The following is a 53,773-nucleotide window of genomic DNA, read 5'->3' on the forward strand; positions in this document are numbered from 1 at the left end:
CACAGCGGATGAACACATTCGATGAGATCGTTTCGGATCTTGGTTTGCGTGAACTGCTCGACCGCTATCCGCGTGAGCTCTCGGGTGGGCAGCAGCAGCGCGTGGGGCTTGCACGCGTCTTCCTGCTGGCACCCGATCTCCTGCTGATGGATGAGCCGTTCTCCGCGCTCGATGCGATCACGCGCGAGTCGATGCAGGAGGTGTTCCTCTCACTCTGGAAGAAATACGGCGTCACCACTATACTTGTGACGCACTATGTGGAGGAGGCACTGACACTTGCAGGGCGGATTGCTGTCATGACGGGCACACCGGGGCGCGTCACCGAGATCATCGACAACCCGTTTGCGGGCGACCTTGCACATCGTTCCTCGCCGGAGTTCTTTGCGATGGGGCAGCGATTGCGTGCAAAGATTGCGGGGGGCGGTGTGTGATGAGCAGAATTTCATTTCGGATGTTCGCACTCGGCATCTGTCTCTGTCTCGCACTCTGGGCGGGTATGGCATACCTCCTCCAGATGCCTGTGATTCCTTCGCCCGTGCAGGTGCTCCTTCGTCTCGCGGCGAAATTCCCCGATACGATCGCCGTTCATGCGGGCTACAGTCTTATGCGCATCGTACTTGGTCTCTTTGCTGCCGTTGCCGTGGGCTATCCGATCGGTGTGCTGATGGGATACTTTCCGCGCGTGAACCGTCTGCTTGCTCCTCTCCTCTATCTGACCTATCCCGTGCCGAAGATTGCACTGCTGCCCGTGGTCATGCTGCTCTTCGGTGTGGGGGAGTGGAGCAAGCTGATCCTCGTGTTTCTCATCATTGTCTTTCAGGTTGTCGTCGCCGTGCGTGATGCCGTGGCGGCAATTCCTTCAGAGACGTATGCGCCGCTGCGTGTCCTCGGCGCATCGTTCGTGCAGATCGTGCGGCACATCATCGTGCCCGCCTCGCTGCCGAAGTTTATCACAGCTGTCCGCGTGGCGATGGCGACGGCGATCTCCGTTCTCTTTTTCACGGAGACGTTCGGTACGCAGTATGGTATCGGCTACTACATCATGGACGCGTGGCTGCGCGTGAACTACCTCGATATGTACGCGGGCATCGTCGTTCTCAGCGCGATGGGGCTGCTGCTCTTCGTCCTGCTCGACTGGACAGAGCGGCGGCTCTGCGCATGGAATCGAACATAAGGGAAGCACTGATAATTTTATCAGCGATTCCTTGCTTTTCTTTTTCCTACAAATGTCCTATAATGTAAATTGGGATAGGTTATGTAAATGAGTTTGGGAGGGCTCTGTTGTATGAAAGGTACTGTAGTCGCCACTTGGATTAGTACGTCGCGTGAGCTTTGGGGCAGCGCGTTGGTTGATAAGGTTATGCAGGAGATGGGGTGGGAGCCGGATCGGCTCTTTCTGCCTCTTGAGGACGTCGATGACGGCACGATCAAACGCCTGATGGATACGCTCAGCAAGGCGAATGGTCTGCCTGTTCGAGATATTTGGTATGAAATGGGACGTGATAATATCAAGTCCTTTGCGCGTGTGTATCCGTCGTTTTTCGCGAATAAAAATCTATATACATTCTTGGCATCGACGTATGATATTCATGTAGAGATCGTGAAAAAGATTGCGGGCGCAAAACCGCCTCAGCTCATTATGACGCCGATTTCGGAATACGAGGCGGTATTTACCTATGACTCGAATCGGGGGCTTCTGGACTATTTTCGCGGGCTGCTCAACGGTTCGGCAGAGTATTTCAAGGAAAAACTCGGGGTCGAGGTTCAGGAACAGACCGCCACGCATATGAAGCTGAAGCTCACCTTTGAAAAACCGATCTTCCGAGAGAAAAAATTTGGCATCAATAAGCTCGTCGCCTTTACCGGCTCGCTGTCGGGTGGCATTGGTCTGCTGACATTTGCAGGAACGCTGATTTTATCGGTGCTGCTGAGCCTTGGCGATGTTTCGTGGAAGACGTTCGTCATCCCTGCGTGCGGCGGGCTGTTTGCCGCGCTCGGCGCCAGTGTCCTCCTGCGTCCTCTCGGAGCAATTGAAAAAGAAATTGATCAGTTGGTCGAAAACAAATATTTCGACGCGCTGACGCTCCGCTCAGGCGACGTGTTCGAGCGGGTGAGTGACAAGCTGATCAAGTATCGCAAGCAGGCGCAGGCGAACTTTACGGGCTTCAAGGGGACAGGGGACGAGCTGCGGCGATATGGCATTGACTTTGACGGGTTGGCAGAAAATATGGGCGGTGCCTCGGAGGATATCGCAGGCGTTATCAACGAGGTTGCCGACAGTGCCACGACAGGGGCGGAGAATACCATATCCGTCGCAGCCTCCCTTAACAATAACATGACAGCACTGCAATCGGTCGTCGATGAGCAGGTCAAGAATAACGACGCGCTGAATTATGCCGTCAACAGCATTCACGAGGGCTTCAGCAAGGTGCGGGCGTCCAGTACGAACCTCAATCACAGCATGGAAAAATTCACTGAGGTGAAGGAAGAGGTCGAGTCCCTCAGAGAGGCGACGGAGAAGATCATGGCGATCACGGGGCTGGTGACGGATATCGCAGGGCAAACGAACCTGCTCGCCCTCAATGCAGCGATTGAAGCAGCGCGTGCAGGTGAGCAGGGGCGCGGGTTCAGCGTCGTTGCAGAGGAAGTTCGAAAGCTTGCAGAGCAGTCGCAGGGACACGCCGAGGTCATTACGAACGATGTCATGGCGGTAACGCGTATCATCAACGAGGTCGTCCTTTCGGTCAACGAGGAATACGAGGTCTTGGAGCATGAGAGCAATCAGCTCGTCCGCGTTGTCGAGGGGAACAGTCAGTACATCGACAACATTCGCGGTGTGTCGGGAAGTATTTCGGGCATCATCGAGCAGCTCAAAACCGAGATGACGAATATGGAAGATGTTCTCGGCAAGGTCGAGCATATCGCCGCTATGGCGGAGCAAAACTCTGCCTCGACGGAGGAAGTAAACGCCGCTATGCACACGCATAATCTGAAGCTGCAGGATATGATGGAAAAAATCAAGCAGTTCAAGGAAGTCACGACGGCGTTTTCGGCAGATATCAATCACTATAAGACCTGACCCTGTCCTATGAAAAAGGCTGCTGCACAAAGACGGTTTTGTCCTTGTGCAGCAGCCTTTTTATGGAATCGCTGATAAAATGAAGTCCGTCAGATTGGCGTAGATTTTTTCGTCCGAACAAGGAGGCAAACCGGACGCATAGCAAGGGCTATGTGGAGGATTTGCCGACACAGTGCGGGCAAAAAAGATGCGTCAAGATGGCGGTGCTGAATTTATCAGTGCTTCCCTAACGTATGAGTACAAATCCGCTTGCACTGTCCCAGACAACAGAGCCGTCCTCGGCTCGACTGACGGCAATATGGTCGAAATGGAGGAGGCAGCTGCCTGTCTCGTAGTTCTGTAGCTCCCTGCTGAGGCTGGTTTTTTCGTTTTGTTCCCCATATTGTACGAGTATGCGCGCATAGGGGTGCAGGTCGATGCGCTCCTCCGTGCCGTCTGTGCGCGGGACGACGAGGACACCCTCATGCGTAATATTGTTCGAATCAAATGGGAGCAGTGTGCGATAGCCTGCAATGGAGAGTTCTTCAAAGTCCTCTCCATAGAAGTAAAAGGACGTGCGCATCGCGTTGAACTTGGTGTCGAATACCTCTGCTGCGAGCGGGGAGGCATCCTGTTCGAGGTAGAACGCAATATCGATGATCTCGTCCACAACCGCGGGCGGAGTGTCGTCACGCTTTATGATCTGTCCGTCCTGCAGTAGGTTGTGTTCTGTGAGCAGCTGATTGAGCCGTGCCTCCTGACTGCGGAGCGGTACGTCGACGACGTTGAGCGGGGTGAGACTGAAGATGAGCGCGAGGATGGCTGCGCAGAGGTATACTTGCTGGGGCTTTCGTCGAAGGAAGGCGACGGCAAGCGCATAGATGCCGCAGAACGTACAGATCATGGAGGTGTAGCGCAGCGTTGTCAGCCCGTACGCCTCATAGCGGAGCCAGACGCCGTAGAGCTGGACGGCGAGGATGGGGAGGAAGAGGAGCAGCCCCCATTTCAGAAAGCGGGAAAAGAGGGGAAGCCGTGTTTGTGCGGCGAGCGTGCCGAAGAAAAAGGCAAAGCCGAGGAGAGCGAACGAAGCGTACCAATTCATCGTGCCGACGGGCATCTCGCCCGCCCCGATGATCTTGCCGACGTAGAGGTAGAGGATGAGGAGCAGGAGGAGATAGACGGGGAAGAAGAGATAGAGGAGCAGCTTCTGCGTGGTGGTGGGGAACTCATAGCGTGCGCCCGCACTTGGCAGTGCACCGAGGAATGCGGCAAGCCCCCAGCCGCCGTATGCAATCAGACCGGAGAAGAGATAGGTCGTCTCGGGAAGCCATCCGTCCGCATCGGTGACAATCAGTGCCCAGAATGCGGCGACGCAGAGGATGAGTCCGAGAAAGAGCAGGATGCTCGTTGCGATGGAAAAGGCGGTGGCAAAGAGGAGGGCGGGCAGCCCCGGGGCTTTGTTTGCTCGTTCGAGGAGAAAGAGTGCGAGGAAGGCGAGTGCGAGATAGATGCCCTGCGTCCCAACGATCAGCTGGCGGCTCGGATTTTCCACGCCATACCACGCATAGGCAAGAAGGAGGAACAGGACGGCAGACGATGCCGCGCGCAGCAGCAAGGATTTTTTTGCGGGGAATACATCCGTGAAGAGGCGGCAGGTGACTGCCGTCATCCATGCACCGAAGACGGCAGGGACGAGGCGTATGAGATGCTCGAAGTAGTCGCTGTGCCAACCCTCCGCATACAAATCGGGGCGCAGCAGGATAATACCTGTACTGACGAGGAAAAGGACTGTCTGCCAAAAGACGGCGACGGGAAAACGACGGATGAGTTCATGTGCCCTCCCCTTCAGCTGCAAGATGCGTATGGTGATATTCATAGCCATCATCCTCTCTGTGCATTGATATTCCTTATATTTTATGTGTATATGGAATCACCGTCAATGCGTACCACATTAAGGAAATGAATACTTCTTCTCAATATCTTTACAACGACCTCCGAAAAATGGTAAGATGAGCGCGTGAGTTTATGCCGCATGGCATTCTTTTGGAAAAGGGTGGTACGCAAAGATGAACGAGCTCCTCTATAAGATTCCCGCCAACACGCCGCGCGAAGAGGTCATCCGCCAGCTCAAGGCGCATCCCGAGGTGCGCTTCGTCTCGCTTGTCGGCATCGACATGGCGGGCAACGATACGGACGAGAAGATTCCCGTGCGGATTTTCATTGAGGACATTGAGAAATTCTACAATGGAACTGCCGTGCAGACGGACGGTTCCTCTGTCGTCCTGCCGAAGATTGCGACGATCAACAATGCAAAGGTGGATCTGCCGATTGATCCCGCAGTCAACTGGTTTGTGGACTACGACCCCGAGGGGGCGGACGAGGAGACAGGGCTGCCCATCGGGACGCTGCGGATTCCCTCGTTTATCATTCACGAGGAAAAGCGTGTCGATTCACGTGCGGTACTCGTGGATACGCTCGCCTATGTGAAAGCGGAACTCCTCGATTTCTTCCATCGGAATCCTGAGATTTCTGCTGCGCCTTCTCTGAACGGTGCGGATATCGTGGACATCGCGTTCACGTCGGCGACGGAGCTCGAGTTCTGGGTCAAAACACCGCTCGATGACAACGCATCCATCGAGGAGATGTCTGCCTCGCAGGTGATGAACGAGCAGTACTGGGAGCGCACGCACGGTGCTGTGCGTACGGCACTTGAGGACTGCATTATCCAGCTCGACAAATACGGCTTTCACATGGAGATGGGGCACAAGGAGGTCGGTGGACTCAAGGCGCAGATCAACGAGAGCGGGCGCATGACGCACGTCTGCGAGCAGATCGAGATTGACTGGCAGTATGATAGTGCCGTGCAGGCGGCGGATAACGAACTCTTCGTCCGTACCTTTGTCCGCGAGATCTTCCGACTCTACGGGCTTGAGGTCAACTTCAAGGCGAAGCCGCTCATCGGGCTTGCGGGCAATGGTGAGCACACGCATCTGAGTCTCGCGGCAATCACGAAGGACGGCAAGCGTCACAGCCTCTTTGCCGCAGACGACCAGAATGCACACTATATGAATGCGGTCGGCTACGGCGCACTCATGGGGCTGCTCAAGAATTATGAGGCGATCAATCCGTTTGTCTCCGCGACAAACGACGCATTCAACCGTCTGAAGCCGGGCTTCGAGGCGCCGGTCTGCGTCGTCACCTCATTCGGTGCGTCACCTGCAATCCCGTCGCGCAACCGTACGGTGCTTGTCAGCCTCATCCGCGACCTCAAAAATCCGCTTGCAACGCGGTTCGAGCTGCGCGCGACCAATCCCTACTCGAACACCTACCTCGTCATCGCCGCTTCGTACCTCGCGATTCTCGACGGTATCAAGTATTCGGCGGGACGCACGGCGGATGAGCTGCTCGCGGAGCTGTCGAAGCAGCCGGGGGAATCGGCAGGCTATCTTGAGAAAGACCGTGCCTATCGGAGCGAGGAGGACGTGTTCGAGCACTATACGGCGGACGAGCGCGACGCGCGCTTCGGCAAGCCGCCCGCGACGGTCTGGGAGAATATGCTCGGCTTTGATCTCTATCCCGATAAGGTGGCGGTGCTCACACAGGCGAATACACTCCGCCCGCAGATCATCGACTCGTTCCGTACGGGTGCGCTCCTGCGCTGGAAGATCGAGCTCATCAGCCGCATCATTCCCGAGAACCGCAACATCGTCCGCCGTATGACGGAGATCAAGAGCGACTTCGTGACGGATCAGGATGCTTATATGTGGAACAAGATCCACGATCTGCGCATCTACCTTGCAAAGGACACGATCGACGACAAGGCTCTCTTTACGCTGCTCATCAAGGCGCTCAATGAGGGCGACTATCCGACGGCATCCGCACTGCAGCTTGAGATGTATGCGAAGATGGAGGAGCTTAAGGAGCTCTACGACGCATATAAAAAGAATATGATCTAAATGTTGAATCTGTGTCAAAACTTACGGGCGTACGTGCTCCACGCAAACACTTAGTTGTGCAAGCGTTCGTGCGCTTGTACGCTCAAATACCGTCGGACTTCTTAAACGCGCTTCGCTTGAACGAAAGAAATCCGACGGGGCGTACCGCGCAAGCGGTCAACGTCATCCAATCGCACTTCGCTATCGCTCGTGTTCTTGGGACGTTTTCCCATACGACCTGTTTCCCAATCAGCTTCGTCCTACGAACTTGCTTCTTGGACAGGTCAGTATTTTCTCGCTTGCTCCACTAGGGTTTGCTTAGGAGCATCGTAGCGCGTATTCTTTCATAATAGTTATCACAGAATCAGGCAGTTGTGGCTTCGTCGAATTTTCGTCGAAGCCTTTTCTGAAAAATAAAAGTCAAAAAATCAAAGAAAGTATTTGACTTTTTGACTTTAACTGATATAATGGGTTCATAAAGACAAATATTCGATGGAGGGACATATTATGGAACAGGATAAATACACAGCGCGAACGCTCGCGGCACTGCAGTCGGCACAGCAGATTGCGGCGATGCGCTACCATCAGGAAATCACGTCGGTACACGTACTGCTCGCACTTGCTAAGGAGCCGGAGGGGTTGCTTGCAACGATCTTCGATGTCTGCGGTGTTGATCTGCCGCTGCTCAAGGCACGGCTCGAAAAGGAGCTTGCCGCCATTCCGAGCGTGCGCGGGACAAACCGCCTTGGCATGGGGATGGACATGGTGCGCGTGCTCGGACGTGCCGAGGAACTGGCGAAGTCGATGAAGGACGAGTACGTTTCAACCGAACATCTGCTGCTCGCGCTCATCACGGATGGGAGCGATGAGGTACAGTCAATTGCGCGTGAGTTCCGGCTGACGAAGAGTGCGGTGCAGGATGCCATCCAGAAACATCGCAAGCAGAATGTCACGAGCGAGAACCCCGAGGAGGGCTATCAGTCCCTTGAGAAATACGGGCGCGATCTGACAGCGGCGGCGCGTGCGAACAAGCTCGACCCCGTGATCGGACGCGACGAGGAGATTCGCCGCTCGATTGAAATTCTCTCGCGCCGTACGAAGAACAACCCTGTGCTCATCGGTGAGCCGGGTGTCGGCAAGACGGCGATTGTCGAGGGGCTTGCCCGCCGTATCGTGGCGGGGGATGTGCCCGAGTCGCTGAAGAACAAGACGCTCTACTCGCTTGACATGGGCGCACTGGTCGCGGGCGCGAAGTTTCGCGGTGAGTTCGAGGAACGTCTCAAGGGTGTGCTGAATGAGATCGCAAAGTCCGAGGGCCAGATACTGCTCTTTATCGACGAGGTGCATACAGTTGTCGGCGCGGGTGCGGCAGAGGGCGCGATGGATGCGGGCAATCTGCTGAAACCGCTCCTCGCGCGCGGTGAGCTGCGCTGCATCGGTGCAACGACGCTGAACGAGTACCGCAAATACATCGAGAAGGACACGGCACTCGAACGCCGCTTCCAGCCCGTCATGGTCGGCGAGCCGAGCGTGGAGGACACGATTTCCATTCTGCGTGGACTGAAGGAACGCTACGAGGTGCATCACGGCGTACGCATCCGCGACGCAGCACTCGTGGCAGCGGCGACACTCTCCGACCGCTATATCTCCGACCGTTTCCTGCCGGACAAGGCGATCGACCTCGTCGACGAGGCGGCGGCAAAGCTGCGCACGGAGATCGAGTCCATGCCCGCGCCGCTCGATGAGATCCGCCGCAAGATCCTCCAGCTCGACATCGAGGAGGAGGCACTGAAAAAGGAGACGGACGAGGCATCGAAGGAAAAACTCGCCGCTCTTGTTGCAGAGAAGGAGCAGCTGCACGCCGAGGAAGCGAAACTCCAAGCAAAATGGGAGAGTGAGACGCAGGCGATCCTGCGCGTGCGTGCCATCAAGAAGGAGATGGATGAGCTGCGCGGCGAGATGGAGGCGGCGGAGCGTGCCCAGAACCTCGCACGCGCCTCGGAGCTGAAATACGGCAAGATGCCGGAACTCGAGAAGAAGCTCGCGGAAGAGGAGACGGCGATTGCCGCGAAGGCGGACGGTGAGCGGATGCTCAAGGAGGAGGTTGGTGAGGAGGACATCGCGCGTGTTGTCAGCCGTTGGACGGGCATCCCCGTGACAAAGATGATGACGGGCGAGCGCGAGAAGCTGCTCCGCCTTGAGGAGGTGCTGCACGAGCGCGTCGTCGGACAGGACGAGGCGGTGACCGCCGTCAGTGAGGCAATCCTGCGTGCGCGTGCGGGCATCAAGGATCCGAACCGTCCGATCGGCTCGTTTATCTTCCTCGGTCCCACAGGCGTGGGCAAGACCGAGCTTGCAAAGACCCTTGCCGAATCGCTCTTTGACGATGAGCGGAGCATGATCCGCATCGACATGAGCGAGTACATGGAGAAGCACAGCGTCTCGCGTCTCATCGGCGCGCCTCCGGGCTATGTCGGCTACGATGAGGGGGGCCAGCTGACGGAGGCGGTGCGCCGCCGCCCGTATAGCGTGATCCTGCTCGACGAGATTGAGAAGGCACACCGCGACGTGTTCAACGTGCTGCTGCAGATTCTCGACGATGGGCGTCTGACGGACGGCAAGGGGCGCGTCGTGAACTTCAAGAATACGGTCATCATCATGACGAGCAACCTCGGTTCGCATGAAATCCTGAGCAAGGACTATGCGGAGGCGGAGACGGCGGTGCGCGCACTGCTCAAAGAGTATTTCCGCCCCGAGTTCCTGAACCGCGTGGATGATACGATTGTGTTCAAGGCACTCACAAAGGACAACGTGAAGCGCATCGCGGCGATCATGCTCGCGGCACTCAGCAAGCGCCTTGAGCGTCAGGCGGATATTCAGCTGACGTGGGACGATGCGGCGATTACGGCACTTGCGGACGAGGGGTTCGACCCCGACTTCGGTGCGCGTCCGCTGCGTCGTCTGCTCACGCACACGGTCGAGACCGCCCTCTCGAAGAAGATCATCGCGGGTGATGTGCGCGGCGGCGATACCGTGGAGCTTGGCTTTGACGGGACGGAGTTTACGTTTAAGAGATTGTAAATCCAAAAGTCTGCCCCGCTTGCGGGGAAGGGGGACAGCGAAGCGGTGGAAGGGGCACAACAGGGAGCAATATAAAGGTGTATTTTCCTTCATATTGCTCCTTATTTCATTTCCGTATCAAAGGTTACAGTACTTTTTCATCGCTTTGCGTTATAATCGTCACACAGAGATGATGATGTACGATAATATAGATAAAGGAGAGAACCCATGGAAAAGGTACTCGATTTGAAAAAGACGGTTGCCGAGCTGGTGGAGGAGAATCCCGAAGTAAAGGAGATCATGTCGCAGATCGGATTTAAGGAAATTACGAACCCCGTTGCGCTGAACGTAATGGGGCGCATCATGACGATTCCGCGCGGCGCAGCGGTGAAGGGGATCGAGCTCTCGAAGGTCATCGCGGCATTTGAGGAGCGTGGCTATCAGGTGATCAGCGATGATGCGCAGTCGCGGCAGGGGCGCATTCGAAACTTCATCGAGCGGCTGTCGGGCGGCGAGGATCTCGACTCCGTCCGCAAGGACTTCGTGCAGGAGTTCAGTCACGTCGACGCACAGGAGATCATGACGGCAGAACAGACCCTTATCAAGGAGGGAATGCCGATCACAGAGGTACAGCGCCTCTGCGATGTTCATTCGGCGCTCTTTCACGGCGTAGCGAGCGAGCCGCCGGCAGGTGCGCTCTCGCATGACGAGATTCACGCACAGGCGGCATCGGTGAATCCCGATGACATCGACGCGCTGCCCGAGGGGCATCCGCTCACGATCCTGCGTGCGGAGAATACGGCACTCGACGCGCTGCTCGACACGATTGAGGGCGAGCTGGACGGCGCAAAGCGTACGGATGTCATGCTCCAGCACATTCTCGCGCTCGGTGATGTGCGCTCCCACTACATCAAGAAGGAAGAACTGCTGATGCCGATTCTCTACGATTACGGTGTCACGGGACCCTCGCAGGTCATGTGGGGCATCGACGATGAGATGAAGCGCGAGCTCGCCATGATTATCAAGGCGCTCAAGGCGGACGAAGAGACGCTGCCCATGTATGAGTCACGGATCCGTGCACTCACGCAGCGCGTACGTGAAATGATCTTTAAGGAGGAGAAGATTCTCTTCCCACTCAGCCTGCGCTATTTCACGCAGATGGAATGGTATCGCTGCTATCACGATCTGCCGGACATGGGCATCTCGTTCGGCGTTCCCATCCCTGCGTGGGAGGCGGCGCAGCCGTGGCTCGATCAGGAGGCAGCGCGTCTCGCACAGTCTCAGGTGGGCGGGAAGCTCCAGTTTCCGACCGGTGAGCTCTCGATGGAGCAGCTGACAACGATTCTTCAGCTGCTGCCCGTGGACATCACCTTTATCGACAAGGATGATGTCGTCCGCTTCTTCACAAACGAGGGGCAGGTGTTCACGCGTCCGCTGTCCGCACTCGGGCGCGACGTGATGAACTGCCACCCGCCCGAGATTATCCCCGTGGTGCGGAATCTGATCGCGGACTTCAAGGCGAAGAAGCGCACGCAGATGATCGTGCACCGCTACATCCGCGAGCGTCCGATCCGCGTGCAGTATCAGGCGATGTATGATAAGTCGGGCGAGTACATCGGCACGGTCGAGTTCGTGACCGACCACGCAGAGCCGCTGGAAAAATTCCGTCGCTGAGACGTGACATAAGGATATGACAATACAATGAGTTCTTAGGCATGAACTGGCACGAAACCGCTTCATGCCTTTTTTGAATGGGATTCCTTTAGTCTTGACATTGTATGTTGAAGTGGATACTATAGATGTTAGAATGAAATGAGGAGGGCCAGAAATGAACAAATGTGAAGCCTATGACAAGCTTGTAAAAGATGCGCAGAAATTCTATCAGGATCAGGATGGATCTTCTTTTCTGATGCCGCTTGATGAGACGTTTGGTGTTTGTAAAGAAATCAATCTTTATACCTATTGGCAGGGCAGAGGATATGCTGAAACGACGCCGGAAATCAAATACTTGTTGGTTGGACAGGACTGGGGTAACCCATATTCTGTACCGAAGACGTTTCAAGATCGGATCAGAGAGATTATCAGCGGAAAAGACTTACCGTATATCAGTGACGAAAAGAAAATGGACAGTGGGTTTCAAACGGATAAAAACTTGATTGAACTCTTTCGTCATTTGGGTTATGAAATTGCACAACAGCAGTACGATGAGCTTTTCTTTACGAATTTTTGCTTGGGCTATCGGCGTAAAGAAAGCAGCAGGGGTATGAAGAAGGAGGTCATGAATAAGGACAGGGAGCGTTTTCGGGAGTTATGTACCATATTGCAGCCAAAGAATATTTTGTGCTTGGGACGTATGAGCTTTGAATGTGTTTATAAGGCACTTGTAAAAGGATCCAGAATACCATATAAGGGCTATATGAAATACATCGAAGAACATCCACAGATCAACGCGGATCCTGTGTATGGGGGCGGGGTGATATACCCGCTGGCACATTGCGGCGGTCTTGGGATAAGGAATCGACCATTGGAGCAGCAAATTGAAGATTGGAAGTGGGTCGGGGAGACCTCCATGCAATGAGATGAAAAAGGAGGGGCTGCGATGTCTCGGCAGGAACGCAGGCGAATCGCGGAAGAAACCATACAGGTTACGCATCGAGGCAGGTATCAAAAGGATGGAAAAACAATAGTTCTTCCCAAAGAGAACTGTAGCACAGCAATTCTCATAGATGCCAAGGAGGCAAAACGCTGTGGAGAAGTTGTAAAAAGTTGCTGCTCGATATCAGATACGCCCGATATCTACATCTTGGATGCAGATTCTTTTGCCTGTGCCGAGGGAATGGAGAACGTCCTCGTAATGAATTTCGCCAATGCACACGTACCCGGCGGCGGGTTTCGAAACGGCGCAAATGCACAGGAAGAATGTTTGTGCAGAGAGAGTACGCTCTATCATTCCATAGGCGGCGATGTGGCATACGAGATGTATGACTATAACAATCGTCGAAAAAATGCCTGTGATTCCGACTACATGATACTATCACCCCATGTATGCGTCTTTCGGGATCTTCATGATGATTTTTTGGATGAGCCGTTTCTGACCTCTGTCATTACGATTCCTGCGCCGAACCGCAACGGTGCGGCGCGGGAGGTTTCTCCCGCTGTGCTGTCCCGTGTAATGAAATCGAGGCTAAGGAAAATGTTTGCCGTTGCCGCAGCGCATGGGTATTCGTCTCTCGTTCTTGGCGCATGGGGATGCGGGGCATTTGGACACGATCCACATAACGTTGCAAAGTATTTTTATGATATTCTTATGAATGAAGGATATCATAAATACTTTCAGACAATAGCATTTGCAATTATTGATAGAGGTGAAAAGAAAAATTTTCACGCATTTGCAGATGTATTTCAGGATGTTGGAACAATATGCACCAATGATACATCTGAAGCTGTGACAGCAGTACCGGGATTTTATCAAACAAATCATCCGTTCATCACATACAACTTTTCGCAGGAAAACATTTCGCCTGAGAATATGGGGTATTCCTATGGCACAACGAAGAACGGAATTCCCTTTATGGCAGAAATCTGGGAGCAGACCGATGGCGATCGGGCTGTGGCATTCTATCTTCCTGTTATGGAAGGCTTCATGAAGCTTGAGGGCATGCCGCTTGTCAATGAAGCAACCGATACGAAGACCTTTTTTATTCAAAAGCCGGTCAAGGCGTTTCATGCTTTGTGTGTCGGCATGGCAGACGGCGGCATGGTGGACGATTTAAGCGTTCTGTTTGCTTATGTCAGGTTTTTGGAAGAATGTAATTTGCTTGCATTTTCAACCGACCTCCAAAATGCATATGCATTTCTCTTGACAGATGTGACAGGGCATGATCTGATTGCGATTACGATATCGCTCACAATAGAGGGGGAGACAGTGGCATCTACACCGCTTTCCTGGATTCCGTTTCACCATCCGTCCCCAAAGAGAACACATCTGCGTTTGGTGTAGTGCATTCAAAAAGGAACGTAGACGCATATAACTTAGCCTGTCAAGAAAAATACTTGACAGGCTTTTCGTTTGCCGCTATAATTCCAACAGTGTTTAGAAACAGGTGATGTGCATGGAGCGACTTTATGAGCTCGCAAGACTGTATGACCTGTACGGCGGGCTTCTTACGGGAAAGCAGCGCGAGTGTCTGCGTCTGCACATCGCGGAGGACTTTTCCCTCGCGGAGATCGGCGAGGAGCTGGGCATCACGCGGCAGGCGGCGCATGACAATATCCGCCGCGCAGAGCGTGCGCTCACGGAGATGGAGGAGACACTCGGACTCCTCGCGCGTCAACAGGCGCAGGAGCACGCACTTACTGCGATCTGTGCGGAGCTGCGTGCACTCAGAGAACCGATTGCGTGCGTTGATGTGCGGCGCATCGCGGACGAACTGGAACAATACACATCACAGGACGATACGAAGGAGGTGGGAGAATGATCTTTGAGAATCTGTCCGATCGTTTGCAGGGGATCTTCAAGAAGCTGCGCGGACATGGCAAGCTGACCGAGGACGATGTGAACGATGCCATGCGCGAGGTGCGGATGGCACTCCTCGAAGCAGATGTCAACTTCAAGGTCGTCAAGGACTTCGTCAAACGCGTGAAGGAGCGTGCCGTCGGGCAGGAGGTGCTCGACACACTCACGGCGGCACAGGCGGTCATCAAGATCGTTGACGAGGAACTGACCGCGCTGATGGGCGGGACGGAGAGCCGTCTCAACATCAGTCCGAACCCGCCGACCGTCATCATGCTCGTCGGCCTCCAAGGCTCGGGTAAGACCACATCGGCGGGCAAGCTCGCGCTCATGCTCAAGAAGCAGGGCAAACGCCCGCTGCTCGTCGCGGACGACATCTATCGTCCCGCTGCGATCAAGCAGCTCGAAGTCATCGGTGAAAAGGTCGAAGTGCCCGTGTTCTCGCAGGGGCAGGAGGATGCCGTCGCCATTGCACGCGCCGCGATCGGTCATTCGGCATCGCACGCGAACGATGTCGTCATCATCGACACTGCGGGACGTTTGCAGATCGACGAAACGCTCATGCAGGAGCTGCGCGATATCAAGGCTGCGGTAAAGCCGCATGAGATCCTGCTCGTTGTGGATGCCATGACGGGACAGGAAGCCGTCAACGTCGCGCAGTCTTTTGACGAGTCGCTCGGGCTGGATGGCGTCATCATGACGAAGCTCGACGGCGACGCACGCGGCGGTGCCGCACTTTCGATCAAGGCGGTCACGGGCTGTCCCGTGAAGTTCGTCGGCATGGGCGAGAAGCTCGAACCGCTCGAGGTGTTCCACCCCGACCGCATGGCATCGCGCATCCTCGGCATGGGCGATGTGCTCTCCCTCGTGGAGAAGGCACAGGAGAACTTCGACCTCGAAAACGCGAAGAAGATGGAGGCGAAGCTCCGCAAGAACGACTTCACGCTCGACGACTTCCTCGATCAGCTGCAGCAGGTGAAGAAGCTCGGATCGCTGAATAGCATCCTCGGCATGATTCCGGGGATGGGCAATCTCAAGAAGAAGCTCGGCGATCAGGAGTTTGACCTCGACGGCAAGGAGATGCGCCAGCTTGAGGCAATCATCCGTGCGATGACACCGAAGGAGCGTGCGGATATCACGATCATCAACGGCAGCCGCCGCAAGCGCATCGCTGCGGGCAGCGGAACACGCGTGCAGGATGTCAATAAGCTGCTCAAGCAGTTTGGCGAGATGCGCAAGATGATGAAGAAAATGAAGAAGATGAAGGGCAAGGGCGGAATGCCCTCCATGCCGTCACTCGGCGGCATGGGGCTTCCGAAGATGCCATTCTTCAAATAATACACAATGAATCTCACACAACGAAAGGTGGTGAAATTATGGCAGTCAAGATTCGTTTGAACCGCATGGGTGCGAAGAAGAATCCCTTTTATCGCATTGTGGTCGCCGACTCGCGTGCACCGCGTGACGGTCGATTCATCGAGATCCTTGGAAACTACGATCCGTCGAAGCAGCCCGCTGTCGTCAGCATTGACGAGGAGAAGGCAATCGACTGGATGAAGAAGGGCGCACAGCCGACCGACACGGTCAGGAACCTCCTGAGCAAGAACGGTACGATGGCGAAATTCGCCGAGGCAAAGCGTCAGAAGGACTGACAAATACAGTGCGTGCGCGGGGGACTTCACCATCTCGGTGAACTCTCGCGGCGTGCGTATTGCGATGAGGAGAGACGACCGGCGTGAAAGAGATAGTCGAGGTTATCGCAAAATCCTTGGTCGATCATCCGGAAGCTGTCGTCGTTGACGAAACGCAGGATGATCAGGAGATCATATTGAGACTTCGTGTGGCAGAGGATGACATGGGTAAGGTCATCGGCAAGCAGGGGCGCATCGCAAAAGCGCTGCGCAGTGTTGTCAAGGCTGCCGCGACGAAGGAGAATAAGAGGGCAACGGTCGAGATCGGCTGATGTGCAAACGGCGTGCGTCTCGGACGGTCGCCGTTTTTGCATATTTGTTGCAATAGGAGAAATACAGAGTGGATACAATCACAATGAAGGTGCCTGTCACCGTCAAGGCAAAGCTGACGGAGAAGCTGCGTGCGAAGATGCTCAAGGAGATGGAGGAAGGTCTCAGCCGTGCGGAGCTCGAGGTGCAGCAGCTCGGCATCCAGGAGAAGCGCGTCATGCAGGAGGCGGAGCAGGGCGAGCTGACGCCGCAGGCGATTCAGCACATCAACGCGATCCGTCAGGAGCGTCAGCGTCGTCTCGACTACATCGAGGAGACGACGGCACATCGCGAAGAGCTGCAGAAGTTCGTCGAGGGTGCGGAAATCGTGCAGGGCACGCTTGAGCGTCTGGTCAAGGCGAAGGTCGGCGACGATATGCGCGAGCTCATGAACGTCGAGATTCTGGTGGAGGATGACAAGATTGTCGCCATCCGTTCCTGATGCGAGCAATGAGCGCATCGTCATTGGACGCGTCGGTGCGGCGCATGGGATTCGCGGCGAGCTGCGCGTTATCCCGCTGACGGACTTTCCCGAGCGTTTTGCTGCGCTGCGCGAGGTTATGGTCGGCGATGAGCTGCTGCACATCGAGAGCGTCAAGCCGCAGGGGAAGAACTTCCTCATGCGTTTCCGTGAGTATGCTGTCCGCGAGGACGCGCAAAAACTTACGGGGCGGCATCTCACCGTTGCGCGAGCAGAGGCGGCACCGCTCGATGAGGGCGAGTACTACGTCTTTGACATCGTGGGGCTGACGGTGTACGATGAGGAGGACAATGAACTTGGCACGGTCGAGAATGTTCTCCGTACGGGCAGCAACGATGTCTATGCCGTGCGCAGTGAGGATGGGCGTGAGATTCTCATTCCCGCACTGCGTGCGGTTGTACGCGAGATCGATGTGCCGGGCGGGCACATGACAGTACGATTCCCGCAGTAAGCGGACGGGGAGGACATCTCTCCGCTCCGCTTTTTCTTTGCGGAAAATCGCGTCTCATGTTATAATGTATCAAAAGTTTCTATTTCTTTTATTCATAAGGGGTCAGAATATGCTCACCTGTATCACGCACTCTCCCGAAGAGACTGCGCATTTAGCGGGAACAATCGGTAAAATCATCCGCGAGGGGACGGTGATCTGCCTCGATGGAGAACTTGGGGTGGGCAAGACGCTCTTTGTGCGTGCGCTTGCGCGGACGCTCGGGGTGGAGAGCGACGTGACGAGCCCGACGTTCAACCTCATGAACATCTATGAGGCGGCATGTCCCATTGTGCATTTTGACCTCTATCGAATCGAATCCGAGGAGGAACTGGAAGACATCGGCTTCTATGAGTACGTTGAGGCGACGGAGGGCATTGTTCTGATCGAGTGGGCGGAGAAATTTCCCGATGCGATGCCTGAGGATCGCGTGCAGGTAAACATCGCGGCACTGGACGGGGAGGAGCGGCAGTTCACCTTTGCCGCCGAAGGGGAGTTGAGTACGGCTCTCTTGGAGGAGTTGAGCGATATTGTCAATCCTGAGCATTGATACCTCCTCGCAGGTCTCGAGCGTTGCCGTTCTGTCGGCGGAGCGCGTTGCGGCAGAGATCAGCATGCAGGGAGCACTGACGCACTCGGAGACGTTGATGCCGCACATCGAGACGGCACTCCGTATGGCGCGTGTGGAAAAATCTGAACTCGAGGGAATCGCCGTCAGCATCGGCCCCGGCTCGTTCACGGGGCTGCGCATCGGACTTGCGTCGGCAAAGATGATGGCGTATGCCCTGCACATCCCTCTCATCGCAGTACCGACACTCGAGGCGCTTGCCCATCACTATATCTGTGAGGGTGTGCGCCTCGTTCCTATGATGGACGCGCAGAAAGGAAATGTCTATGCGCAGGAATTTGCGTGGCGTGCGGATGGCGATGCGCTGATATTGCAAGAGATTCGTTCCCTTGCGATTCTTCCTCTGACGGAGGTCATCGCGGGATTGGATAACGCAGAGCAGCCTGTGATTTTGCTCGGCGATGCCATGCAGAAGAAAACGACGCTCGCACTTCCGGCAAATGTGCGCCTTGCTCCGATTCATGCACGGATGCCGCGTGCGGCGTGTGTAGGGCTCGCGGCACTCACGCGGCTTGCACGCGGGGAGATGGACGATCCCGTGACTGCTGCACCGCTCTATCTGCGCCGCAGTGAGGCGGAGGTGCTGTGGGAGAAGCGGCACGGTACGGAGGCGGCGCAGTGATTCACTTTCGTACACTGCTGCCGGAGGACGCAGAGGGCGTGGCTGCCGTCGAGCGTGAGAGTTTCCCGACACCGTGGTCGCGTGAGGATTTCTGGCGCGAGGCATCGAATGACTTTGCCTGCTATATCGTTGCGCTCGAGGATGCGGAAATCATTGGCTTTGGCGGCTGCTGGATCTCGTTCGAGGAGGCGCAGGTGACGAATATCGCGCTGACCTCCGCGCAGCGGGGCAGAGGGCTTGGGAAAGATCTCATGACACGGCTCATGTGTGCGGCGGCTGCGCGCGGTGCGGAGCGCATGACGCTTGAAGTGCGTCCGTCGAATACGCCTGCGCTGCGTCTCTATGAGGGGCTCGGCTTTGCAGCAATCGGCGTGCGCAAGAAATACTATCAGGACAATGACGAGGACGCGATCCTGATGTGGCATACGAAATTGAAGGAATTTGCAAATGAAAGATGTGCAGGAAAAACTGACGCTCGGGATTGAGACGAGCTGCGACGAGACCTCGGCGGCGGTGCTGCGCGGGAAGCGTGAACTCCTCTCGTGTGTGATCGCGACGCAGATTCCGATCCATCAGAAATACGGCGGTGTCGTGCCCGAGATCGCGTCGCGCAACCACATTTTGAGCATCCTGCCCGTCATCGAGCAGGCACTTGCGGAGGCGGGGACGGAGCTCGCAGAGATCGACCAGATCGCCGTCACCTATGGACCGGGGCTGGTCGGTGCTCTTCTCGTCGGTGTATCGGCGGCGAAATCGCTCGCGTTCTCCCTCGGTGTGCCGCTCATCGGGGTCAATCATCTGGAGGGGCACATCTTTGCGAACTTCCTTGCGGCCGAGGATCTCAGACCGCCCTTTATGTCGCTCGTCGTCTCGGGTGGCCATACCGCACTCGTCGATCTCGCGGATTACGAGACGTTTCGCCAGATGGGCAGGACGCGCGACGATGCGGCGGGCGAGGCATTTGACAAGGTGGCGCGTGTGATGGGGCTGCCGTATCCGGGCGGCCCCGAGATCGACAAGCTCGCTCGTGAGGGTGATCCCACCGCGATCGACTTCCCGCGTGCACTTGCACAGGAGGGAAACTACGAATTCAGCTTCAGCGGGCTGAAATCCGCCGTGCTGAACTACATCAACAGCGAGCAGATGAAGGGGCATGAACTGAACAAGGCGGACATCGCCGCCTCGTTCCAGTCCGCCGTTGTCGAGGTGCTTGTGCACAAGGCGTTTGAGGCGATTCACGAAGCGGGGCGCGATACCCTTGTCCTTGCAGGCGGTGTTGCGGCGAATAAGTCCCTTGAGACACGTCTGCGTGAGACGGCAGCGGCGGAGGGCATCCGCTATCTTTATCCGCCGCCGCGTCTCTGCACGGACAACGCTGCCATGATTGCCTGTCGCGGCGCGTATCAGGCGGCGGCAGGGAAGTACAGTGACCTTTATCTGAACGCCGTAGCCGGGTTGGATTTTGATTGATTGCAGAGCCGATATACGACTGTTTTGTCGTGTATTGGTTCTTTTTATTTGTCTACAGCCCTTCATGACAAAGGGCAAGGTCTTTTCGTTGCAAGTATGAATGCCATTCGTTATAATAAAAATGTCAACGGTCGAAAGGAGGCGGACAGATGGAACTGACAGCGCGTATGCGGGCGATTCTGTCCGTGCTCCTCACCGCAGACGGCTATGTACCCGCCGAGCGCATCGCCTCTGCCCTCGATGTCAGCGCACGCACCATTACTCGTGAGATGCACGGGCTTGAGATGGCACTGATGCCGTACGGCATCACACTTCTCAGGCGCACGGGCGCGGGCTTTATGCTGACGGGGGATAAGGCAGATCTGACGCGGCTAAGGACGCAGATCTCCAAGACAAATGTACGCGGGGAACTGACCCCCGATCAGCGGCGTTCGATTCTCGTGACGCGTCTCCTCATGGCGGATGAGCCGCTCAAACTCTTTGCTCTGGCACGCATTCTGGACGTGACGGACAGTACCGTCAGTCACGACCTCGATCGGCTTCAGCCATTTCTGGCGGAGCAGGGAATCACGCTCGTACGCCGTCCGGGACTTGGGGTTTACGTCGAGGGGGCGGAGCGGGACATCCGCAGTGCACTCGTTCGCATCATCCACGATCATGTGGATGAAGTGGATCTGCTCGCGCTCGTCGCCGACGACGGTGCGGAGGGGGCGGCATCGGCGGCGGATCGGGTTCTGCTCGGTCTCGTCGACGGAGCACAGATACGGACGATTGATGATATCGTTGCCGAGGAGACGCACGGGCGGGATATTCCCGATACCGCGCGTGTCGGGCTGGTCGTCCATCTCGCGCTCGCCGTGCGGCGCATGCAGCAGCACGATGCGATTGTGATGGATGCGGGGACGCTCGGAGAGCTGCGCCGCACGGAGGAGTTCGCGGCAGCGCGCATGATTGCGGCGCAGTTGGGCGCAGCATTTGCTCTCTCCGTCCCCGAGGCAGAGATCGGCTACATCACGATGCACCTCCTCGGTGCGCGTGGTACGGCTCTCCCTGCAGGAGCAGGGCGGGTGGACAACTTTCGCCTCGTACAGATCGCGCAGTCGATTATGCGTCTTGCCTCCGAAAAGAGCGGTGCGCCCCTCATCAGAAGCCGTACACTGCTCTCCGGTCTGGTGAATCACCTCGCCCCGGCACTGCATCGGCTGAAACTCCACATGGATATCCGCAATCCTCTGCTCGTAGAGGTGGAGGCGGAGCATCCGGAACTCATGGAGCTCGCGCGGTACTCCACGCGTATGATGGAGGAGGAGGTTGGAACACCGCTTCCCGCCGATGAGACTGCGTATATTGCCATTCATATCGGCGCAGCGCTGACGGAGGCGGGTGGGGATCGCCCCGTTGTGCGCGTGCTCGTCGCGTGCCCTACGGGACTTGGGACGAGCCGTCTGCTCGCAAGCCGCATCCGCCGTGCCTACGATCGCATCCGCGTGGTGGGGGAGATCTCCTCCCTCGCACTCACGGCACAGGAGATCACACGCCGCGCCGTCGACTTCGTTGTATCGACCGTTCCGCTCCCGCCGCTCCCCGTGCCCGTCGTCGTCGCGAGTGCGTTTCTGACCGCATCCGATCGGGCGCGGATCGATACTGTACTCGCCGCTTGTGTGCCGCGGTCTGCTATTGAGACGCAGGAAAAGCCGCGGTTTAGCGAGGCGATGGCGGAGATTCATTGTCTGAGCGGTGCGATTTATGAGCTGCTTACAGGCTTTCGACTGCGTGTGGATGTACGGGTGCAGACACTGCCGCAGCTGGCAGATGCGGCGGCGCAGCTCCTTGTATCGGAGAGTGCGGCGGATGTTGCAGCAGCACTTCTCCGACGTGAGGAAATCGCGCCCACATGGGTCGCGCCGCAGATGATTTTGCTTCACACAGAGGCATCTGTGCTATGCACACCACAGATCGGCGTTCTTCGTCTCGCCCAGCCGCTTCCCTACGGGGCGGACACAGTGCATACGGCACTCGTTATGCTTGCTCCGACAGAGACGGCAGCGGCAAAGCAGCTCCTTGGGGTGATCTCGGCGCAGATTGCGGAGCGGCCGAGCTTCACGGATATCCTCGCACATGGGGACGCAGATGAGATGCGCCGTACACTGGAATACGTTTTTGAAGAGCATTTTCGTGAAAGATTGGAAGAGCTCTTGTAGATAATTTTTTATTTTAGAAGGGGGATTATGATGGGTAAACAAGGTGGAGGTGCACAGGAGGCCATGCAGAAGTTTGGCCGCTTCCTGTCCGGAATGGTGATGCCGAACATCGGCGCATTTATTGCGTGGGGCTTTCTGACGGCGCTGTTCATCCCGACGGGGTGGATGCCGAACGAATACCTTGCGCAGGTCGGCGGTCCGATGAGCAAGTGGCTGATTCCTCTGCTGATCGGCTACAGCGGCGGCGCAGCAATCTATGGACATCGCGGCGGTGTCATGGCGGCGATTGCCACGTCTGGCATCATCGCGGGCTCGGACATCCCGATGTTCCTCGGTGCAATGATTATGGGACCTCTGGGCGGCTGCATCATCAAGAAATTTGACGATGCCATCCGCGACAGCATTCCGGGCGGCTTTGAGATGCTGGTCAACAACTTCTCGCTCGGCATTCTCGGCGGCATCCTTGCGATGATTGCCTACGCCGTCGTCGGCCCCGTGGTCGGCGGTGCGAATGACATCCTGCGCAGCGGTGTGGAGGGAATTGTTGCGATGGGGCTTCTGCCGCTCGCATCCATTATCATCGAGCCGGCAAAGGTGCTCTTCCTCAACAACGCACTCAACCACGGCGTACTCAGTCCGCTCGGCATTCAGCAGGCACAGGAATACGGCAAGTCCATGTTCTTCCTGCTTGAGGCGAATCCGGGCCCCGGTTTCGGCATTCTGCTTGCCTATTGGCTCTTCGGTAAGGGGATGGCAAAGTCGTCCTCGCCCGGCGCAATGATCATTCACGTTCTCGGTGGTATTCACGAAATCTACTTCCCGTACATCCTCATGAAGCCGATCCTCATTGTTGCGGCGATTGCAGGCGGTATGTCCGGTGTGTTCACGCTCGGACTCCTCGGCGGCGGCCTGATTGCACCGTCCTCCCCGGGCTCGATCTTCGCGATCATCGCCATGACGCCGAACGGCTCGGCACTCTTTGCAAACCTCTCGGCGTTCGCCGTTGCGACGGCGGTTTCCTGCGCGGTTGCCTCTGTCTTTATCAAGATGTCGAAGGATGTCGAGGAGGATTCGCTTGAGGCGGCACGCGAGAGCATGGCGGACATGAAGAATCGCGGTAAGGAGCTCCCCGCAGAGAAGAAGGTTGCGGGCAAGGATCTGAAGGTCATCGTCTACGCCTGTGACGCGGGCATGGGGTCGTCCGCACTCGGTGCGGCGGCACTCCGCAAGAAGCTCAAGAAGGACGGCTATACGGACATCTCCGTCACGAACTGCGCCATCGGCGCAATTCCCGCTGAGGCACAGCTCGTCATCTCACATGAAAAGCTCGCGGAACGTGCGCTTGCAGACTCGCCGCAGGCAGAGCACATCTGGGTGCGCGACTTTACGCAGAACAATGTCTATGAGATTGTCACGGCGCGTCTGAAAGAAGCGTCTGTCAAGGCAGGTACACCGGCATCCGATGCGGAAGCCGAGGCGACTGATACCGTCAGCGCGGGCGTTCTGCTCAAGGAGAATGTCAAGGTCGGTCTCCCGAGCGTCAGCCGCGAGGATGCAGTCACGGCAGCGGGCAGGATGCTCGTGGCGAGCGGCTACGTCGACGAGGGCTATGTGCAGGGGATGCTCAACCGCGAGCAGGATCTCTCGACCTACATCGGCAAGGGCATCGCGATCCCGCACGGCGAGAATGCGGTCAAGGACACGATCAAGAAGACAGGCATCGTCGTCTGTCAGTATCCCGAGGGGGTTAAGTTCGGCGATGAGACAGCACATCTCGTCATCGGCATTGCGGGTGTCGGCAACGACCACCTTGCCATCCTCGCGAACATTGCGACGATGGTCGGCGACTACACGGATGAGCAGCTCGCAGAGCTCTTCAAGACTAAGAGTGCCGAGGAGCTTTACGAGGTCTTTACAAAGGCAGATTGAGAAAATATACAGACGTGCATGCTCCACGCAAACACTTAGTTGCGTAAGCGTTCGTGCGCTTGTACGCTCAAATACCGTCGGACTTCTTAAACGCGCTGCGCTTGAACGAAAGAAATCCGACGGGGCGTACCGCTCACTTTTCCCGCTTACTCCACTAGGGTTTGCTTAGGAGCATCGCAGTCTCCATTTTCCCGTGACATTTATCATAAATCTGGAAAGCTGAAAGGAGATTTCGATGAAACAGGCAATCCATTTCGGCGGCGGCAACATCGGCCGCGGCTTTATCGGGGAACTGCTCGTGCGTTCGGGCTATGAGGTCACATTTGTCGATGTTGCGGAGACACTGGTTGATGAGATCAACGCGCGCCGCTCCTATGATATCGAGGTGGTCGGAAGCGTACCGAAGACCATTCACGTTGAGCACGTCAAGGCGATCAACAGCAATGTGAATCTCGAGGAACTGCTGGATGCATTTGTCACGGCGGATATCGTGACCACCGCCATCGGACCAAACATCTTGAAGTTTATTGCGCCGAACATCGCAAAGGGGCTTGTACGCCGCGTTGAGAAGAACGAGACGCCGCTCAACATCATTGCATGTGAGAATATGGTGGGCGGCTCGACCGTCCTCAAGAACTTTGTCTATGAACATCTGGACGATACAGTCAAGGACAAGGTCGCGCGCTGCATCGGATTCCCCGACGCTGCCGTTGACCGCATCGTACCGATTCAGCACAACGAGGATCCCCTGCTCGTGAAGGTCGAGCCGTTCTGCGAATGGGATGTCGACCGAACGGGCGTGGTTGGCGCAGAGCCGCAGATCGAGGGGCTGACGTGGGTGGACAATCTCGAAGCCTACATCGAGCGCAAGCTCTTCTCCGTCAACACGGGGCACGCCTCCATTGCCTATATGGCGTATCTGAAAGGACTTGAGGATATCGCCTCAGCAATGAAGGATGAGGCGATCGTTTCCTTCGTCCGTCGCGTCTGGGCAGAGTCGAGTGAACTGCTCATTGAGAAATTCGGCTTTGATCGTGAGCAGCTTGCAGCATACATCCGCACGGCAGAGGAGCGGTTTAAGAATCCGCACCTCTCCGACGCTGTGACGCGCGTCGCACGTGGACCGAAGCGCAAGCTCGGCGCAAAGGATCGCCTCGTCTCGCCGGCAGCGCAGCTCATGGAGCGCGGCAAAAAGCCAGAGGCACTGGCAACCGTCATTGCTGCAGCCCTCCATTTCGACTATGCGGATGATCCAGAGGCGGTTGAGGTGCAGAGCTATATAAAGGAGCATGGACTCCAAGAGGCGATTACGCATTTCACGGAAGTCCCCGCAGGTACGGAACTCTTCAACCTCATCCTTGAGAAGAATGCAGCATTGAAGAAGTAATATTGAATGTAATGCCCCCGATCGATTAGATCAAAGTTTCTAATCGATCGGGGGCATTTTGTTGTTCTTGTGCGTTTACGTCATATTTTTTCATTTTTCATCAAAGGTGGGATGCCGCTCATGAGAATATTTTCACCCAGTACTTCATCGTTGATATAGTCAATGAATTCTTGTGAGATATGTCTGCCGAAAGACTTCCACATTTGTTCATGATCAGAGATGCTTTCAAGGATGGTTACATCGATCACATTTCTGACTTCATCATCACCATTTTCCCATAGAGATTGGATTAGCTTGCAATATTTCTGAAATGTTTCACTCTCTGAATCCACACTGAAATCCTTTTCTATTGGAATGGTTATGGCCTCGATTGCAAAAACGTGAGCCAGCACAGTCCCATAGTCCCTGATATGCTCTTTGTAATACGGTTTGTTTTCTGGAAATACATCTGTGACGTAATTTGCCATTTCTACAATGTTCATGATGATTCTCTATGCTTCGTTGACTTTATGTATTTTGACGCGCTTTGAAAGAGCTCGTTCCTCTTTGTCACGCAGCCCCATATCCGTAATTAGGAGGTCAATATCCTTCCATGAGGTGTACTCTACAACTGCTGTCGAGCGAGCCTTCGCGCTGTGGGCGAGAACCATATTTGTGCGTGTGTTGCGGATGACCGTCTTTTTGACCTCGGCATCTGTGAAATCAATAGATGTTGGACCATTATGTCCATGGAAGCCGCTCGAGCCGAGAAATGCAATGTCCATGTGAACCTTTTCAAGAAATGAGGTTGCGCCGAATCCAACCAATGACATTGTTGTCGCACTTAGGAGACCGCCACACATATGGACTTGATTTTCGCTTTCTGCCAACATATTTGCGACACTGAGGGAGTTCGTAAAAATGGTTAAATTCTTTCGCAGGTACAGCAGCTTCGCCAAACATAGATTTGTGCTGCCGGAGTCAATAAAGATAACGGCATCGTCCTCGATCAGTGTCGCCGCATACTCAGCAATCAGCTGCTTTTGCTCCATCGCCTCCATTGTACGGTCTTTCAGAGGTCGTTCCATACGCTCCAATACGGAGAGTGCACCGCCGTGGCTTTTCTTGATGATGCCGAACTGTTCGAGATAGATCAGATCCTTTCGTATTGTTTCCTTGGATACGGAGAACTGCTCCATCAGATCACTGACCTTGATACTGCCGTTCGTGACAATGCTCTCTGCAATTTTATTGCGTCGTTCTTCTGTTAAAAAACGTGCCATATATGCCTCCTGTTATTCATTACATCTATTGTAGCAAATATTTTCAAAGGATACCATTCTTTTCTAAAACCCAGAAACGACAACTAGTATAAAATAAAAGACAATAAAAAACAACTTTTTAATTGACAAAAATAGCGAAATAGAATAAACTGTAAAAACAAGAAAGGACAATTATATAATTGCTTAAAATTGGAGATGTAAGATGCTGAAAAAAAGAGAGATCACCATAGCACCATCGCTGATCTGCGCCGACCTGTGTAATCTGGAGCGCGAGGTACGAACCTTGGAGGAGGCTGGAATCACTACGCTTCATGTGGACTTTGTCGAACCTCATTTTAGTCCAAGTATGCCGATCGGGTTGGATATCATTCGGCAGCTTCGTCCACGTACAAAGTTGGCGTTTGATGTTCACGTCATGACACTGATGAATGAGTTCTTCATTCACGAGCTTATCGACATCGGCGTTGAGAGCATTGTTTTTCACGTTGAGACAGAGCGTCATATCGAAAAGATGCTGCAAATTATTCGCGGCGCCGGAATCAAGGCAGGCGTTGCACTGAATCCAGCCACACCGCTCAATGTTCTTGACTACATTGCGCCGGAATTGGACTACGTTCTGCTCATGCTCATCAATCCGGGCTATGCCGGTACTGCGGGAGAGGAGCGCGTTTCCTATGCGGCAGAGAAGATTCGTGACTGCCGCTGCAAACTGGATGCGCATGAGAGCAAAGCACGTATTGTGATTGATGGCAGAATATCGTTCGATGTGATTCCGGACTTTGTGAAAGCCGGTGCGGATGTGCTGGTTGGGGGCAGTGGGAGCGTATTTCGCAAGGGATACAGTTATGCGGAGAACTGCCGTGTACTCAGAGAATTGCTCATGTCTGTGTGAGCAGAGGGAGGAGAGAATGATGAATTATGCAGAAGCATCCGCTCTTGTTTTGGAGGAATGCCGTACAGCGCTTTCCCGCATTGAAGAACGGCAGACGGAGGAATTCATCGAGCGCATTACGGGTGCGCGCAAGGTTTTCTGTGTCGGCATCGGTCGTGTGAAACTGTCGCTCGAGGCATTCGCAAAGCGTATGTGCCACTTCGGCATTGACATCCACATCGTAGGGGATATCACCGAACCTGCGATGTCGGAGGAGGATGTCCTCATCGTCGGTTCGGGCAGCGGTTCCTCAATTATTCCCGTCGGCATTGCGCAGAAAGCAAAGTCGCTCGGTGGAACGATCATTCACATTGGCTCGAATCCGAACAGCCCGCTTGCGCCTATCACCGATCTCATGGTACGTATCCCTGTGCAGACAAAGCTGTATCTCGCAGATGAGATCCGCTCACAGCAGCCGATGTCCAGTCTGTTTGAACAGACGCTTTTTCTCTGGGGGGATACAGTTGCCTGTCTGATTGCACAGCGTCGTCATATGGTGGGAAAAGAGCTGTGGCAGTATCACGCAAATCTGGAATAGAAACGTGAGATGAAAGGAGAATCGGAGATGAAATCCAATTTTCGGGCAAAGGTCCAAGCGTTCGGAGGCTTCCTGACGGCAATGGTGATTCCAAATATGGGGGCATTCATTGCATGGGGCTTCATCACTGCATTGTTTATTCCGACCGGTTGGATGCCGAATGAGAAGTTTGCAACTCTCGTCGGACCAATGGTCAGTATGTTGTTGCCACTTCTGTTGGCGTATGCCGGAGGAAAACTTATCTATGATGTGCGTGGCGGGATCGCAGGTACCATCGGTACGATTGGTCTGATTGTCGGTGCTGAGATCCCGATGTTCCTCGGCGCAATGATTATGGGGCCACTTAGTGCATGGGTCGTGAAGCGCGTGGATGGTGTTTTGGAGAAGCACATTCCGACAGGCTTTGAAATGCTGATTAACAACTTCTCACTCGGCATTCTCGGATTTGTCCTGTGCCTTTTGTCCAACACCATCATTGGTCCTGCGGTACAGGAGGCAAACGCTCTCATCAGTGCTGCGATTCAAGCCCTTGTCAGCACGGGGATTCTCCCGCTCCTGTCGCTTGTCAATGAGCCGGCAAAGGTACTCTTTCTTAACAACGTCATCGATCAGGGGGTGTACTATCCGCTCGGTATGCAGCATGCCGCAGAGAGCGGCAAGTCCATTTATTTCATGCTTGCCTCGAATCCTGGTGCGGGGCTCGGACTTCTTCTCGCCTATGCCGTCTTTGGAAAGGGGGCGTCGAAGAGTACAGCACCGGGCGCGATCATCATCCACTTTCTCGGCGGTATTCACGAGATGTACTTCCCCTATGTGCTGATGAAGCCGATCACGATTCTCGCCATGATCGGTGGCGCAGCTTGCGGCATTATGACGTTCCAGTTCTTTGATGCGGGATTGGTCGCGGGACCCTCCCCCGGATCTATCTTTGCGTATCTTGCATTGACGCCGAAGGGGAATTTTATCGGTGTGATTGCGGGCGTTACAGTTGCGACACTTGTCAGCTTCCTTATTACCAGCGTTATCCTTAAGCTGTCCAATAAAGAGGATGAGGATGTTCTTAGCGCATCGGCAGCTCAGTCTGCTCAGATGAAGGCAGAGGGGCTGGATTTCCTGCAAAAGACGATGGGAAGTGCAACTGCCAAAGATACAAGGTATTCGTTTATCGCATTTGCGTGCGATGCAGGCATGGGGAGCAGCGCGATGGGTGCGAGTACGATGCGCCGAGCACTCTCAAAAGCCGGACTTGACCTTCATGTCGAGCATTTTGCTATCGAAAAGATTCCGCCGGAGGCAGATGTCATCGTTGTTCATGAAAAATTGGCAGATCGTGTAGGAATGGCAGTGCAGGGCAAGCGCATCATAACAATCCAAAATTACTTGGATGACCCTGCAATTCGTGCCTTGCAGGAAGAGATTGCAAAACAATACGGAAAAGCATAACAGAGCCGGCTTGTTCTGGTGACGAAGGATTGCTCGGAGTACGGGAGCTGTTTTACCTGTCGATTGACAATCTTTCTGCCTGTACTATGCGAAAGCAGTGCGCCTTCTTGTATCGCTGTTTGTCGTATGACTGTAAGAACCGATGATTCTGTATGAGGGAGCGGTACAAGAACTACTGCAGGGATTTCCGGCGGAAGTTTCGATGCTGCTGTTACAGTTTGAGCCCCTAAAAATCCTCTGATCGGTGTGTGTACATATTGCCGATCGGGGGATTTTTATTGTGCATTCATTCGTTCAAAAATACTTGAAAACCCATATGACATGATATAATCTATAAAAGAAATATCATCCATCGCTGTAGGGAGGAACTATGCGTTATCCGATGAAACTGATGCCGGTGCTTAAGGATTATATCTGGGGCGGGACGAAGCTGAAGCAGGAGTATGGGAAAGAGACGACGCTTCCGACAATTGCGGAGAGCTGGGAACTCTCGTGTCACAGAGACGGACCGTGTATCATCGCAAACGGTTCGGCGGCGGGGCAGACCCTTGCGGCGTGGTTGGAGGGCACACCGGAAGCTCTTGGTCGCCGTGCGGAGCACTTTCCCTATTTTCCATTGCTGATCAAACTGATCGACGCGAAGGATAGTCTCTCTGTGCAGGTGCATCCGGATGATGCCTATGCCATGCGCGTCGAAGGCGAGTATGGCAAGACGGAGATGTGGTACATTGTCGATGCAGAGGAGGGGGCGTGCCTTCTCTACGGTTTTCGCGCACCGATCACGCGGGAGGAGTTTGCTCGGCGGATTGCAGACGACACTCTGCTCGATGTGGTAAACCGTGTTCCCGTAAAAAAGGGGGATGTGTTCTTCATCCCTGCCGGAACCCTCCATGCCATCGGTAAGGGAATCGTTATTTGTGAGATTCAGCAGAGTTCCAATACAACGTATCGCATCTATGACTATGGACGTGTCGGAACGGATGGCTTGCCCCGCGCACTGCACATCGACAAGGCGGTCGATGTGACACGCCTCACACCGCCGCAGGAGCATTTTACGATGGCGCGACCGATGGATGTGTTCGCAGGAATGCAGGTGCGCCAGCTCGCCTCCTGTTCATATTTTACGGTATATGAGATTGTTGTCGAGGATCCGGCACAGCTTCGTGTCGGGGAGGAATCCTTTCAGTCCTTCACGGTGGTCGACGGAGCGGTGACGCTCTCTGCGGGGGAGAATGTTCTGCCGCTCCGAAAAGGTGAGAGTGTCTTTTTACCGGCGGGGCTTGGACGGTATGAACTCGCAGGGAGCGGACGAATCATCCTGAGTGAGATGTGATTTGCCGCATATGCAGTGTGCTTCATAGATACTTTGGAAAGGACGGATTATGAACTGCCGCAAACTTGGAAATCTCACCGTTTCGTCGGTTGGGCTTGGCTGCATGGGCATGAGTCAGAGCTACGGTGTGCCAGCCGACAAGAAGGCGATGCGTGAACTGATTGCCGCTGCCGTGGATATGGGCGTGACGCTCTTCGATACGGCGGAGGTGTACGGAACCCCCGATGATCCGCATGACAATGAAAAACTCGTTGGGGCGGCACTTGCGCCCTATCGCGACAAGGTTGTCCTAGCGACGAAGTTCGGCATTCACTTCGACATGAGCCTGTTGAAGCAGGGGAAAAGTCCGATTGTTCCCGATGCGCGTCCCGAAACCATCCATGCATCTGTGGACGCGTCACTGCGGAGACTTGGCACGGACTATATCGATCTCTACTATCAACACCGCGTTGACCCGCAGATCCCTGTCGAGGAGGTCGCGGGGGTGATGGGAGAGCTCATGCAGACAGGAAAGATTCGTCACTGGGGGATCTCTGAGGCGACGGAGGAGGACATTCGCCGTGCACACGCTGTCTGTCCGCTCACGGCAGTGCAGAATCGCTACTCCATGATGGCGCGTGCAAATGAATCGCTCTTTCCTGTGCTTGAGGAACGGAACATTGGCTTTGTCGCGTTCTCTCCGTTTGCGAACGGCGTGCTTACGGGTGCGTATGATAAAAACTCTGTGTTTGCAGCCGGAGATATGCGTGCGCGGATGCCTCAATTCAGTGCGGCGGCCATGGAGGAAAACGGTCAGCTGCTTACGCTTCTCCAAAACATCGCAGAGGAGAGAGGGGCGACATGCGGACAGATTGCGCTCGCATGGATGCTCTGTAAGAAGCCGTACATTGTGGCGATTCCGGGGACACGCAAACGCGTACGCCTCATAGAGAATGTGGGGGCTGCGGACATTGCACTCACGTCTGAGGAAGTTGCCGCGATTGATGCACGTTTGGAGACGATTCCTATGTCAGCTGTTTTTGGTGTCATACAAAACTAACTGTGACAAACATCACTGATCGGTGATAAATTTTATATATGCTGAAAAAATAATGAAGAAGCGGTCGGAATTTCACGATGAAGTTCCGATCGCTTCTTACATGCCTAATTATCAGTCGACATGAACAATATTCAACTTTGAAATAGCTTACAGCTATAGAAAAGACTAATATAAAATATGTATTTCATTTTTCTTTTATACCCGTGGTAAAATAAACAAAAGTTATGGAAGGGATAGCTCATGGTTGAAATTCGTTTGAACGATGTCAGTCAAATGTTTGAAGGGCGTGAAGTCTTGCATCAACTGACGCAATCCTTTCATGGCGGCAGTGTGACTGCCATCGCAGGGGCGAACGGGAGCGGAAAGTCGACGCTTCTGCGTCTCGCGGCACGGCTCATGCTCCCGACATCCGGGACAGTTGAGACCTTTTTGGACGGCATATCGATCCATGGCGCGGACTATCGCAGACTGCTCGCGATGGCGACACCGGAGATGGAGCTCTATACGCGCCTCACAGTACGTGAGAATCTCGCATTCCTACTCTCCGCACGCGGGGTTTCATGTGAGGAGGCGTATTTGCAGGAACTGCTCGCGCGTGTTGGACTGCCCGCAGAGGTTCTGACGCGCATGACGGGGCAGCTCTCGACAGGGATGCGCCAGCGTGTACGGCTCGCCGTCGTTCTCGGTGTGGATGCCGAGGTGTGGCTGCTCGATGAACCGGGCCTTGCCCTCGACGAACATGGACGTGCGTTGCTCCTCAATGAAACGCGCGCAGCGGCAAAGAGGGGGCGGCTCATCCTGTGGGCGACGAATGAACCGGAGGAAAGGAAGGCGGCGGATGCGTGCTTCGATCTTACGAGCGACACTCAATGTCGCCCGTAAAGAACTCCTCGACGGCATCCGTCTCCGCGCCGGCTATGTGACGATGGGGATGTTCGCACTGACGGTGATTGCCTTTCTGAGTATGTCGCTCGCGTGGGGGACGATGGATGTCCGCCTTGCGTCGGCACTCCTCTGGATCGTGATCTTCTTTGCGGCAACATTGCAGGGCGAGCGGCTCTTTGCGGAGGAGGCTGCAGCGGGGACGCTGCTCTTTCTGTGGATCTACGTTCCGGCACAGGCGGTTCTCTTCGGCAAGATGGCGGCGCATTTCATTACGCTTGTCGTACTTTCCGCATTCGTTCTTCCGCTCGTTATCATTCTGATGGATGCACCGCTTGTCCTCAATGCCTGCTTCGTCGGCACATTGTTTTTAGGGCTATGGGGCATGGCGGCGGCGGATACGCTGCTCGCGGCGGTCGCCGCAAATGCGAGTGTACGCGGGGGCCTCGTTCCTGTCCTGCTGCTCCCGTCCATGCTTCCGATTCTCTTGCCTGCGATCTCTCTGTCGGCGGGTGGGGGAGAGCCGGCGCTCTTGGGTGGTATGCTGATCTATGATATGGCACTCACCGTGGGTGCGTCGATGTTGTTTGATTCTCTCTGGATTGAGAGTTAGAGATGGGGGTCTCATGCTTGCCGGGGTGATTGCCGCTCTGACATTGGCTGTGCTCTACGCCGTGTTCTTCGTCGTCCCTCCTGCTGAGGGGCTGGGTGACTATGTTCGCATTGCTTTCTTCCACATCCCATGTGCTTGGGTTTCGGTCATCGCATTCTTCTGCGCCGCCTACTGGGGCGCACGTTATTTGAAAACACGTAATCTTCGCTATGATACAAAAAGTGCGCGGTCTGCTGTGCTCGGATTGGTCTTCACGCTTCTCGCCACGGGGAGCGGGGCAATCTTCTCAAAGCTCACATGGGGCGCGTATTGGAACTGGGATCCGCGGCAGACGACAATCTTTGTTCTGTTCCTCATCTATGGGGCCTATGTGACGCTCCGTATGACGATGCGGGACGAGCGTGCACGCGCCTCGTCGTCGGCGGTTTACGCACTCTTTTCCTTTATTGCGGTTCCGTTCCTTGTCTTTATCCTGCCGCGCATGTTTTTCTCGCTGCATCCGTCGCCCGTGCTCAACGGGGCGGGGCGCCTCGATATGGATGCGGTGATGCTCGGAACGCTCATATTATCGCTTGTCGATGTGACACTTATGTATGTTTGGCTGATGAAACGGGGGGATCGTCATGCGTAAATACTTCTTCGTCGTACTGATTCTTGGATTTATCGGATATGCGGGGTACTTCTTTGCGGACTCCGTGACCCCCTACGTCAGTGTTGCAGAGGCGCGTACCTCCGAGCGGAATGTGCAGGTCAAGGGGCTGCCCGACGACACTGTCGAGCCGCACATGGAGAACAATATGTTCGTGTTCTCCATCTCCGATGAGGAGACGGGCGAGACGATGCTCGTCCGATACAAGGGTGTAAAGCCCGATAACTTTGATGAAGCGTACCACGTTGTCGCGATTGGGAAATATACGGGCGATGCGTTCGCAGCGGACAAGCTGCTCATCAAATGCCCGTCGAAATATGAGGCGGAAAAAGGAAAGGTTCAGGTATGATCGGAACGTTATTCTTGGGTGCGGTTCTGTTCTTTGCCCTTGCTGCAGTGTTCTGTGAGACGCAGGGAAAAACAACCGAAGGACGGATCTGTGCAGCCCTAGCAGGGCTCGCATCGCTTGGTGCAGCGGCGTTCCTCTTCGTCATTATTCTGAACGATGATTTCAGCTACACCTACGTTATCAGTTACTCCTCCATCAGTCTGCCGCTGCTCTACAAGCTCTCCGCATTCTGGGCGGGGCAGCAGGGCTCATTTCTCCTCTGGCTCGTGATTCACGCCGTTGTCGGTGTTCTGATTGCACGCGAGGGGCGGATGACAGCGACGGGGCGCACGATCTACCACGCACTCACCGCCATGCTCGTCCTCCTCGTCCTCTTTAAGAGCCCCTTTGCTCCTGCAGAGACTGTTGCCATGGACGGGCACGGAATGAATCCGCTGCTGCAGGATCCGTGGATGGCGGTGCATCCGCCGATCATCTTTGTGGGCTATGCGCTGCTTGCAGTTCCGTTCGTCTACTCTCTTGAGAGCATGATAAAGGCACCGATGGACGGCAGTTTCCTCGCTCCGATGCGCCGCTGGACGCTCATCGCGTGGGCATTCCTCGGTGCTGGCATCTTCATCGGCGGATACTGGGCGTACAAGGTACTCGGATGGGGCGGCTACTGGGGCTGGGATCCCGTGGAGAACTCCTCGCTTGTCCCGTGGCTGCTCGCCTGTGTCCTGCTTCATCTGATCTCTGTTGCGCGCGGGCGGCACGGGGCATTCTACCTCGTCCATCTTGCGGCGATCTTCTCCTACGCATTTGTCCTCTATGGAACATTCCTCACGCGCAGCGGCATTCTCGGTGATTTTTCCGTTCATTCCTTTGCGGGCTCGGACATCGGTCTCTACATCGCCCTTGCCAATGCGGCTGTCCTGCTCTTCGGACTCGGCGTTCTGACCGTTCGGATTGAACGTCTGCCGAAGGGGGCGGTCTACGAGCAGCACCGCAGCCGAGACTTCCTCGTCCTGCTCGGGATGCTTCTCATCGTATTCATCGTCGCTGTCGTATTCTTCGGAATGTCCATGCCGCTCATCTCCGGGCTGCTCGGAGAGAGTGCGGCGGTCGATACGAGTTACTATGTGCGTACCTCGCTGCCGATTGCGGTGCCGCTGGCGCTTCTCATGGCACTCGGCGTACTTCTGCCCTACGGCAGTGGACGCGTCGCACGGCCTGTGTGGATCTTCGTGATCTCCGTGGGCGGCGGCGTTCTCGCGGGGCTGGTCGGAGTCACGGATATTCCGTCGGTTCTGCTCTCCACCTTTGCCCTCCTTGCCGCACTTGCTGCCATTGAGGCATTTCGCCGTCAACGCATTGGTCTGGGCGGGATGGTCGCCCACGTTGGCACGGGACTTGCGCTGCTCGCCTTTATTCTCTCGGGGTCGGGCAGTCAGACAACGACGGTCACACTCATCCCTGACGAGCCGCAGGAGGTCTATGGACACACGATCATCTATCGTGGACAGTCCTTTGCCGAGAGTGGCAGTGAGAAGTCCTACCGCTATGAGGTGGACGGAAGTCTGTGCGAGGCAGTGACAAAGCTGCGTGCAAACGGTGAGGATGCGGCACGTGAGCCTGCAATTGCAAGAAGCCTTGTGGGCGATCTCTATATCGCACCGTCGCCGACCTCGGCGGAGCGTGCCGAGCTGATCCTCCATCGAGGCAAGACTGTCATGGATGAGGGGGACTATGCCTATCGCTACGAATCCATCGCGTTTGAGCCGCAGGGCGGCGGCAAGACCCTCGTCACGGCGCAGATTGCGCTGACGGACGGCGAGGAAGTTGATGATGCCGCACCCACGATCCTTGCGACGGAGACGGGGGGGACATCCCAGCCGATCGAAGTGATGAACGGCAAGTTCCGCATTCGTCTCACGGGTGTCTCGGCGGATGAACGCGACATACGGATCGAGATCCTGCCCTCTGTGGCAGAGGAGGCGGCACTTCCCGTTCCTGCCTCGGTCAGTACGAAGCCCGGCATCTCCATCCTTTGGCTCGCCTGTGTTCTTGTGACTGTCGGTGGTCTCCTGGCAGCCACACAGGTGGTAAGTCCCGTCAAAGGAGGTGGATCGGAAAAGCGGTCTGAGTGAGAAATCATAGAAGGGAGGAAGGACACATGAATTTGAAGCAGTATGCAAAGGAGCATACGCTGCGCTGTATCATCGGTGCATTTCTCGTGGGACTGTTCGCCGTCGGCGGCGGTATGCTCATGGACAAGGCATCGGCATCGCCGAAGTTCTGCGGCATGTGCCATGCCATGCAGCACGAGGCAAAGACACATGCCATGTCCACACATGCGGACATCGCCTGCGTGGAGTGCCATCTGCCGCACGACAATATTGCCGTTTACTATTTTGAAAAGGGCAAAACAGGCATGCATGACACGCTCCATCAGGTGCTGAACGACTATCCCGTACATATCAAGATCTCCGATCACGGACGGGATATCGTGAATGCCAACTGTCTGCGCTGCCATACATCGACTATGGGGTCGGTATGTCTGGATAGGGGCAAGGACGGAAATGCAAACTGTACGAAGTGTCACAGTGGTATGCCGCATGGTTCCAATCCTTTAGAAGGGGGGATAAGAGTTGAGTAACAGAAAGAAAATCATCGCGGGTGTTGCCGGCGTCTGTGCCCTGTTCTTTGGATTTGTCGCCGTTCGCATCGGCGCGCACCCGAACGATGACAGCATCAAACGCGTGCAGATCCAGGGCGACACTGCTGCCAAGATCGGCAAAGAGGCGTACAAGGACGCCTATCCACTCCAGTACAACTCGTTCATGAAAAATAATGAGGAATCTCCATCGCCCACGGGCTACGGCGGCAGCATGGAGGGCAACAGTCATCTGGAGCACCAGCCCGAGATGCTGGAAAACTTCAAGGGATACAAGTTCGCCATCCAGTATGACGATGACCGCGGGCATACGTATGCGGGCTACGATCTCCTGCATACGAAGAGGCTTCCGGGACAGAAGGGGAGTTGTCTACAGTGCAAGGGTTCGTATGTTTATGATGTGTACTTCAAAGAAGGTGGATGGGCGTATGCATCGAAGCCGTTTGATGAAGTTGCGGCTCCCATCACGATGGACGAGTGGTTCGGCTGCTCGACCTGCCACGATCCCGAGACGATGGAGCTGCGCGTATATCAGCAGGGCTTCATTGAGTCGATGGCAAAGCGCGGTGTGGACGTAAATGCGGCGACGCATAACGAGATGCGTGCCTATGTGTGCTCGCAGTGTCATACAGAGTACTACTTCACCGCCGAGGATGGTCGTGTCGCACATCCATACGAGAACGGTCTGGATGCCGAGTCCGAGTATCAGTACTATCAGTCCGGACAGGCAGGCGGATTCAAGGGTGACTGGATGCACCCCGACTCCAAGACGATGATGCTCAAGGCGCAGCATCCGGAGTTCGAGACGTGGGCGACGAGTGTCCATGCCGATGCCGGTGTTACCTGCGTGGACTGCCACATGCCCTATATGCGTGACGGCGGCAAGAAGTACACCTCGCACTGGATGACGAGCCCGCTGAAGACCACGCAGCAGTCTTGTCTGAAGTGTCATGACGAGAGCGAGGAGACCCTCGTTGCACGCGTCAAGACCATCCATGACAACACGTTCAAACTCCAGCGTATCGCGGGACAGACCGTTGCACGCGCACACCGCACGGTCAAGGCTGCGATGGATGCGGGCGTGCCCGATGCAGCACTTGAAGATGCACGCGCGAAGATTCGCGAAGCACAGTGGTACTGGGATTGGGTTGCCGCCGAGAACGGCATGGGCTTCCATAACCCCGACAAGATCATGCGTACCCTTGGGCTTTCGATTGATCTCGCACATCAGGCAATCGAGTCCGCCGAGGGAGCACGCCACGGCTTCCAGCCGCTCTGATCGGAGCACAAAGAAACCAAAAAAGAATCGCCTCATGTTGGGGCGATTCTTTTTACGTTCGGTTTGTTTTACAGCATCCCGCTCATCCAGATGAGACGAACGCCAAGCGCGAACATGGCGAGAGAGAGGAGGACGAGGATGACCTTGGACTTCGTCTTCTGCGAGATGGCAGCACCGATCTGAGCGCCGACGGCGGCACCGATGGAGATGCAGATGGCGGGCGTCCATACGACGTGCCCGAGCCAGACGTGACTGACGACACCGAACGCCGCCGAGCAGGCAAGGACGAAATGCGAGGTCGCCGTCGCCATGTGTACGGGGAAGCCGAGCAGGTAGACCATGAGCGGCACATGGATCACGCCGCCGCCGATGCCGAAGATGCTCGAGATGAAGCCGACGCCTGCGCTCGAGCCGATGCCGAGCGAGCGGTTGAATGTGAAGCCTGCAGGGAGCGTGTGGACATCCGTATGTTTCTTGTGCGTGGCGTTCCAATACATGAGCAGTGCCATCACAAGCAGGAATGAACCATATGAGATGTAGAGCATCGGTCCCGTGAAGTCGTCGACGATGTACGATCCAAGAAATGCGCCCGGCAGCGTCGCGAGCGCAAACGGTACTGCGGCAGGGAAGTAGACGCGCTGCTGACGAATGTAGGCGAGCGTCCCCGAGAGGGCGTTTGCAAACACAATGACGAGCGATGTGCCCGTGATCTGTGCTGCCGTGTGAAAGTACGGATAGACACCGCCGTCCGACAGGAAGAAGATAAAGATCGGCACGCAGATCAAGCCGCCGCCGATGCCGACGAGCGTTCCAAACGTGCCGACAAAGAGTCCGAGGATGAGAAAGAGCAGAATATCAAGTCCCATAGGAAAACCTCCCCAAATACGGAAAGCCTACAAATAAGGCTTCCCAAACACATTGCTCATTATAACACAAAGGAACTATTAGACAAGGGGGCGCAGTTGTGATATGATGAGCGCAAAGAAGCCGATTTGCTATTTTGGGGACTTGTTTTAGGAGAGCTTCTTTGAAATTATATTAGGAAGGAGGATCGGGGAAGGGGCGCCGGCATGGTCTGGCACGTAATCTTAGTAAGTACTAAAGAAAGAAGTGACAACGTATGGTTACATTTCTTGGTGCGCTTGCCACACTCATCATCGGCTACATGGTCTATGGTGCAATCGTGGATCGGGCGTTTGGGCGTACGGGGGAAGTCGCGCCTGCGATTCGGCTCGAGGATGGAGTGGACTACATCCCGCTGCCGACGTGGAAGGTGTTCCTCATCCAGCTGTTGAACATCGCAGGTCTCGGCCCGATCTTCGGTGCGCTTGCGGGGGCTCTCTGGGGCCCGAGCGTCTATCTCTGGATTGTTTTCGGTACCATCTTCGCCGGAGGTGTGCACGACTATCTTTCGGGTATGATCTCGTTTCGTGAGGACGGCAAGAGCCTCTCGGAGATTGTCGGAAAGAATCTGGGGCATATCATGCTACAGATCATGCGTATCTTTTCAATTGTTCTGCTCGTCCTCGTCGGTGTCGTCTTTATGACGGGACCTGCGATGCTGCTCGCGAAGCTCACAAGTATGGACGTACTCATGTGGCTCGGTATCATTTTCATCTACTACACAATGGCGACGCTGTTGCCGATCGACAAGATCATTGCGCGGTTCTATCCGCTCTTTGGTATCTGCCTCATTGTCATGGCACTTGGTATCATGGGCGGTATGCTCTTTGGTGTCGGTGGTCACGTCATGCCGGAGATGACACTTGAGAATCTGCATCCGAAACAGCTGCCGATTTGGCCACTCCTCTTCATCACGGTTGCGTGTGGCGCGGTTTCTGGTTTCCATGCGACGCAGTCGCCGATCATGTCACGCTGCCTCAATGATGAGCGCATGGGGCGCCCTGTCTTCTACGGCGCGATGGTCGCCGAGGGAATCATCGCACTCTGCTGGGCTGCAGCGGGCGCAACGTTCTACGATGGTACGGCAGGGCTCGGCGCGGCACTCAAGGAGGCAGGCCCCGGCGGTGTCGTCTATGAGATCTGCAACGGCTTTATGGGCGTTGTCGGCATTGGCGGCGTGAGTATCGGCGCGGTTCTCGCGATGCTCGGTGTTATCGCCTGCCCGATTACCTCCGGTGACACGGCATTCCGCTCCGCACGTCTGACGCTCGCAGACTGGCTCAACATCCCGCAGAAGGAGGCTCCGAAGCGCCTTCTCATTGCTGTTCCGATGCTCGGCATCGGTCTCGTCCTCTCGCAGATGGATTTCTCGATTATCTGGCGTTATTTCTCGTGGGCAAATCAGACCCTCGCGATGATTACACTCTGGATGGGGGCGGCGTATCTCTACCTGCATAAGCCAGGCTCGTATGCCTACGTTGTAGCGCTCGTGCCGGCGATCTTTATGTCGGCGGTTACGACGACATATCTCCTGCAGGCTCCCGAGGGCTTCGGGCTCCCGACCAACATTACCTATCCGGCCGGCATTGGCTTCGCAATCCTCTTCACAGCACTTTTTGTTCGCGCATACATCCTGCGCAAGAGAACGCTCTGACAGATAAGAGTTTTATAGACCGCCGTACAAGGGGACGGCGGTTTTTCTTGCAAATTTAATATTTTATGGTAAAATAGTACCATATTAGCAACGGAAGGATACCCGTTCGCATACGAAAAGGGAGGAGCTATACACATGGCGAAGACCGAAGAGACAGAGGAGAAAGACGTATCCAAAGAGTCAAGGAAACCCTCTGAGGAAGAGGCTCTGCGCGAGCGCATCGGCGGAGCAAAGGAAGGAAAGAAGGCGGCTGCTGAGAGCACCGTATCTGGAGGAAATGAAATGGCAACAGAGACACCCGTATCCGAAGGCATGACGAAAGTAGAGAAGTTCAAGGCGTTCTTAGAAGAAAATGACCTCAGCTTCTTTGACGACCCGCAGTCCTTTGATGATGAATACCATACGACACGTTTCAACTCGCGCATCGAGGCGAAGGGGCAGATTATGCCGATGGCGATCTTTATCGACGACAGCATCTTTACAATCATCCGCACAAACGTAGCAGCGGGCATCAACGTAAAGAATGTCGATCGGATCAAGAACTACCTCAATGCACTCAATGCAGAGTACAAAATCTTTAAGTACTATCTCCGCGAGGACGGCAGCATCTATCTCGATGTCTGCGTTCCGTCTGTGGCCGAAACGTTCGACGGTGTCATGATCCGAACGTTGCTCGGGATCATCGTGAAGCACCTTGAGGATGTCTATGAGGATCTCATGGCGGAGGTCTGGGCGAAAGACTGAGCAAAGCTGGATGCCGAGAGACTGTCTGCGGACAGTCTCTTTTTCTGTGCTTGATTTTCCTTTCATATCTGGGTACAATAAAGTGCGTCAAAGATATGTGTGCAGCAGGGGAGGGATGGAATGGACTGGAAGAAGATGATCGGCGGGCGGCAGTTCTGGACATTGATCGCGGTACTGTTCATCCTTCTCGGTGTTGTGATGATCGTTGGACATTCGCGTGAGGAGGCATCGCCTGCGCCTCTGCCTGCTGCCGAGGATGATGCAAAGGTGCTTGTGCTCAACTATCACATGGTGAACTCCATGTTTATCTCGCTTGCGATTGAGCCGGAAGACTTTGATTGGCAGATGAAGTATCTTGTCGATCATGGCTATCACAGCATCACGCTCGATGAACTCTATGCCTTTCTGGAGGGGCAGGGGAGACTTCCGGATCGTCCTGTACTTATCACGTTCGATGACGGCTATGTTGACAACTATACAAATGCCTATCCGATCCTCAAAAAATACGATCTCAAGGCGACCATCTTCATTGTGACCGGCTTTGTCAGCAAGCGCAAGGGGTATCTCACATGGGATCAGCTGCGTGAGATGGAGCAGCACGGTATTACGGCGCAGTCCCATACCGTGACCCATGCGCCTCTGCCGGAGCTGTCCGATGAGCGCATCCGTGAGGAACTGGTTGTGTCGAAGCAACAGGCAGAGGCAGAGCTCGGGCATCCCGTCGAGTTCATCGCATATCCGACGGGCGTGCATGATCTGCACATTGTCTCCCTTGCGAAGGAGGCTGGGTATAAGGGCGGTTTTACGGTTAAATACGGTAACGTTGATCGGAACAGCAATGTCTATGCAATGGAACGTGTGCCGATCTTCCGCACAGGAGCAACGAATGTGGACTTCGTTGATCGTCTGCGTTATACGTCGAATATTACTCAGTACGGATGGACGAGAAATTGATGGAAAGGGAACGAATCTCATTTGGGAAATACATTCAAAATGATACTACAACAAGCATTTCACACTTTGCAAACGATTGACATTGTGCTATAATGACGAATGTAAATCCGTATACAGGACGGCCGCGAGGAAACATGGATACTCCGTTCTCCTGTGCGCGGGTCAGATTTTATGTACTGCGGGGAACCCCGCAAAGGAGGAATTACTATGAAGAAGACAATGGTGGCTGCTCTGGCAGCAGCAATGACCATCGGCGCTGCGTCCACGACGTTCGCCGCTGCGAATCCGTTCTCGGATGTGCCCCGTGATCACTGGGCATACGATGCTGTGACGCAGCTTGCTGCGGACGGTGTTGTCGAGGGCTACGGCGACGGCACGTATCGCGGCGACCGCAACATCACGCGTTACGAGATGGCGCAGATGGTCGCAAAGGCGATGGCAAAGGAGAACGTTCCTGTATCGGATAAGGCTCTCATCGACCGTCTCGCAGCTGAGTTCGCCGATGAGCTCAACAATCTCGGCGTTCGTGTCTCGAACCTCGAGAAGCATGCGGATATGGTGAAGTTCACGGGCTACCTCCGCTATGACTACTTCAGCAATCGTAAGGAAGATGCAGCAAAGAAGAACAAGGATCGCGTTCGCTTCCGTCTCTTCCCCTCGGCAGAGGTTAACGATCACTGGAAGGTCAACGCGCGTCTTGATACTGAGTACTACATGAACAAGGATGACAGCAGCTCGATGACGCTTGCGCGTGCCTATGCTGATGGCAACTACGGCAAGCTGAATGTCAAGCTTGGCAAGATGGATCTCTACTCCGGCGCGGATGACGGGCTGGTTCTTGATACCGGTATCTCGGGTGCAAAGGTTACGTTCGGCAATGTTGTCAAGGCATCGGTTACGGCTGGTCGTGTCAAGGATTTCGGCGATGGTGACACAAAGGCTGCGAACTGGCATGATATGAAGAATTTCGATTTTGCAGCAAACTATCAGGGGATCGAGCTCACTGCTGCGATGGGCAAACTCACGGGCGGTGTCGGCTACCATCATCTGAACAGCACCTATTTCCGTGATGCTAAAAAGGCTCCCCGCTACAGCAAGACGAGCACGGATAATGCAAACATCTGGGCGGTTGGTGCTAGCTATAAGTTTGACAAGAATGTTGCACTGAAGGCTGCATACGCACAGAACACGGAGGCTGACTACTACCACAAGTCTGCAGCTGTCCAGCTCGACTACAAGGGCGCAAAGAAGTCTGATATGGGTTCGTGGGGGGCATATGTTGCCTATCGTCACCTCAACAAGTATGCAGCACTTGCACCGACCTACACCATCCTCGGGCGTGATCAGAAGGGCTGGGCTGTCGGCGCATCCTATATGCTCTTCAAGAACGTGACGACGAAGGCGGAGTACTTCCGTGGCAAGGATATCACGGCGGACAAGAAGGCAAGCACGCTCTTTGGTCGCGTTGAGTTCGCGTTCTAATCTGACTTGCTCCATCAGCGGAATTACCGCACAGCAAAAAGAGCACTGCAATCGCAGTGCTCTTTTACTATGTCTGATTATAATATCTCTTTCAAGATCCACGGCACAAGCGGCTCTCTGCATGGCGGGGCAATGCGGTCTGCCGCCGCCTTTGCATCCTCCGAGGCATCCTCAGGAGCAATGCCGATGTCCGCCATACGAAGAAGCTCGACATCGTTCTCATAGTCGCCGCAGGCGATGATGCGCCGCCCCGCATAGGCGGGCATCGCCTTCAGTACCTCTGCCATTGCGCCCTTACTCGTGCAGGGGGGGACGAACTCAAGGTAGTTGGCCTCGGAGTAGAACGAGTTGGAGCATTTGTCAATGCCGAGTTCCTGCGCCAGCCGTTCGACGAAGCTCAGGTTGATCGGCGCGTCGCAGATAAAGAATTTTAGCCATGTCTCGTCCTCGACCGTCTTCAAATTGGTATGGTTCACATTGTAGAACTCGTCGTCGAGACGCGGGTCGTCGTTTGCCTCGGGGCTGAGGATATTGCACTGCTCTGCCGTATAGACCTCGACGCAGGCGCGCGGAAACTGATAGAGGACACGCGCAGCAAACGTGCGCCAGAGATCGCCGTCGAGGGTGCGCGTCTCAAGCACCTGATTTGCAGCGAGATCCTTGAGCATCGCGCCGTTGAAGAAGATGCTCGGTGCATTGACTGTGATGCCATCGAGGTAGGGGAGGGCGGACTCGGGTGTACGTCCCGTCGCGGCGGCGAATGCACCGCCAGCCGCCGTAAACGCATTGAGTGCACGGATATTCTCCTCAGAGATCATTTCATAGCGCGGGATCAGCGTGCCGTCCAGATCGCTGATCAGAAGGATATCGTCGTATCGTTTTTCGCACATAGTACACCAATGCCTATCAGATAGTTTTCCATCATCGCGGGACCGTCATGTGTCAGAATGGATTCGGGATGAAACTGGATGCCCTCAATGGGGAGCGTCTTGTGGCGTATGCCCATGATCGTACCGTCCCCGAGGTCGCTCGTGATCTCGAGCACATCGGGCAGACTTTCGCGCTCAATGATGAGGGAGTGGTAGCGTGCGACCTGTGTGCCCGCATGGATGTTATGATAGATCCCTGTGCCGTGATGGCGGATGGGGGATGCCTTGCCGTGAACGATCTCGTGTGCGCGAACGACACGACCGCCGAACACCTCGCCGATTGCCTGATGCCCGAGGCAAATCCCCAGGATCGGGACTTCACCGCCCAGCTCGCGTATGATGTCCTCCGTGATCCCCGCATCCTTTGGCAGTCCGGGACCGGGAGAGATCACAATGCCCTCATAGTTCTTGTTGCGGATTTCATCGACCGTTGTTACATCGTTTCGGATGACCTCGACCTCTGCACCGAGGTTCGTGAGCAGCTGATAGATGTTGTAGGTGAAAGAATCGTAGTTGTCAAGCAAAAGCAGCATCGTTCTCCACCTCCTCTACCACCTCGAAGAGTGCCTTCGCCTTTTGCAGGATCTCGAGGTATTCCTTCTCGGGCACGGAGTCTTTGACGATGCCTGCACCTGCCTGGATGATCGCTGTGTCGTCATTCTCGATGCACATGGTACGCAGAGTGATGCACATATCCATGTTCCCACGAAAGTCCATATAGCCGACCGTGCCTGCGTAGAAACCGCGATTCTCATGCTCCTCTTCGTGAATGATCTCCATGGCTCGCAGCTTCGGTGCGCCGCTGACCGTCCCTGCGGGAAAGGTTGCACGCAGGACATCCATCGGTGTGTAGGCGGGATCAATCGTACCGACCACACTGCTGACCATGTGCGAGACATGGGAGAATCGCTCGACCTCCATCAGTTTTGGTACGCGTACTGAGCCGGGGACGCTGATGCGTCCGAGATCGTTGCGTGCAAGGTCGACGAGCATCGCGTGCTCGGCACATTCCTTTTCATCGGCACGTAGCTCTGTGGCGAGCAGCGCGTCCTCCTCATCCGTTTTGCCGCGTTTGCGCGTCCCTGCGATGGGGTAAGTATAGACCGTCTTGTCCGAGACCTTGACGAGCATTTCGGGGGAGGCCCCGACAAGTTTCACCTCACCGAAGTTGTAGTAGAACATATAAGGAGAGGGGTTGACCTGCCGCAGGCGGCGATAGAAAAGGAATGCAGGGCGCGTGACCTTTGTACGGAAACGGAAGGACGGCACCGCCTGAAAGATGTCGCCCGCGTAGATGTGTTCCTTGATTGTGTTGATGGTCGCGAGAAAGTCAGCGGAGGGGGGCCCATACTCCGCCATAAAGTCCACGGGGGTGCTGCGTTTCGTCTTTGGCGTGGCGGGGGGGGCGAATGGCGTGGCAAGGCGTTTGCACATCGCGGTGAGACGCTCCATAATCGTGTCATAGAGTTCATCCACATCCTCGCCTGTATGGATATCTGCAAGGTAGTGGAGCTGCGCGCTGTTACGCAGGGCATCGTAGACGACAAGATATCGGCACATCATGAATTGTCCGAGCAACTGCTCACCGCCAAGTTCTACCCCGCGTACGCGGTCGAAGGTGGCCGCCGTCTCGTATGAAAAATAGCCCGCCAGTCCGCCATGGACGAGGGGAAGGCTTTCACCGTTCGCTGTAGCGGGCATGAAGCGTGCAGCATATGTCTTTATCGTTTCGTGCGGAACGCCCTCGATGCTCTTCATTAGACCGTTCTCGTTTACGAGTAGCTTGTCCGCAAAGACCTGAATGTTGACAAACGGCTCACCGCCGATGAAGGAGTAGCGCCCAAACTGCTGCTGGGTCGTGTCGACGGACTCCATGATATAGCCCTTTTTGTCTCCGACCAGCTTGTAGTAGATGGATACAGGTGTGTCGAGATCCATCGTCAGCTCCGTGGAGACCGTGATGAGGTTCGCTGTCTGCGCCGCTGTGATAAAATCTTCTTTCGTCAGACTCAGCTTCATTTATTGATCTCCATGACAACATCTCGCTCCTTGCGTCCAAGCACCCAGCCAAGTACCTTCAGCTCGGCATAGAGCATCTGTTGTTGCTCGCGGTTGTTCTCACGGCTGAGTTTCAGCTGCTTGTACTGCTGTCGACCGAGGTTGTAGCGTGCGAGGATCTCCGCCTCGCTGCGCATCTTGTGGCGTCCGCCGGCGTGCATCCGCACGAGTTCCTCTATCTCTGCCTCGCCGTACGTGGGTGGAGGCGGCGGTGCTGCCATCTGCCGGACAAGATCGGTGAGTTCGCGATCACTCATGTTCATAAATGTCTCCTTTACTTCCATTGTGCGCGGCAGACAGCATCTCACAGAGTACACCGTCAGGATTTCGCGCTGTTCTCCTCCATATAGCGGATCATCGCCTCGGCAACGTGCTTTGCATCTCTGACGGCGTGCACGACGGTCCATGGTCCCTGCACAACGTCACCTGCTGAGAATACGCCGGGACGTTCGGTCATGCCATTCTCATCAACCTTCACCAATCCCTTCTCGTTCAAGGTAATGCCCGTTGTTGAGCGGGCGATCTTGTCCTTTGCCGCCTGACTTGCCGCGATGACGGTGCTGTCAGCGGGAACGAGATAGGGAGCACCTTCGCTGATTAAATTTTGCTCCTCATCAAAAATGCGGTCATACAGCATCGGCCCCTCGGGCGTAACGGAGTGGATGCCCTTGCCGTATTGGATCTCACAGCCGTCCATGAGAGCATACTCGAGCTCGCGCTCGCTCGCCGAGATCCCGTTTCGTCGGGCGTAGATCGTGACATATCGGCTGCCCTTGCGGATCGCCGTACGTGCGACATCCATTGCAGAGTTGCCCGAGCCAATGACAGCAACGCGGTCGCCGAGGTGATAGACATCAGGGTTCTGGAGATAGTTGACGGCAAAGTGGCAGTTGCCAAGCGTCTCGCCGTGGATGCCAAGGCTTTTCGCACGCCATGCGCCCGTCCCCATAAAGATGGTCTCGTAGCCGTCACGGAAGAGATCATCCACCGTTAGCGCACCGCCGATCGTCGTGTTCGGGCGGATGTGGATACCAAGCGTGTAGAGCTTTTCCTCATAGCGGTCAAGGGTCGAGGGCGGCAGACGAAAATCGGGGATGCCGTAGCGCAGCATTCCACCGATGCGCTGCATCCGCTCGAAGATCGTGACACCGTAGCCTTCCTGTGCGAGCTTGACTGCGACAACAATGCCTGCAGGTCCCGCGCCAATGACGGCGACATTGTGTCCGTTGTAGGATTTACGTTCGAGGACGAGCTTGTCGAGGTAAGTGTCCGAGATGTAGTGTTCGATGCTCGAGATCTGAACCGGCGCACCGCGCCGTCCCTGGATGCAGTTGCCCTCGCACTGTGCGTCGTGATCGCACACGAGCGAGCAGAAAACACTCATCGGGTTATTATCGTAAAGCATCGCGCCCGCCTCATTGATCTTACCGTCGAGAAAGAGGCGGATCATTTCCGGGACGTTGGTCTGTACGGGACAGCCCTTGATGCGGCAGAGCGGCTTCTTGCATTGGAGACAGCGACGAGACTCGTTAATGACGTGAACAGCCATTGTTGATGATTCCTTTCGTTATGTTGTAAAGCTTCCTAAATGATTGTATACACAGGGATTATTATATCACAATTCAATTGGTATGTCATAGGAAGTAGAAAAAGAATCTGTCTTTTCCTGTAAAAAGGGACGAACAGAGATTTTGGTCCACCGATTGTGTTTTTGTTATCAAATTTCCATAGTGTTCAAAAACTTATTTTTATTACCAATATGGGTGTTTATATACAAAGACCTTGTTATTTCGAAAAGATTGTGCTAGGGTGAAAAAGCCCATGATAGATGGATGTTGTTATGGAAGAGGGGGAACAGTTGTGCAGTTTAAGTCAATTCGGACAAAGTTTTTGGTATCTGTGTTGCCTGTGATGCTTGTCGGTTTTCTTGTGTTCTTCGCCGTCAGCTACAAGATGGCGAGCAATATGCTCGTAGAGAACGCGGATACAATCGGCAAGGGGGTCGGAAAGCAGGCAGCCCTTGAGGTGCGGCGTATCTTCGATACGAACGAGGTGCATCTTGGGATGTTGGCACGGAGCTCAGCGATCCTTCACGGTGATGATGCGGCGAGGCTTGCAAAGATGCAGGAGGTCCAGCAGGATACCGATGTGTTCTCAAACATTTCCTATCTGGATCTGAACGGGATAGGCATTGACTCAGCCGGCAGTGTAATTGACCGCAGTGACCGTGACTATTTCAAGAAGTCGGTTCAGACACAGAAGGTGGTCGTCTCTGAGCCGATCATCTCGGCGATTACAGGAAAGGTGGTTGTTGTCATCGCTGTGCCGGTGATCGAGAACGGAACGCTCATGGGCATTGTGACGGGGACGATCGGGCTCTCGCGCTTTGATGATACGCTCGCGAAGATGACGACGTACCGCACGGGACAGCTTGTCGTCATGGATGAGACGGGGCTTGTCATCATCCATCCGAACGAGGCGGCGCAGGTCGGCAAGCTCGACTTTAGCAAGGAGGTGTCGAGCGTCAAGCTCTCGACGAGCCTTGTGGATGCCTTCAAGGCTGTGATTGACAAGGATGAGCCCGCCCTTGCACACTATACACGTGAGTCGGGTGAGGAGATGACGGGGACGCTCGTGCCGATTCACCTTGATGGTCGTCGTTGGGTTGTCATGTCGGAGGCATCCGACAGTGAGATTTTGGAGAATGCACACAGTCTGCTGTCTGTGCTTGCCGTTTTGACCGTTGTTATTCTTCTTGTAATCTCGGCGATTATCTTCTTCATTTCCAACAGCTTTGCGGCAAATATTCAAAAGGTGGTCCGTGTCTGCGAGATTATCAACAGCGGTGATCTGCGCGAAATACCGAAAACGATTACCTCACAGGATGAGATGGGACAGCTCTCAGATGGCTTTATCAAGATGCGGCATACGCTCAACACGCTGATTAAGAGGATTCAGTCCAACGCAGCGGAGCTCTCAACCTCGGCGGAGGGGCTCACTGAGGCTTCGCAGCAGTCGGCGGAGGCATCGAATCATGTTGCGATGTCAATCTCAGAAATTGCAGAAGGTGCTGAGCGTCAGTCTGCAGCCTCCTCTTCTGTCGCAAAAGCAACGGCATCGATTTCAAACCATGCGGAAAAGATGTCGAAGCAGGCGGATGTAGTTGCAGAGGTGACGAATAATACGGTTGAGCGCGTACGTGAGGGGCGTTCCTCCATCGACGAGGTTGTCAACTACATGGAGCAGATCAAAAATGGGTCTGAGACCGTGGATGCTGCGATCTCGGCGCTCGGAAAGAGTTCCGAGGAGATCAGTCACAGCGTCGAGGTGATCGGCAGTATTGCTGAGCAAACGAATCTGCTCGCGCTCAATGCAGCCATTGAGGCGGCACGTGCAGGCGAGCATGGCCGTGGATTTGCGGTGGTCGCCGAGGAGGTGCGAAAGCTCGCTGAGGAATCAGGCGAGTTCTCGAAAAAGATCTCTGAGACGATGCAGTCCGTACAGGCAGATATGGAGCGTGCGGTCGAGGCGGGCAAACGCGGCAGTGAGTATGTCGGGCACGGTCTGGACTCGGTGCGTACGGCAGACGGTGTGTTCCAGTCGATTGCAGAGTCGATTCAGCAGCTCGGCGACGGTGTGAAGGACATTACCGCAAGCATCCGCCAGATGGAGGATGAGACGCAGACAGTACGTGCGCAGATTGAGGAGATCCAAAAGGTCAGCACGGCAAACGCTGACGGCGCGCAGAGTGTATCTGCGGCAACCGAGGAGCAGTCGGCATCAATGCAGGAGGTTGCTGCGGCGACGCGCCGCCTCTCCGGCCTTGCCGATGAACTTGCGGATGAGACGAAGAAATTCAAACTCTAAACGAAAAGAATTTGATGGGGGTTACTGCACTTGCAGTGACCCCTTTCCTGTTGTATGATAGGGGGCATAGGTAAAGGAGGCGTTTCCATGGGAAAAGCGATGATTATTGGAGCGGGCGGCGTTGCAAGTGTTGCCGTGCATAAATGCTGTCAGAATCCGGAGGTGTTCGAGGAGATCCTCATTGCCTCGCGTACAAAGTCGAAATGTGACGCACTGAAGGAGAAGCTGGACGGCGGCAAGACGAAGATTCGGACGGCAGCGGTAGATGCGGATGATGTTCCGGCACTGACCGCACTTATCCGCGATTTTCAGCCCGATGTGGTGCTGAATCTTGCGCTCCCATATCAGGATCTGCACATCATGGACGCATGCCTTGCGGCGGGCGTGCACTATGTCGATACGGCGAACTACGAGCCGGAGGACACGGCGAAGTTCGAGTACAGCTGGCAGTGGGCATACGCCGATCGTTTCCGCGAGGCGGGGCTGACGGCTCTGCTCGGCTCGGGCTTTGATCCCGGTGTGACGGGTGTGTTCAGCGCATACGCCATGAAGCATGAGTTTGACGAGATCAACTACATCGACATCCTCGACTGCAACGGCGGCGACCACGGCTATCCCTTTGCGACGAATTTCAACCCCGAGATCAACATCCGTGAGGTCTCAGCGAAGGGCAGCTACTGGGAAAACGGCGCATGGGTCGAGACGGAGCCGATGGAGATCAAGCGCGTCTACGACTTCGCCGAGGTCGGTCAAAAGGATATGTATCTCCTGCACCATGAGGAGCTTGAGTCGCTTGCAAAAAATATCAAGGGCATCAAGCGTATTCGCTTCTTTATGACGTTCGGCGAGAGCTATCTGACGCATTTGCGCTGCCTTGAGAACGTCGGCATGACCTCGATCGAGCCGATTGACTTTGAGGGGCACAAGATCATCCCGCTCCAATTCCTCAAGGCAGTGCTGCCCGACCCCGCGAGCCTCGGCCCGCGCACGAAGGGCAAGACGAACATCGGCTGCATCTTCTGCGGAAAGAAGGACGGCAAGGACAAGAATTACTACCTCTACAACGTCTGTGACCACGAGAAATGCTATGCCGAAGTCGGCTCTCAGGCGGTCGCCTATACGACGGGCGTGCCCGCGATGATCGGGGCGATGATGGTGATGACGGGCAAGTGGCGCAAACCGGGCGTGTTCAATGTCGAGGAGTTCGATCCTGACCCGTTTATGGACGCGCTCAATGTCTGGGGGCTGCCGTGGCAGGAGAGCCACAGCCCCGTGCTGGTAGACTGATGACGTGGCGCACGGAGTGGGATGTCGTTCCCACACCTTCGTACCTCGTCTACGAGGAGCTGCTTGAGAAAAATCTGCGCATTCTTGCGGAATTGGCGGAGGATACAGGGGCAAAGGTGCTGCTCGCCCAGAAATGCTTTTCCATGTATCACTACTATCCGCTGATCGGGCGTTATCTCTCGGGTACAACGGCGAGCGGCATCTATGAGGCACGGCTGTCGCAGGAGGAGATGGGCAAGGAGAACCATGTCTTTAAGCCCGCCTACGAGGAGAACGAGATCCCGCGCCTTGCGGCGATCTGTGACCACATTGTATTTAACTCGTTTGCTCAGTGGGAGCGGTTCGGTGCGGCGGCGCGTGCAGCGGGCGCATCCTGTGGCATCCGCATCAATCCCGAACGCTCGACGCAGGAGCACGCGATCTATGATCCCTGTGCGCCGAACTCACGCCTTGGCGTGAAGATTGCAGACTTCCGTGCGGACTTGCTTGAGGGAATCGACGGACTTCACTTCCATACGCTCTGCGAGCAGGGGGCGGATGCACTTGCCGCGACGCTTGAAGCTGTCGAGGAGAAGTTTGGGAAATATCTCCACGGGATGAAGTGGCTGAATTTCGGCGGCGGACATCACATCACGCGTGAGGGCTATGATATTCCCCTGCTCAAGCGGCTGATCCGCCATGTGCAGGACACCTATGATGTCGCGGTCTATCTTGAGCCGGGCGAGGCGGTCGCGCTCAATGCGGGCTTCCTCGTCGCCGAGGTGCTCGACGTGCAGACGGATGGGAATGTCATTCTGAACACGTCAGCAGCCTGTCATATGCCCGATGTCATCGAGATGCCCTATCGTCCGCCGGTCATAGGCGCGGGTGCGGCCGGGGAGAAGGTGCATACTTATACGCTTGCGGGACCAACCTGTCTTGCGGGCGATACGATTGGCACATATTCGTTTGATACACCGCTGAGCGTTGGCGACCGCGTCGTCTTCGGCGACATGGCGATCTATACGATGGTGAAGAACAATACGTTCAACGGAATGCCTTTGCCGAACATCATCGCCGTTTCACCGAGCGGAGAGTGGGAGATTGTGCGTGAATTCGGATATGAAGATTTCAAGATGAGACTTTGAGTGAGGGAGCTGTTGCACGGAGC

49 protein-coding genes and 1 pseudogene (1 of these 50 cut by a window edge) are annotated in these 53,773 nt (G+C 55.2%); 41 read left to right on the forward strand and 9 right to left on the reverse strand.

The window, feature by feature from the left end:
* The 4 genes and pseudogenes from HMPREF9334_RS00290 to HMPREF9334_RS12840 all read left to right on the forward strand — a co-directional run.
* Positions 1-431, forward strand: the 3' portion of a protein-coding gene (locus HMPREF9334_RS00290) for an ABC transporter ATP-binding protein (RefSeq protein WP_006691508.1). 340 nt of this gene lie to the left of the window's left edge; only the last 431 of its 771 coding nucleotides appear in the window; its start codon lies beyond the left edge, outside the window; its stop codon occupies positions 429-431.
* Positions 431-1,174, forward strand: coding sequence for an ABC transporter permease (locus HMPREF9334_RS00295; protein WP_006691509.1), 744 nt, complete (start codon positions 431-433; stop codon positions 1,172-1,174). Before HMPREF9334_RS00290 ends, HMPREF9334_RS00295 begins: the two co-directional genes overlap by 1 nt.
* Before the next feature lie 111 nt (positions 1,175-1,285).
* On the forward strand, positions 1,286-3,079 hold the full coding sequence (locus HMPREF9334_RS00300) for a methyl-accepting chemotaxis protein (RefSeq protein WP_006691510.1): 1,794 nt from the start codon (positions 1,286-1,288) through the stop codon (positions 3,077-3,079).
* 79 nt (positions 3,080-3,158) lie between these two features.
* Positions 3,159-3,309 (forward strand): annotated as a pseudogene (locus tag HMPREF9334_RS12840) (secretion protein HlyD).
* Here the strand turns inward: HMPREF9334_RS12840 and HMPREF9334_RS00305 are convergent.
* Positions 3,306-4,934: a DUF4153 domain-containing protein gene (locus tag HMPREF9334_RS00305; RefSeq protein WP_245535196.1), complete on the reverse strand. Its 1,629-nt coding sequence runs from the start codon at positions 4,932-4,934 to the stop codon at positions 3,306-3,308. The pseudogene HMPREF9334_RS12840 and the gene HMPREF9334_RS00305 sit on opposite strands and share 4 nt — an antisense overlap.
* A gap of 190 nt (positions 4,935-5,124) precedes the next feature.
* Between HMPREF9334_RS00305 and HMPREF9334_RS00310 the strand changes: the two genes are divergently transcribed.
* The 18 genes from HMPREF9334_RS00310 to HMPREF9334_RS00395 all read left to right on the forward strand — a co-directional run bounded on the left by HMPREF9334_RS00310 (position 5,125) and on the right by HMPREF9334_RS00395 (position 25,771).
* Positions 5,125-7,014 (forward strand): type I glutamate--ammonia ligase, encoded by a 1,890-nt coding sequence (locus HMPREF9334_RS00310; RefSeq protein WP_006691512.1) that lies wholly within the window; start codon positions 5,125-5,127, stop codon positions 7,012-7,014.
* A 486-nt stretch (positions 7,015-7,500) separates the two neighbouring features.
* Positions 7,501-10,074 carry an ATP-dependent chaperone ClpB gene (gene clpB, locus HMPREF9334_RS00315; protein WP_006691513.1) on the forward strand — a complete coding sequence of 858 codons (2,574 nt, stop codon included), beginning with the start codon at positions 7,501-7,503 and terminating at the stop codon, positions 10,072-10,074.
* A gap of 207 nt (positions 10,075-10,281) precedes the next feature.
* Positions 10,282-11,727, forward strand: coding sequence for a DUF438 domain-containing protein (locus HMPREF9334_RS00320; protein ID WP_006691514.1), 1,446 nt, complete (start codon positions 10,282-10,284; stop codon positions 11,725-11,727).
* A 154-nt stretch (positions 11,728-11,881) separates the two neighbouring features.
* Positions 11,882-12,631: a hypothetical protein gene (locus HMPREF9334_RS00325; protein ID WP_006691515.1), complete on the forward strand. Its 750-nt coding sequence runs from the start codon at positions 11,882-11,884 to the stop codon at positions 12,629-12,631.
* Positions 12,632-12,652: 21 nt separating this feature from the next.
* A complete protein-coding gene (locus HMPREF9334_RS00330) occupies positions 12,653-14,053 on the forward strand; it encodes a TIGR02452 family protein (RefSeq protein WP_006691516.1) in 1,401 nt (466 codons plus the stop codon).
* 112 nt (positions 14,054-14,165) lie between these two features.
* The gene (ylxM, locus tag HMPREF9334_RS00335) at positions 14,166-14,531 is read left to right on the forward strand and encodes a YlxM family DNA-binding protein (protein ID WP_006691517.1); all 366 of its coding nucleotides are present in this window, start codon (positions 14,166-14,168) and stop codon (positions 14,529-14,531) included.
* A complete protein-coding gene (gene ffh, locus HMPREF9334_RS00340; protein WP_006691518.1) occupies positions 14,528-15,904 on the forward strand; it encodes a signal recognition particle protein in 1,377 nt (458 codons plus the stop codon). Before ylxM ends, ffh begins: the two co-directional genes overlap by 4 nt.
* 38 nt (positions 15,905-15,942) lie before the next feature.
* On the forward strand, positions 15,943-16,218 hold the full coding sequence (gene rpsP / locus HMPREF9334_RS00345; RefSeq protein ID WP_006691519.1) for a 30S ribosomal protein S16: 276 nt from the start codon (positions 15,943-15,945) through the stop codon (positions 16,216-16,218).
* Between the two features lie 83 nt (positions 16,219-16,301).
* On the forward strand, positions 16,302-16,529 hold the full coding sequence (locus tag HMPREF9334_RS00350; protein ID WP_006306836.1) for a KH domain-containing protein: 228 nt from the start codon (positions 16,302-16,304) through the stop codon (positions 16,527-16,529).
* Between the two features lie 68 nt (positions 16,530-16,597).
* Positions 16,598-17,008: a YlqD family protein gene (locus tag HMPREF9334_RS00355; RefSeq protein WP_006691520.1), complete on the forward strand. Its 411-nt coding sequence runs from the start codon at positions 16,598-16,600 to the stop codon at positions 17,006-17,008.
* On the forward strand, positions 16,980-17,498 hold the full coding sequence (rimM, locus tag HMPREF9334_RS00360) for a ribosome maturation factor RimM (RefSeq protein WP_039957052.1): 519 nt from the start codon (positions 16,980-16,982) through the stop codon (positions 17,496-17,498). Before HMPREF9334_RS00355 ends, rimM begins: the two co-directional genes overlap by 29 nt.
* Positions 17,499-17,607: 109 nt before the next feature.
* Complete coding sequence (tsaE, locus tag HMPREF9334_RS00365; protein ID WP_006691522.1) at positions 17,608-18,084, forward strand: tRNA (adenosine(37)-N6)-threonylcarbamoyltransferase complex ATPase subunit type 1 TsaE; 477 nt, start codon at positions 17,608-17,610, stop codon at positions 18,082-18,084.
* On the forward strand, positions 18,065-18,784 hold the full coding sequence (tsaB, locus tag HMPREF9334_RS00370) for a tRNA (adenosine(37)-N6)-threonylcarbamoyltransferase complex dimerization subunit type 1 TsaB (RefSeq protein ID WP_006691523.1): 720 nt from the start codon (positions 18,065-18,067) through the stop codon (positions 18,782-18,784). The genes tsaE and tsaB overlap by 20 nt, the downstream gene beginning before the upstream one ends.
* The gene (rimI, locus tag HMPREF9334_RS00375) at positions 18,781-19,269 is read left to right on the forward strand and encodes a ribosomal protein S18-alanine N-acetyltransferase (RefSeq protein WP_006691524.1); all 489 of its coding nucleotides are present in this window, start codon (positions 18,781-18,783) and stop codon (positions 19,267-19,269) included. The genes tsaB and rimI overlap by 4 nt, the downstream gene beginning before the upstream one ends.
* Positions 19,232-20,254: a tRNA (adenosine(37)-N6)-threonylcarbamoyltransferase complex transferase subunit TsaD gene (gene tsaD, locus HMPREF9334_RS00380; RefSeq protein ID WP_006691525.1), complete on the forward strand. Its 1,023-nt coding sequence runs from the start codon at positions 19,232-19,234 to the stop codon at positions 20,252-20,254. Before rimI ends, tsaD begins: the two co-directional genes overlap by 38 nt.
* A 149-nt stretch (positions 20,255-20,403) precedes the next feature.
* Positions 20,404-22,455 carry a BglG family transcription antiterminator gene (locus HMPREF9334_RS00385; RefSeq protein WP_006691526.1) on the forward strand — a complete coding sequence of 684 codons (2,052 nt, stop codon included), beginning with the start codon at positions 20,404-20,406 and terminating at the stop codon, positions 22,453-22,455.
* Positions 22,456-22,485: 30 nt separating this feature from the next.
* Positions 22,486-24,384: a PTS mannitol transporter subunit IICBA gene (locus HMPREF9334_RS00390; protein WP_039957053.1), complete on the forward strand. Its 1,899-nt coding sequence runs from the start codon at positions 22,486-22,488 to the stop codon at positions 24,382-24,384.
* Positions 24,385-24,619: 235 nt separating this feature from the next.
* Positions 24,620-25,771, forward strand: a complete 1,152-nt coding sequence (locus tag HMPREF9334_RS00395) for a mannitol-1-phosphate 5-dehydrogenase (protein ID WP_006691528.1) — start codon at positions 24,620-24,622, stop codon at positions 25,769-25,771.
* An 80-nt stretch (positions 25,772-25,851) separates the two neighbouring features.
* On the opposite strand, the gene HMPREF9334_RS00400 is transcribed toward HMPREF9334_RS00395, so the two are convergent.
* Together HMPREF9334_RS00400 and HMPREF9334_RS00405 are read right to left on the reverse strand one after the other, a co-directional pair.
* The gene (locus HMPREF9334_RS00400) at positions 25,852-26,253 is read right to left on the reverse strand and encodes a DUF7674 family protein (protein WP_006691529.1); all 402 of its coding nucleotides are present in this window, start codon (positions 26,251-26,253) and stop codon (positions 25,852-25,854) included.
* A 9-nt stretch (positions 26,254-26,262) separates the two neighbouring features.
* Entirely contained in the window at positions 26,263-27,033 is a 771-nt protein-coding gene (locus tag HMPREF9334_RS00405) for a DeoR/GlpR family DNA-binding transcription regulator (RefSeq protein WP_006691530.1), read from the reverse strand.
* A gap of 202 nt (positions 27,034-27,235) precedes the next feature.
* On the opposite strand from HMPREF9334_RS00405, the gene HMPREF9334_RS00410 reads away from it, so the two are divergent.
* From HMPREF9334_RS00410 to HMPREF9334_RS00465, 12 genes are all read left to right on the forward strand, one after another.
* A complete protein-coding gene (locus HMPREF9334_RS00410; RefSeq protein ID WP_006691531.1) occupies positions 27,236-27,925 on the forward strand; it encodes a ribulose-phosphate 3-epimerase in 690 nt (229 codons plus the stop codon).
* A gap of 19 nt (positions 27,926-27,944) precedes the next feature.
* Complete coding sequence (hxlB, locus tag HMPREF9334_RS00415) at positions 27,945-28,502, forward strand: 6-phospho-3-hexuloisomerase (RefSeq protein WP_039957188.1); 558 nt, start codon at positions 27,945-27,947, stop codon at positions 28,500-28,502.
* Positions 28,503-28,529: 27 nt separating this feature from the next.
* Positions 28,530-29,945 carry a PTS mannitol transporter subunit IIBC gene (locus tag HMPREF9334_RS00420; protein WP_006691533.1) on the forward strand — a complete coding sequence of 472 codons (1,416 nt, stop codon included), beginning with the start codon at positions 28,530-28,532 and terminating at the stop codon, positions 29,943-29,945.
* A 370-nt stretch (positions 29,946-30,315) separates the two neighbouring features.
* A complete protein-coding gene (locus HMPREF9334_RS00425) occupies positions 30,316-31,278 on the forward strand; it encodes a type I phosphomannose isomerase catalytic subunit (RefSeq protein ID WP_006691534.1) in 963 nt (320 codons plus the stop codon).
* Between the two features lie 49 nt (positions 31,279-31,327).
* Positions 31,328-32,317: an aldo/keto reductase gene (locus tag HMPREF9334_RS00430; protein WP_006691535.1), complete on the forward strand. Its 990-nt coding sequence runs from the start codon at positions 31,328-31,330 to the stop codon at positions 32,315-32,317.
* Positions 32,318-32,557: 240 nt separating this feature from the next.
* Positions 32,558-33,199, forward strand: coding sequence for an ABC transporter ATP-binding protein (locus HMPREF9334_RS00435; RefSeq protein ID WP_006691536.1), 642 nt, complete (start codon positions 32,558-32,560; stop codon positions 33,197-33,199).
* Positions 33,156-33,812: a heme exporter protein CcmB gene (locus tag HMPREF9334_RS00440; RefSeq protein WP_006691537.1), complete on the forward strand. Its 657-nt coding sequence runs from the start codon at positions 33,156-33,158 to the stop codon at positions 33,810-33,812. Before HMPREF9334_RS00435 ends, HMPREF9334_RS00440 begins: the two co-directional genes overlap by 44 nt.
* A gap of 13 nt (positions 33,813-33,825) precedes the next feature.
* A complete protein-coding gene (ccsA, locus tag HMPREF9334_RS00445) occupies positions 33,826-34,443 on the forward strand; it encodes a cytochrome c biogenesis protein CcsA (RefSeq protein WP_006691538.1) in 618 nt (205 codons plus the stop codon).
* The gene (locus HMPREF9334_RS00450; protein WP_006691539.1) at positions 34,436-34,810 is read left to right on the forward strand and encodes a cytochrome c maturation protein CcmE domain-containing protein; all 375 of its coding nucleotides are present in this window, start codon (positions 34,436-34,438) and stop codon (positions 34,808-34,810) included. The genes ccsA (HMPREF9334_RS00445) and HMPREF9334_RS00450 overlap by 8 nt, the downstream gene beginning before the upstream one ends.
* Positions 34,807-36,939: a cytochrome c biogenesis protein CcsA gene (gene ccsA / locus HMPREF9334_RS00455; protein ID WP_006691540.1), complete on the forward strand. Its 2,133-nt coding sequence runs from the start codon at positions 34,807-34,809 to the stop codon at positions 36,937-36,939. Before HMPREF9334_RS00450 ends, ccsA (HMPREF9334_RS00455) begins: the two co-directional genes overlap by 4 nt.
* 26 nt (positions 36,940-36,965) lie before the next feature.
* A complete protein-coding gene (locus HMPREF9334_RS00460; protein WP_006691541.1) occupies positions 36,966-37,448 on the forward strand; it encodes a cytochrome c3 family protein in 483 nt (160 codons plus the stop codon).
* The gene (locus HMPREF9334_RS00465) at positions 37,441-38,745 is read left to right on the forward strand and encodes an ammonia-forming cytochrome c nitrite reductase subunit c552 (protein WP_006306817.1); all 1,305 of its coding nucleotides are present in this window, start codon (positions 37,441-37,443) and stop codon (positions 38,743-38,745) included. The genes HMPREF9334_RS00460 and HMPREF9334_RS00465 overlap by 8 nt, the downstream gene beginning before the upstream one ends.
* 68 nt (positions 38,746-38,813) lie before the next feature.
* Here the strand turns inward: HMPREF9334_RS00465 and HMPREF9334_RS00470 are convergent, their stop codons facing one another.
* Positions 38,814-39,611 carry a sulfite exporter TauE/SafE family protein gene (locus tag HMPREF9334_RS00470; RefSeq protein WP_006691542.1) on the reverse strand — a complete coding sequence of 266 codons (798 nt, stop codon included), beginning with the start codon at positions 39,609-39,611 and terminating at the stop codon, positions 38,814-38,816.
* Positions 39,612-39,865: 254 nt separating this feature from the next.
* On the opposite strand from HMPREF9334_RS00470, the gene HMPREF9334_RS00475 reads away from it, so the two are divergent.
* From HMPREF9334_RS00475 to HMPREF9334_RS00490, 4 genes are all read left to right on the forward strand, one after another.
* Positions 39,866-41,302, forward strand: a complete 1,437-nt coding sequence (locus HMPREF9334_RS00475) for a carbon starvation CstA family protein (RefSeq protein WP_006691543.1) — start codon at positions 39,866-39,868, stop codon at positions 41,300-41,302.
* Positions 41,303-41,437: 135 nt separating this feature from the next.
* Positions 41,438-42,046: a hypothetical protein gene (locus tag HMPREF9334_RS00480; protein WP_006691544.1), complete on the forward strand. Its 609-nt coding sequence runs from the start codon at positions 41,438-41,440 to the stop codon at positions 42,044-42,046.
* Between the two features lie 120 nt (positions 42,047-42,166).
* On the forward strand, positions 42,167-43,000 hold the full coding sequence (locus tag HMPREF9334_RS00485; RefSeq protein WP_006691545.1) for a polysaccharide deacetylase family protein: 834 nt from the start codon (positions 42,167-42,169) through the stop codon (positions 42,998-43,000).
* A 207-nt stretch (positions 43,001-43,207) separates the two neighbouring features.
* Complete coding sequence (locus HMPREF9334_RS00490; protein ID WP_006691546.1) at positions 43,208-44,482, forward strand: porin; 1,275 nt, start codon at positions 43,208-43,210, stop codon at positions 44,480-44,482.
* A gap of 77 nt (positions 44,483-44,559) precedes the next feature.
* Here HMPREF9334_RS00490 and HMPREF9334_RS00495 read toward each other — a convergent pair whose 3' ends face one another.
* The 5 genes from HMPREF9334_RS00495 to HMPREF9334_RS00515 are packed head-to-tail and all read right to left on the reverse strand — an operon-like array spanning position 44,560 to position 49,018.
* A complete protein-coding gene (locus HMPREF9334_RS00495; protein ID WP_006691547.1) occupies positions 44,560-45,372 on the reverse strand; it encodes an HAD-IIB family hydrolase in 813 nt (270 codons plus the stop codon).
* Positions 45,339-45,944, reverse strand: coding sequence for an anthranilate synthase component II (locus tag HMPREF9334_RS00500; protein ID WP_006691548.1), 606 nt, complete (start codon positions 45,942-45,944; stop codon positions 45,339-45,341). The genes HMPREF9334_RS00495 and HMPREF9334_RS00500 overlap by 34 nt, the downstream gene beginning before the upstream one ends.
* A complete protein-coding gene (locus HMPREF9334_RS00505; RefSeq protein ID WP_006691549.1) occupies positions 45,928-47,430 on the reverse strand; it encodes an anthranilate synthase component I in 1,503 nt (500 codons plus the stop codon). The genes HMPREF9334_RS00500 and HMPREF9334_RS00505 overlap by 17 nt, the downstream gene beginning before the upstream one ends.
* The gene (locus HMPREF9334_RS00510; protein WP_006691550.1) at positions 47,427-47,732 is read right to left on the reverse strand and encodes a hypothetical protein; all 306 of its coding nucleotides are present in this window, start codon (positions 47,730-47,732) and stop codon (positions 47,427-47,429) included. Before HMPREF9334_RS00510 ends, HMPREF9334_RS00505 begins: the two co-directional genes overlap by 4 nt.
* Positions 47,733-47,788: 56 nt before the next feature.
* Positions 47,789-49,018: an FAD-dependent oxidoreductase gene (locus HMPREF9334_RS00515; RefSeq protein ID WP_006691551.1), complete on the reverse strand. Its 1,230-nt coding sequence runs from the start codon at positions 49,016-49,018 to the stop codon at positions 47,789-47,791.
* Between the two features lie 311 nt (positions 49,019-49,329).
* On the opposite strand from HMPREF9334_RS00515, the gene HMPREF9334_RS00520 reads away from it, so the two are divergent.
* The 3 genes from HMPREF9334_RS00520 to nspC all read left to right on the forward strand — a co-directional run bounded on the left by HMPREF9334_RS00520 (position 49,330) and on the right by nspC (position 53,750).
* Positions 49,330-51,336: a methyl-accepting chemotaxis protein gene (locus tag HMPREF9334_RS00520; protein WP_006691552.1), complete on the forward strand. Its 2,007-nt coding sequence runs from the start codon at positions 49,330-49,332 to the stop codon at positions 51,334-51,336.
* 87 nt (positions 51,337-51,423) lie between these two features.
* Positions 51,424-52,623 (forward strand): saccharopine dehydrogenase family protein, encoded by a 1,200-nt coding sequence (locus HMPREF9334_RS00525; RefSeq protein ID WP_006691553.1) that lies wholly within the window; start codon positions 51,424-51,426, stop codon positions 52,621-52,623.
* Positions 52,623-53,750: a carboxynorspermidine decarboxylase gene (gene nspC / locus HMPREF9334_RS00530; RefSeq protein ID WP_006691554.1), complete on the forward strand. Its 1,128-nt coding sequence runs from the start codon at positions 52,623-52,625 to the stop codon at positions 53,748-53,750. The genes HMPREF9334_RS00525 and nspC overlap by 1 nt, the downstream gene beginning before the upstream one ends.
* The last annotated feature ends 23 nt before the right edge of the window (positions 53,751-53,773 follow it).

The organism is Centipeda infelix ATCC 43532 (assembly GCF_000234095.1).
Lineage (GTDB): Bacteria > Bacillota > Negativicutes > Selenomonadales > Selenomonadaceae > Centipeda > Centipeda infelix.

What these genes read in the sequence shown, in the direction of transcription:
- HMPREF9334_RS00295 (WP_006691509.1), top strand. Translation starts at nt 431, where the DNA reads ATGAGCAGAATTTCATTTCGGATGTTCGCACTCGGCATCTGTCTCTGT.
- HMPREF9334_RS00300 (WP_006691510.1), top strand. Translation starts at nt 1,286, where the DNA reads ATGAAAGGTACTGTAGTCGCCACTTGGATTAGTACGTCGCGTGAGCTT.
- HMPREF9334_RS00305 (WP_245535196.1), bottom strand. Translation starts at nt 4,934, where the DNA reads ATGAATATCACCATACGCATCTTGCAGCTGAAGGGGAGGGCACATGAA.
- HMPREF9334_RS00310 (WP_006691512.1), top strand. Translation starts at nt 5,125, where the DNA reads ATGAACGAGCTCCTCTATAAGATTCCCGCCAACACGCCGCGCGAAGAG.
- clpB (WP_006691513.1), top strand. Translation starts at nt 7,501, where the DNA reads ATGGAACAGGATAAATACACAGCGCGAACGCTCGCGGCACTGCAGTCG.
- HMPREF9334_RS00320 (WP_006691514.1), top strand. Translation starts at nt 10,282, where the DNA reads ATGGAAAAGGTACTCGATTTGAAAAAGACGGTTGCCGAGCTGGTGGAG.
- HMPREF9334_RS00325 (WP_006691515.1), top strand. Translation starts at nt 11,882, where the DNA reads ATGAACAAATGTGAAGCCTATGACAAGCTTGTAAAAGATGCGCAGAAA.
- HMPREF9334_RS00330 (WP_006691516.1), top strand. Translation starts at nt 12,653, where the DNA reads ATGTCTCGGCAGGAACGCAGGCGAATCGCGGAAGAAACCATACAGGTT.
- ylxM (WP_006691517.1), top strand. Translation starts at nt 14,166, where the DNA reads ATGGAGCGACTTTATGAGCTCGCAAGACTGTATGACCTGTACGGCGGG.
- ffh (WP_006691518.1), top strand. Translation starts at nt 14,528, where the DNA reads ATGATCTTTGAGAATCTGTCCGATCGTTTGCAGGGGATCTTCAAGAAG.
- rpsP (WP_006691519.1), top strand. Translation starts at nt 15,943, where the DNA reads ATGGCAGTCAAGATTCGTTTGAACCGCATGGGTGCGAAGAAGAATCCC.
- rimM (WP_039957052.1), top strand. Translation starts at nt 16,980, where the DNA reads ATGACAAGATTGTCGCCATCCGTTCCTGATGCGAGCAATGAGCGCATC.
- tsaE (WP_006691522.1), top strand. Translation starts at nt 17,608, where the DNA reads ATGCTCACCTGTATCACGCACTCTCCCGAAGAGACTGCGCATTTAGCG.
- tsaD (WP_006691525.1), top strand. Translation starts at nt 19,232, where the DNA reads ATGAAAGATGTGCAGGAAAAACTGACGCTCGGGATTGAGACGAGCTGC.
- HMPREF9334_RS00385 (WP_006691526.1), top strand. Translation starts at nt 20,404, where the DNA reads ATGGAACTGACAGCGCGTATGCGGGCGATTCTGTCCGTGCTCCTCACC.
- HMPREF9334_RS00390 (WP_039957053.1), top strand. Translation starts at nt 22,486, where the DNA reads ATGGGTAAACAAGGTGGAGGTGCACAGGAGGCCATGCAGAAGTTTGGC.
- HMPREF9334_RS00395 (WP_006691528.1), top strand. Translation starts at nt 24,620, where the DNA reads ATGAAACAGGCAATCCATTTCGGCGGCGGCAACATCGGCCGCGGCTTT.
- HMPREF9334_RS00400 (WP_006691529.1), bottom strand. Translation starts at nt 26,253, where the DNA reads ATGAACATTGTAGAAATGGCAAATTACGTCACAGATGTATTTCCAGAA.
- HMPREF9334_RS00405 (WP_006691530.1), bottom strand. Translation starts at nt 27,033, where the DNA reads ATGGCACGTTTTTTAACAGAAGAACGACGCAATAAAATTGCAGAGAGC.
- HMPREF9334_RS00410 (WP_006691531.1), top strand. Translation starts at nt 27,236, where the DNA reads ATGCTGAAAAAAAGAGAGATCACCATAGCACCATCGCTGATCTGCGCC.
- hxlB (WP_039957188.1), top strand. Translation starts at nt 27,945, where the DNA reads ATGAATTATGCAGAAGCATCCGCTCTTGTTTTGGAGGAATGCCGTACA.
- HMPREF9334_RS00420 (WP_006691533.1), top strand. Translation starts at nt 28,530, where the DNA reads ATGAAATCCAATTTTCGGGCAAAGGTCCAAGCGTTCGGAGGCTTCCTG.
- HMPREF9334_RS00425 (WP_006691534.1), top strand. Translation starts at nt 30,316, where the DNA reads ATGCGTTATCCGATGAAACTGATGCCGGTGCTTAAGGATTATATCTGG.
- HMPREF9334_RS00430 (WP_006691535.1), top strand. Translation starts at nt 31,328, where the DNA reads ATGAACTGCCGCAAACTTGGAAATCTCACCGTTTCGTCGGTTGGGCTT.
- HMPREF9334_RS00435 (WP_006691536.1), top strand. Translation starts at nt 32,558, where the DNA reads ATGGTTGAAATTCGTTTGAACGATGTCAGTCAAATGTTTGAAGGGCGT.
- HMPREF9334_RS00440 (WP_006691537.1), top strand. Translation starts at nt 33,156, where the DNA reads ATGCGTGCTTCGATCTTACGAGCGACACTCAATGTCGCCCGTAAAGAA.
- ccsA (WP_006691538.1), top strand. Translation starts at nt 33,826, where the DNA reads ATGCTTGCCGGGGTGATTGCCGCTCTGACATTGGCTGTGCTCTACGCC.
- HMPREF9334_RS00450 (WP_006691539.1), top strand. Translation starts at nt 34,436, where the DNA reads ATGCGTAAATACTTCTTCGTCGTACTGATTCTTGGATTTATCGGATAT.
- ccsA (WP_006691540.1), top strand. Translation starts at nt 34,807, where the DNA reads ATGATCGGAACGTTATTCTTGGGTGCGGTTCTGTTCTTTGCCCTTGCT.
- HMPREF9334_RS00460 (WP_006691541.1), top strand. Translation starts at nt 36,966, where the DNA reads ATGAATTTGAAGCAGTATGCAAAGGAGCATACGCTGCGCTGTATCATC.
- HMPREF9334_RS00470 (WP_006691542.1), bottom strand. Translation starts at nt 39,611, where the DNA reads ATGGGACTTGATATTCTGCTCTTTCTCATCCTCGGACTCTTTGTCGGC.
- HMPREF9334_RS00475 (WP_006691543.1), top strand. Translation starts at nt 39,866, where the DNA reads ATGGTTACATTTCTTGGTGCGCTTGCCACACTCATCATCGGCTACATG.
- HMPREF9334_RS00480 (WP_006691544.1), top strand. Translation starts at nt 41,438, where the DNA reads ATGGCGAAGACCGAAGAGACAGAGGAGAAAGACGTATCCAAAGAGTCA.
- HMPREF9334_RS00485 (WP_006691545.1), top strand. Translation starts at nt 42,167, where the DNA reads ATGGACTGGAAGAAGATGATCGGCGGGCGGCAGTTCTGGACATTGATC.
- HMPREF9334_RS00490 (WP_006691546.1), top strand. Translation starts at nt 43,208, where the DNA reads ATGAAGAAGACAATGGTGGCTGCTCTGGCAGCAGCAATGACCATCGGC.
- HMPREF9334_RS00495 (WP_006691547.1), bottom strand. Translation starts at nt 45,372, where the DNA reads ATGTGCGAAAAACGATACGACGATATCCTTCTGATCAGCGATCTGGAC.
- HMPREF9334_RS00500 (WP_006691548.1), bottom strand. Translation starts at nt 45,944, where the DNA reads ATGCTGCTTTTGCTTGACAACTACGATTCTTTCACCTACAACATCTAT.
- HMPREF9334_RS00505 (WP_006691549.1), bottom strand. Translation starts at nt 47,430, where the DNA reads ATGAAGCTGAGTCTGACGAAAGAAGATTTTATCACAGCGGCGCAGACA.
- HMPREF9334_RS00510 (WP_006691550.1), bottom strand. Translation starts at nt 47,732, where the DNA reads ATGAACATGAGTGATCGCGAACTCACCGATCTTGTCCGGCAGATGGCA.
- HMPREF9334_RS00515 (WP_006691551.1), bottom strand. Translation starts at nt 49,018, where the DNA reads ATGGCTGTTCACGTCATTAACGAGTCTCGTCGCTGTCTCCAATGCAAG.
- HMPREF9334_RS00525 (WP_006691553.1), top strand. Translation starts at nt 51,424, where the DNA reads ATGGGAAAAGCGATGATTATTGGAGCGGGCGGCGTTGCAAGTGTTGCC.
- nspC (WP_006691554.1), top strand. Translation starts at nt 52,623, where the DNA reads ATGACGTGGCGCACGGAGTGGGATGTCGTTCCCACACCTTCGTACCTC.